The organism is Pseudomonas sp. PS02288 (genome assembly GCF_029959715.1).
In the GTDB taxonomy this organism is placed as follows: domain Bacteria; phylum Pseudomonadota; class Gammaproteobacteria; order Pseudomonadales; family Pseudomonadaceae; genus Pseudomonas_O; species Pseudomonas_O kuykendallii.
Genome location: NZ_JASCPA010000037.1, coordinates 1 through 47,331 on the forward strand (window position 1 = coordinate 1; position 47,331 = coordinate 47,331).

The following is a 47,331-nucleotide window of genomic DNA, read 5'->3' on the forward strand; positions in this document are numbered from 1 at the left end:
CAAACCAGGGCTTGGCTGGCGGTGTCAAGCGATGCGGTATAGGTAGTCAAAAGGGCTTCTCCCATGCACTGATTTGAGCGCTAATTATATGATATTTATGGATAATTTCCAAAGTTGATGACATTGGGCTTTAGCCCGTCCCAGTGAGCGAAGCGAACGGTTTGAACCAGTTGTTATGTACTCTTAATCCGTAGCCAATGCTTTTTTGAGTTTTCCTGGCGTTTGATTTTGCCAGTTTTTATAAGCTGACTGGAATAAGGAGAAAGATTTATTTTTAGATCAGTAATCCTGCATATAAATAAATCCGTCCCTTTTTTCGTTATATTTTCGTTATATTTATGGCTTGTAAATGGTAAAGCCTTCATCATGCTCATCTTTTAACATGAGCTGCACATGTTCAGGCGCTTCCCACTCAACTTCACGGAATGCATTTAAAAAGGCAGAGATGTCCAAGTGATTAATTGCAGCAATGAACAAATCACACTGCATCGCCTTGCCACCGCCAGCTTTATCATCAACCTTAACTAGCTTCCAGCCACCATAATTCTTACTAAGGTATTCGTTCAGTACATCAACGTTAGGTGTGGATGCTTCACCTACCGAGCCATCTTCGATCATTGTAGAAAGTATAATATCGGTTACATGGCTCATTCAATTTCTCTCAAAATATAACTATAAATAGACACCAAATGGTGTGATAACGCTTTGGCGGCCTGTGGTGGATAACATTCCTTGTCCTCTTTGCGGTCGCTGTCTAGGCTGGGAAGTGCAGCGGTCTGGATGACCGTATAAGGGAGTTATGCGCCATGGACGGAAAGCCTCGGTTGCTCGATCAAGTACGCGAGCAAATTCGCTTGAAACATTACTCGATTCGCACTGAGCGAGTCTATTGCGAGTGGGTTCGTCGGTTTATTCGATTTCATGCTTATCGTCACCCGGCGGAGATGGGGGCGGCGGAGGTGGAGGCGTTCCTGTCCGATCTGGCGGTGCGTCGGGATGTGTCGGCCTCCACGCAGAATCAGGCACTGGCTGAGTTGCTGTTTCTTTATAAACAAGTGCTCAAGCTGGAGCTGCCCTGGCTGGGTGAAGTAGTGCGGGCCAAGAAGCCAGTGCGGTTGCCGGTGGTATTGAGTGTCGAGGAAGTGAAGGCGGTGCTGGCGCAGCTTGAGGGTGAACTGTGGCTGATCGCCAGTCTGCTGTATGGCTCTGGTATGCGTTTGATGGAGGTGATGCGTTTACGGGTAAAGGATGTGGATTTCACCGGGCAGCAGATCGTGGTGCGTGACGGCAAGGGCATGAAGGACCGCGTCACGGTATTGCCGCAACGCCTGCGTGAGCCGTTGCGTAAACACTTGCTCGCAGTGAAGGCCGTGCACAATGCGGAGTTGCTGGCCGGGCGTGGTGATGTGTACCTGCCGCAGGCGTTGGAGCGCAAGTATCCCAAGGCACCGTGGGAGTGGGCGTGGCAGTACATGTTTCCGGCGCAGGGGTTGTCGACCGACCCTCGCAGTGGCAAGCGGCGGCGCCATCATGTCGATGAGAAGCGCTTGCAGCGTGCTTTCAAGGTGGCGGTGCGCGCGACAGGCATCGCGAAGCTGGCGACTCCGCATACGCTCCGCCATTCATTCGCCACGCATTTGCTGGAAAGCGGCCAGGACATCCGCACGGTTCAGGAGCTACTGGGTCACGCGGATGTGAAAACCACGATGATCTATACGCATGTGCTCAATCGTGGCGGCCTTGCAGTGCTTAGTCCGCTGGATCGGCCATGAGCCAAAGCGCTCGCCTCGTGCGCGCGGTGCGCATGGCGCACCCTACGGCTGGTCATTTCGTGGCGTTTTCGGCCCTCTTCCCCAGCCCCTCTCCCATGAATGGGAGGGGGGAGCAGTAGGGAGCTCTCGATCAGGAGATCAAACCAGCTCGGCCCACATGTCGTACTCGTCGGCATCGACGATGCGCACGCGGACTTTGTCGCCGGGTTGGACGGCGGTGGTTTCGATGAACACGCTGCCGTCGATTTCCGGGGCATCGGCCCAGGAGCGGCCGACGGCGCCTTCGTGGTCGACTTCATCGATCAGCACGTCCATTTCCAGGCCGATCTTGCGTTGCAGGCGCTCCGTGCTGATGGCTTGCTGGTGCGCCATGAAGCGGTCCCAGCGCTCCTGCTTGACGTCGTCGGGGACGATTTCCAGGTTCATGTCGTTGGCCGGCGCGCCGTCCACCGGGGAGTACTGGAAGCAGCCGACGCGGTCGAGCTGGGCTTCGGTGAGCCAGTTCAGCAGGTACTGGAAGTCTTCTTCGGTCTCGCCGGGGAAACCGACGATGAAGGTGGAGCGGATGGTCAGCTGCGGGCAGATCTCGCGCCACTGCTTGATGCGCGCCAGGGTGCGGTCCTCGAAAGCCGGGCGTTTCATCGCCTTGAGCACTTTCGGGCTGGCGTGCTGGAAGGGGATGTCGAGGTAGGGCAGCAGCTTGCCGGCGGCCATCAGCGGGATGACGTCATCTACGTTGGGGTACGGGTAGACGTAGTGCAGGCGCACCCACACGCCCATGCTCGACAGCGCCTCGCAGAGTTCGAGCATGCGTGTCTTGACCGGGCGGCCGTCCCAGAAGTCGGTCTTGTATTTGAGGTCGACGCCGTAGGCGCTGGTGTCCTGGGAGATCACCAGCAGCTCCTTCACGCCGGCCTTGACCAGGCGCTGGGCCTCGCTGAGCACGTCGCCCACCGGGCGGCTGACCAGTTTGCCGCGCATGCTGGGGATGATGCAGAAGCTGCAGCTGTGGTTGCAGCCCTCGGAAATCTTCAGGTAGGCGTAGTGGCGCGGGGTGAGCTTGATGCCCTGCGGCGGCACCAGGTCGATCAGCGGGTTGTGCTCGATGTTCGGCGGCACCACCTCGTGCACGGCGTTGACCACCTGCTCGTACTGCTGCGGGCCGGTGACGGCGAGCACGCTGGGGTGCACGTCGCGGATCGCACTTTCCGACACGCCCATGCAGCCGGTGACGATCACCCGGCCGTTCTCGGCCAGCGCTTCGCCGATGGCGTCCAGCGACTCGGCCTTGGCGCTGTCGATGAAGCCGCAGGTGTTGACCACCACCACGTCGGCATCCTGATAGGTGGGCACGACTTCGTAGCCCTCCATGCGCAGCTGCGTGAGGATGCGCTCGGAATCGACCGTGGCTTTCGGGCATCCGAGACTGACGAAACCCACTTTGGGGGCGGTGGCGGTGGACATGGCGGCTAACCTCGAGGAGCGCTCCGGGAGGCGCCCTTGATCAAAAAGTGCGCAATTCTAGCGGCACGTCCGGGTCTTGGATAGCCTCGGCGTCGGTTCCCGCCGATTGGTCGCTAATGGCTGGCTGCGCGGATCTGCCCGAGGTGCCGGTCCGCCTCGTCCTGAACCTGCCGGCGCGCCATGCGCAGGCGCCGGCGTTCGCTCTCGTCCACGAGTTCGCGCAGGTCCACGTCGAGGTTGATCAGCAGCGCGCTGAGCCCCGCATGCAGGAGCAGGGCGCCGGCCTCGATATCGCTGACCAGGGCATCGGCGGTTTGCGGCCGCGCCTCGCTCGCCAGTGCCAGGGCCTGGGCGCAGCAACGTGCGGCGTCGAGCGAAACCGCCGAGGTCTTGCGCGCGGCACGCTGCCGGTTGGGCGCCTGGGTGTCGTCGTGGCGCAGCGCTTCCATATAGTCGGCGAAGGCCAGCACGTCGGCATCGGCGTAGTCGGCGAGGGCGTGAAGCAGGGTTTCCACCTGGGCGATCAGCGCGCCGCGCACGGCTTGCGGCTGTTTCGCCTGGGAGGTGCGCAAGGCCATCAGCACCAGCGCCAGGCCGAGGTTGGCGCTGACCACCGCGGCGGCGCCGCAACTGGGTGTGGGCGATGGCGCGGCGACCGCGTCGCGGAACCGGGTGAGGCTCTGGGACCAGAGGGTTTCGTTGCGCGGCATGGGCGATCTTCCTGGCAGACCCGCTTTTGAGCGCGCCCGCCGCCGAGCGTTCATTCAGCGGCCTGTCGTCCGGCAACCGGCCGCGTGCGGGAGCGTTGCCGATCGTGGCCTGTCTACCGTTCAGGCAACCACGAGCGTGGAAAGTCATGCGGATCGAAGCCATCGTCGAGTATTTCAAGGAGCACCACCTGCTGCTGGCGACAGCCGAGTCCTGTACCGCGGGCAACATCATCACCCTGTTGGCGTCCTGCCCTGGCAGCGGGCGCTATCTGGACGCCGGCTACGTGGTCTATTCGCCGGATGCGAAGAAGCGCCTGCTCGCGGTGCAGCAGGCCACCATCGACCGCTTCGGACTGACCAGCGAGCAGGTCGCCCGCGAGATGGCCGCCGGTGCGCTGCGTGACAGCCCGGCCAATGTCGTGGTCGCCACCACCGGCGTCGCCGGGCCGGATGGCCTCGATGGGATCGCGCCGGGCACCGTGTGCTTCGCCTGGGCATTCAGTGGGCAGGAGGAACTGCGCCTGTTTTCCCGCACCGAGCATTTCCCGGGCGACCGGATGGCCGTGCTGGACGCGGCATCCAGTTTCGCGCTGGCTGAGATCCCGCGCCTGCATGCCAGCCTCGCCCGCCGTTGAATCACTTCTCCTTTCAGCATGGAATACAGCCTATGAGCAACGACCTTTCCAGCCGTCAGCAACGCATCATCCGTGACCTGCAGGTGAGCCCGGAATTCGACGCGGCGAGCGAAGCGCGGCGGCGCATCGACTTCCTCGTCGCGCAGATGCGCAACAGCCGCCGGCATGTGCTGGTGCTGGGTATCAGCGGCGGTGTCGACTCCAGCGTGGCCGGGCGCCTGGCCCAGCTCGCCGTGCAGCAACTGCGCGAGGAGGGCGAGCCCGCCACCTTCATCGCCGTACGCCTGCCCTACGTCGAGCAGCACGACGAGGCGGACGCGCGTGCGGCACTGGACTTCATCCAGCCCGACGAGCTGTTGCGGGTCGACATCGGCCCGGCCAGCGACGCGCTGCTGCGGGCGACCAGGGACGCCGGACTGACCTTTCGCGATGCGGCGCAGGAGGATTTCGTCCTCGGCAACATCAAGGCGCGCCAGCGGATGATCGCCCAGTACGCCATCGCCGGCGCGCGCGACGGCCTGGTGATCGGCACCGACCACGCGGCGGAGGCGCTGATGGGGTTCTTCACCAAGCACGGCGACGGCGCCTGCGATGTGGCGCCGCTGTACGGGCTGAACAAGCGCCGCGTGCGCGCCGTCGGCCGTTGGCTCGGGGCTCCCGAGGCGCTGACCGAGAAGGTTCCGACTGCCGACCTGGAAAGCCTGCGCCCCGGCCACGCCGACGAAACCGCGCTCGGCGTGCGCTACGAGGAGATCGACGATTTCCTCGAGGGCAAGCCGGTGAGCGAGGAGGCCAGCCGGATCATCCTGCGCACCTACGACAACAGCGCGCACAAACGGGCGCTGGCGGTCACGCCCTGAGGCCCCGCGCCGCTCAGCGCTGCAACTGCGCGCGCAGGTAAGGCGCTGTCCGGCTCTCCTTGCTGCGCGCCACCTCGTCCGGCGCCCCGCAGGCGACCACGCGGCCGCCGGCGTCGGCAGCGCCGGGGCCGATATCGATCACCCAGTCGGCCTGCGCCACCACCGGCATGTTGTGCTCGACCAGCACCACCGTGTTGCCGTCATCCACCAGTTCGCCGAGCTTGGCCATCAGCCGGTCGATATCCAGCGGGTGCAGGCCGGTGGTGGGCTCGTCCAGCACGTAGAGCGTGGCGCCGCGCTGGCTGCGTTGCAGTTCCGAGGCCAGCTTGATGCGCTGCGCTTCGCCGCCCGACAGCTCGGTGGCGGGCTGACCGAGGCGCAGGTATCCCAGGCCGATGTCGCGCAGCAGGCGCAACGGACGCAGCACGGCGGCTTCCTCGGCGAAGAACCCGCAGGCGTCGTCCACGGTGAGTTGCAGCACCTCGGCGATGTTCTTTTCCCGCCAGGTGACTTCCAGCGTCTGCGGGTTGTAGCGCGCACCCTGGCAGGCCGGGCAGGGCGCGTAGACGCTCGGCATGAACAGCAACTCGACGCTGACGAAGCCCTCGCCCTCGCAGGTGGCGCAGCGGCCCTTGGCGACGTTGAAGGAGAACTGTCCGGCATCGTAGTGACGCCGCCTGGCCTGCGGCGTGGCGGCGAACAGCTTGCGCACCCCATCGAACAGCCCGGTGTAGGTGGCGAGGTTGGAGCGCGGCGTGCGGCCGATCGGCTTCTGGTCCACCTGAACCAGCCGGCGGATGCGTTGCATGCCGTCGACCACGCGCCCCTCGGTCGCCGGCAGCACGGCATCCTCAAGGCTCGGTTCCTCGCCGTCGGCGGCGGAGACGGCATGGCCCAACTGGGCGCCGACCAGTTCCAGCAGCGCCTGGCTGACCAGGCTGGATTTGCCCGAGCCGGATACCCCGGTGACCGCGCACAGGCAGCCGAGCGGGAAGCTCACGTCCAGCCCGCGCAGGTTGTTGCGGGTGACGCCTTCCAGGCGCAGCCAGTCCGATGCCTGGCGCGGCGTCCGTTCGACCGCCTTCCGGGTACCGAACAGGTATGCCCGGGTCTGCGAGGCCTCGACGTCGGCGAGCCCGGCCGGTGGGCCGCTGTGGAGGATGCGTCCGCCGTGTTCGCCAGCCGCCGGGCCGACGTCCACCAGCCAGTCGGCCCGGCGCATGGTTTCCAGGTCGTGCTCGACCACGAACAGCGAGTTGCCGGCATCCTTCAGCTGCTGCAGGGCATCGAAGAGCGCTTCGCCATCGGCCGGATGCAGGCCGGCGGAAGGCTCGTCGAGCACGTAGATCACGCCGAACAGCTGCGAGGTCAGCTGGGTGGCCAGGCGCAGGCGCTGCAGTTCGCCGGACGACAGGGTCGGCGTGCTGCGTTCCAGCGCAAGGTAACCAAGGCCGAGGTCGGTGAGGGTTTTCACCCGGACCAGCAGGTCCGCGGCGATGCGTCGGGCGGCCAGGCGTTTCTCCGGCGAGCGGTTGGCGGTGCGGCGCACGTCCGGCGCGCCGGCATGCGTGGAGCCGCCGGCGGCGCTGCGCTGCTCGCGTGCGGCCTTTGCCGTGGGTCGGTCCGCTGGCGCCGGAGCGGGGGCGTCCGCGGACGCGTCATCGGCGACCCTGCGCAACACCTCAGCCAGTTCGAGCAGCGGCATCTGCGAGAGGCTGCCGATGTCCTGCCCGGCGAAGGTCACCGACAGCGCCTCGCGTTTCAGCCGCTTGCCGTCGCACAGCGGGCACGGGCTGCCGACCATGAACTGCGAAACACGCTTCTTCATCAGCGCGCTTTGCGAGTGGGTGAAGGTGTGCAGCACGTAGCGCCGCGCCCCGGTGAAGGTGCCCTGATAGCTCGGCTCCAGCTTGCGTTTCAGCGCCTGGCGCGTCTCCTCGGGGCTGAGCCCGGCGTACACCGGCACCGTCGGCTGCTCGTCGGTGAAGAGAATCCAGTCGCGCTGCTCGCGCGGCAGGTCGCGCCAGGGAATGTCCACGTCGTAGCCCAGCGTGACCAGGATGTCGCGCAGGTTCTGCCCCTGCCAGGCTGTGGGCCAGGACGCCACCGCGCGCTGGCGGATGCTCAGCGAGTCGTCCGGCACCATCGAGCGCTCGGTGACTTCATAGACGCGCCCCAGGCCGTGACATTGCGGGCAGGCGCCCTGCGGGGTATTGGGCGAAAAGTCCTCGGCATAGAGCATCGGCTGCTCCGGCGGGTAGTCGCCGGCCCGCGAGTAGAGCATGCGTACCAGGCTCGACAGGCTGGTGACGCTGCCGACCGAGGAGCGCGTGCTCGGGGTGCCGCGCTGTTGCTGCAGTGCCACGGCCGGCGGCAGGCCCTCGATGGCATCGACATCGGGCACGCCGACTTGGTCGATCAGCCGCCGGGCATAGGGCGCCACCGACTCGAAGTAGCGCCGCTGCGCCTCCGCGTACAGCGTGCCGAACGCCAGCGAGGACTTGCCGGAGCCGGAGACCCCGGTGAACACCACCAGCGAATCGCGGGGAATATCGACATCGACGTTCTTCAGGTTGTGCTCGCGTGCACCGCGCACGCGGACGAAGCCGGAGTTGGTGGACGCACGGACAGGGGCGGGCTTGCGGCGGGACGGAGGCATGCTGCGGACTCGTGAAGACGGGGCGAAAGACTTACAAAGAAAAACCGCCCCGAGAGGCGGTTCTTTTCTTCCAGCGACGGCTCAGACGTGGCTGTAGGCCGGCAGGCCCGAGCGACGCAGACGGCTGAGGGTTTCCACCTGCGGCAGTTCGCCGAAGTGCAGCGCCACGTCGCGTTTCATCGTGTTGACGAAGCGCTCGCGCTGGAATTCGTCGGATACCTGGGCGGCGCAGGCGGCACGCTTGACCAGGCTGCCATCGTAGTTCTTGAGGGTCACGAGACAGCCGCGGTCAGGGCGGGCGACGGCGGTGACTTCGTAGTCGGGGAAAGCGGCAGTTACGGCATTGAGCAGATCGTTCATTTTTTAGTTATCCAAAGCAGTTCAATTCCGCTTTGTTATCGCAGCATGCGTGCCAACTTCGTGTCTGTTATAAATCAATGACTTACATTAAATGATGGCGATAAGCTGCTAGCAGAATGCACGAATGGTCGGAAACGACCTTGCAAATCGCGCAATGGTTCCCGGTGAGGTCTCTTACTTCCGGCGTCTGAATGGCTGGCCGGCCAGGTTCCGCCACGGTAGGCGCATGCCCCGGAACGTGAGGAAACTGACCGAGCGACCGGTTAATCGAACTACTTGCCAGGCGGGGCGCTCGAAACCTCACATGCAGTGAGAAGGACATGAAGATGAGCCAGACCGATCGCCCCAGCCAATCCTCCATCGACCGCACGCCGCCCAACCTGCCCAAGCAGGATCTGGCCGGCAACCCGGTGGATGTGGTGAGGAAGGACATCACCCGCGATGACGAAGCGACCGAAACCGTCGACAAGGTGATCACGCCGACCACCATCAAGACCAAGGAGCAGGAGGCCGATGAAATCAATGCGGGCGCGGATCGCGTGGAGGGCCTGCTGAAGCGCTGAATCCGACCGCGTCACCGGGGCGCCGCCGATGGGGCGCCGAGTAGCCAAATGCCTACACACGCTGTCGCGGCTTGGCTCTACCGGGGTGTGCGTGCGCGCCGTAATCTCTGCCCTACGGATGGCGCGACGGATCGCACGAACCGCAGGATGAACCACCGAGCCAGGACGGCGCCTCGACAGGGATTTCGAGTCGGTACCACACAAACCCGCTTCGGCGGGTTTTGTGTTTTCCGGGGTTCGGGAAAAGCCGCGCGTGGCGCCGGAGCCACGCTTACGGCGTGGTCCGGGCCTTTATCGCATCGAGCAGGCGCGCGGCCAGCGCCGGGTAATCCTGGTCGTAATGGTGGCCGCCCGGCAGTTCCAGCGGTTGGCCGCTCAGCTCACCCAGCGTGCAGCCGGTTTCCGCCTTTTCTTCGACGCCATAGACGCACAGTACCTTCGCCGCCGGCAGCTTGCTCAGCTCGGGGCCAATCGGCGCTTCTTGATTGACCTTGCCCAGCCAGCCCTGCACCTCGATCTCGAAACCGACGCTGCGTTCGGGCGCCAGCAGGATCAGCGAACTCACCGTGTCCTGGGTCGCCGCCGGCAGCCGGTTGTAGATCGGCGGTAGCACGTTGGCGCCGAACGAGTAGCCGATCAGCGCGAAGTGCTTCACGCCGCGGGTTTCCTGGTAGTGCTTCATCAGCGCGGCGAGGTCGCTGGCGGAGCGCTCCGGACTCTTGCGTTGCCAGTAGTAGCGCAGCGTGTCGACGCCGATCACCGGGTAGTTGTGCAGCGCCATCTGCTCGGCGACATCGCGGTCGAGGTCGCGCCAGCCGCCGTCGCCGGAATAGAACAGGCTCAGCGTGTCGACCGGGTCCTTGGCCGGCACGTCGACCACCGGCATGGCTTCGCCCTGGCCGGCGAGCAGGCTCTGCAACTGCTGATCGAGCAACTGCGGCAGCGGCGTGTCGTAGTCGGCGATCTGCGTATGGGCGTTGTCCAGCGCACGGGCGAAGCGCGCGCTGGGATCGTCCGGATTGTCGTTCCAGGCGATGGTCCACTGGCCGTGTTCTGCCCGTTGCGGCAGCACGTCGGGGCAATCCGGCGTCGACAGCGAGAAACCGACCGACAGCGCGCGCGCCTGGTCGCTGCCCTGGGCCGCCAGCCAACGCCAGGCGAGCACGCCGCCTGGGCCGATACCGGCGACCAGCGTCGGCGCCTGTTTCAGCTGCGCCGCGGCATCGTTCATGTGCTGGCGTTGCTGTTCGCAACTGCCGGGCTGGAGAACGTACTGCACCAGCAGCGCGCCGCGCTCGGCCAGATTCAGCAGTTGCGCATCGCTCAGCCCCTGGCCCTCGGGTACGGCTACGACCACGCGCGCGCCGATCTTGCCCGGTGGCACGGCCAGGGTCACCGCGCTGCCATCGGACAGCGTCGGGTGTTCGAGTTGCGCCCTCGGCGGCGGCTTGAGGAACCACCAGGCCACGCCCAGCGGCAGGCACGACAGTACGAGGAGGGTTGTCAGCGTCTTGCGACGGGAGAGCGATAAGGCCATCAGCGTTTCACCAATCCAGTCAGGCCGCCGGCGATCAGCGCGGCGGTGTCGGCCAGGGCCAGTAGTGGGTTGAGTCCCGCGGGAACGGCCATGTAGCGCGGTTCCCATTCGGGGTCGAACTTGTCCTTGAAGCGGCGCAGGCCCTGGAAGTTGTAGAACTGCTCGCCGCGCTGGAACACCAGCGAGCCCAGGCGCTGGGCCAGTGGCGCGCCACGGCGCACCTGCAACCCGGCCAGCGGCACCATGCCGAGGCTGAAGTGCGCATACCCGGCCTCCTTGAAGCGCAGGATCAGGCCGAGCATGAGGAACTCCATGGTCAGCTTCGGCGCCTTCGGATGCACGCGCATCAGGTCGAGGCTGGCGACTTCCTTCTGGTCGGTCTCCAGCAGGCTGGCGAAGGCCACCGGCTGGTCCTTGTCGAGCACCACGGCGATGCGGAAGTGGCGCAGGTAGTCGGTGTCGAAGCGGCCGAGGGAGAAGCCCTTCTCGCGCGCCTGCTTGCCCTGCATCCAGGCTTCGGAAATCGCCGCCAACTGCTCCATCGGCGCCTCGCCGGGCGCATGGATCACCAGGCTGAGACCGTCGCGCTGGCCGCGGTTCCAGGTGTAGCGCAGGTCTTTCTTGCCCTTGCTGTCGAGGTCGAAGGTGGCCAGGTCAACGCTGGCTTCCTCGCCGAGCTTGATCGCACTCAGGCCGATGTCCATGTAGTACGGCAGGTTCTCGGCGCGCACCTGGTAGAACACCGGGCGGGCGCGGTAGTGGTCGCAGAGGTCGCGGAACTGCCAGATCAGCTCGCCGCGTTCGGCGGCCGGGCCGATCGGGTCGAACAGCGCCACCAGGCTGCGGCCGCGTCGTGCGTACATCAGGAAGGCATCGCCGTTGGGGTGGAAGAGGATCGCCTTGTCGCCGGTGAGCACCAGGCCGCCGTCCGGTTGATCGGAAGCCTTGATGATGGCGAGCGCGCGTTGTAGCTCGGCCTCGTCGGGTTCGAGGATTTCCGGCGGCTGCGGGCGCAGCAGCCAGACCAGGCCGAGGATCGCCAGCAGCAGGAAGCTGCCCAGCGTCGCCCGCAGCGAGCGCGGGGTGTTGGCGTCGACCGCGAATTGCCACCACAGCTCATGGTCGTAGGGCACGTTCTGGTAGACGAAGAACATCAGCCAGGTCGAGGCCGCGAGCACGCACGCCGCGGCCACCAGGTTGACCGACGAGAGCGGCATCTCCAGCAGCCGGCTGGGGCGGTAGAAGGCCTTGCGGAACACCGCCAGCAGCGCGGCGGTGATCGACAGCAGCATCGCCTCTTCCCAGTCCACGCCCTTGAGCAGCGACAGCCCGGCACCGACCACCAGCAGGGCGAGGGTCAGCGCCCAGGCGGCCGACAGGCGCTGGCGCAGGCCCTGGGCGAGCAGCAGGCAGAGCACGCCCACCAGGCTGGCGGCGAGGTGGGAGATGTCGATCAGCCGGTGCGGAATGAGGAAGCGCAGGGTGTCCAGGCGCTCGTCGATGGCCGGGGTCGCGCCGGAAAACAGCAGCACCACGCCGGCGAAGAACACCAGCAGCGAGAGCACCGGTGCCGCCAGCGTCGAGGCCAGGCGCAGGGCTTCGCGGCCGGCGCCGAGGAAACGCCGGGCTTCGTCGGCGAGCAACAGCAGGCAGCCGAGCACCAGCGGCAGGCCGACGTAGATCAGCCGGTAGATCACCAGCGCGGCGGCCAGCGGCGCGGCGCCCAGTTGGCCGGCGAAGGCGGCCAGCAGCACCGCCTCGAACACGCCGATGCCGCCGGGAACATGGCTGAGCACGCCGGCTGCCAGCGCCAGCAGGTAGACCAGCAGGAAGCTGCCGAACGGCGGCGCCTCGGGCAGCAGCAGGTAGAGCACGGTGGCGGCGGCGCTGACATCGACCAGGGTGATGAACAGTTGCAGCAGCGACAGCTTCGCGCCGGGCAGGCGCAGCTGCCAGCGCGACACCTGCACCTCGACGCTGCCGGGCACGCCGCCTTGCGGCAGGCGGCGGCGCGAGAGGAACAGCACCAGCGCGGCGCAGCCCAGCAGGATGGCCACGGCCAGCGCGCCCACCAGCGGCGCCGGGAGTTTCAGCGCCTGGGCGGCGGCCGGCAGGTCGCTCAATGCGGCGAGTGCGGACAGCGGCGGCAGTGCGCAGCCCAGCGAGAGGCTGGCGAACAGGCTGATCCGGGCGATGTCGCCGGCGCTCAGCTCTTCGCGGGCATACAGCCGATAGCGCACCGAGCCGCCGGAGAGCAGCGAGAAGCCCACCGCGTTGCCGATCGAGAAGGCGCAGAAGCTGCCCAGCGTGAGTCGCGAGGCCGGCAGTTTCACCCCGGCGTAGTGCATCGCCGACCATTCATAGCCGAGCAGTGCGACGAAGCTCAGTGCCGTGGCGGCGAGGGCGCCATAGATGCTGGCCTGGGGTACGTCGAAGAGCGCGGCGCGCAGGCCGTCCGGATCGAGTTCGTGCAGCAGGTGCCAGCACGCCAGCAGGCCGAGCGCGAACAGGATCAGGGTGAGGGCGAGGCCGATGGGCTGGCGGTAGAGACTCAGGCGGTCGAGCCAACCAAGACGGGGGATGGGGCTGACGGCGACTTCGACGGGTTCCTGCATTGCGGCTCTCAGTGGCTGAACATGTTGCAGAGTGTGACCGTTCGGACTGCGGACCGCACCTCCGTCGGGAGGATTTTTTGTCCGGGCCGTCCACGGCTGTGAGGCAAAGGGTAGGTGGGTTTCGGGTCAAGGAAAGAAAAAGGCCACCCGATCGGGTGGCCTTTTCGTTACGCCAGCGAAGCGCGTGGCGGATGGTGCGTTGCGCCGCTCAGCGCTCGTTCAGGCTGTCCCGCAGATCGGTCACCTCGGCGCTGGAAACCGGGGAGGCGGAGTTGCCCCAGCTGTTGCGCACGTAGGTCAGCACGTCGGCGATGTTCTCGTCGCTGAGGTTCCAGGCGAACGACGGCATCGCCGGTGCGGTGGGCGCCGCCTCGGTGCCGCCAGCGCGGCTGCCGGCCAGTACCACGCGGATCAGCGAGGTGCTGTCGGCGGCGTTCACCAGCGGCGCCTTGGCGAGTTTCGGGAAGAGATGCGCGATCCCTTCGCCGGAATCGACGTGGCAGGCCGAGCAGCGGTCGGCGTAGATCGCCTTGCCGGCCACCATCGCCGGGCTGTCCGCGGCCAGCGGTTCGACGGGCTTCGGCCAGTCGGTCCGCGGGTCGTCCTTCAGGTAGACCGCGACCGCCATCAGGTCCTCATCCCTCCAGTGCTGGGTGGAGTGCTCCACGGCTTCGGCCATCGGCCCGGAGGCGATGTCGAAACGGTTGGCGCCGGTCTTAAGGTACTGGACGATTTCCTCGACGCTCCAGGCGCCGATGCCGTTGTGCGGATCGGCGGTGATATTCGGCGCGACCCAGCCCTGCAGGTTGGCGCCGGCGAGGAAGGCGTCGTTCTTGTCGCCGCCGGTGATGCTTTTCGGCGTGTGGCAGGTGCCGCAGTGACCGAGGCCCTGAACGAGGTAGGCGCCGCGGTTCCATTGCTCGGATTTCTTCGCGTCGGGCTTGAATTCGCCCTCCTCGAAGTTGAGCAGGTTCCAGGCGATCAGGCTGCTGCGCACGTTGAACGGGAACGGCAGCAGATTGGTTTCCACCGGGTTGTGTACCGGTTGCACCGTCTGCAGGTAGGCCCAGATGGCCCGGTTGTCCTCACGGCTGACCTTGGTGTAGGCGGTGTACGGCATCGCTCCGTACAGGCGCTTGTCGCCCGGCGCGTGGCCTTTGGACATGACGTTCTGGAAGTCCTCGAAGCTCCAGCCACCGATGCCGCTGTTGGGGTCGGGGGTGATATTGGCGCCGACCAGCTTGCCGAACGGGGTGTCGATGGTCACGCCGCCGGCGAACAGCGGCTTACCTGGCTGCGTATGGCAGGCCGTGCAGTCGCCGAGGGTCGTCAGGTAGCGGCCTTTTTCCACCAGACTGTAGGAGTCGCTGCCGGTGACGGCGTGGGCCGCGCCAACGCTCAGGGCCAGCGCGCCGAGGCAATGGGAGATTATCGTTTTCATACGTTGATCATCTCCCCCGGACGCTTGAGATAGAGCTTGCGGATCGCGTCCGCCGCCTTGTAGGCGAGGGCGCCGACGGTGCCGGTGGGGTTGTAGCCCGGGTTCTGCGGGAAGGCCGAGGCGCCTACCACGAACAGATTGGGCACGCCCCACACCTGCAGGTGCTTGTTCACCGAACTGGTCGAAGGGTCGGCGCCCATGACGAAGCCGCCGACCACGTGGGAGGACTGGTAGGAGGTGTTGTTCCACGGGCCCTTGCGCGGGTTGGCGAACATCAGCTTCGGGTTCAGCGCGCGGGCGATCTCGGCGGTACGCTCGGTCACATACTGCGCCATGCGCAGGTCGTTTTCGTTGAAGTCGAAGGTGATGCGCAGCAGCGGCCGGCCGTGGGGGTCGGTGTAGTTCGGGTCCAGCGAGAGGTAGTTGTTGGGCGAGCTGTAGTTGCTCGCCTCGCAACCGATGGACATGCTGTTGGCGTAGTACTTCACTGTGGTCTTCTTCCACTCCGAGCCCCACCGGGGAGTATCCGGCGGTACCGGTCGCGCGTTGATCGGCGCGGCGCCGATGGGCGTCACGCGGGTGCTGCCGCCGCCGACGAAGCCCAGGCCGGAATGGTCGAAGTTGTCGTTGTTGAACTCGTCGATGCCCATGCCGATGGCGCCGCCGCCGATGAAGGGGTTGAAGTTCTTGTCGTCGAAGAACAGCTTCACGTCGTTCGCGGTCTGGTAGGCGTAGTTACGCCCGGTGGTGCCGTGGTTGGTGAGCGGGTCGTAGGGCTCGCCAATGCCCGAGAGCAGCATCAGACGCACGTTCTCGAAGGTGAAGGCGGCGACCACCACGATGTCCGCCGGTTGCTCCCACTTCTCGCCGTTCTCGTCGACGTAGATGATCCCGGTGGCACGTTTGCCGGTGCTGTCCTTGGTCACCTCGAGCACTTCGCAATGGGTGCGCGCGGTGAAGTTGGGCATGCGCACCAGCGCCGGCAGCACGTTGACGATGGCGCTGGCCTTGGAATAGTTGGCGCAACCGTAGTTGGTGCAGAAGCCGCAGAAGGTGCAGGGCCCCATGGTCACCCCGTATTGGTTGGTGTAGCCCTGGGAGGCCAGTGCCGACGGTACCGGGAACGGCTTGTAGCCCATGTTGCGCGCGGCCTCGGCAAACAGCGTCGGGGCGAAGGTCTGCTGGGTCGGCGGATTCGGATAATCGCGCGTCCGCGCGCCCTCGAACGGGTTGCCTCCCTCGACGATCTTGCCGGCGATGTTGCCCGCTTTGCCGGAAACGCCCGCGACGCGCTCGAAGGCGTCGTAGTGCGGCTCCATTTCCTCCCAGGTGGTGCCCCAGTCCTGCAGGCTCAGGCCCTCGATGGCCTGTTCGCCGTAGCGCTCGACCAGGTGGCTGCGCAGGCGAAATTCCTCGGGCTGGAAGCGGAAGGTGATACCGGCCCAGTGGTTGCCGGCGCCGCCGGTGCCGTTGCCGGGGTGGAAGGAACCCCACGTGCGCATCGGCAGCGCCGTCTGGCTCGGGTTGTTGCGCATCGTGCAGGTGTTCTGCCGGGTCTGCAGCATCAGTTCCTGGCGCTGCGGGTAGCGCAGTTCGTCGGCGGCCGAGGCAACGTTGAAGTCCGACGCGGTATCGCGCCAGGCGCCACGCTCGAAGCCGACCACGCGCAGGCCTTCGTCGGCGAGCTCCTTGGCGATGATCGAGCCGGCCCAGCCGAGCCCGACCACGGCCACGTCGGTAGCGGGGAGTTTCTTGGCCATGCCACTCATCCTTTGCGATTCCATGCCGAGCTGCCGACGATCGACAGCGGGATCAGGTCCAGCTTCTCGTTGTGCCGGGCGATGTAGGGGCGGTAGTCGTAACGCGCGCCGGGGAAGCCGAGCATCTTCCAGCTGACCATGTCGCGGTTGCCGCCGTAGATCGGGTCGGCGAAGAAGCCTTCCATGGTGTTCTTCAACACCTGCTCGAAGAACGCCTTGGATTCGATGCCCTCGAACGCGATCTCACCGCTCTCCAGGCCCTTGAGCACCTGGTCACGCTGGGCGTCGTCCAGCTCGCTGAAGCGCTTCTTGAAGGTTGCCTGGCAGTACTTGCCCAGTTCGGCGAGGCCGGTGCGGTAGCGGTCGCGGGGCACCAGCGGCGATTTCGGCTCGACGCCGGGGACGAACGGCCCCTGCTGGTAGAGGCGCTCGAAGGTGCCGTAATGGGTCATCAACTGGCGGTCGATGAAGACCGCGCAGCCGGCGTCCTTGCCACTCGGCGAAAGTTCGTCGGCAGGGACCAGTCGCTCGACGATAGCCTCGACCTCGCGCGCCTCCTCTTCGGTGAAGAACTGCCAGCCGTCTGCCTCGTAGTGCATCGGGCCGTTGTGGTCGAAGGGTATCCATCCGGGCGTACCGACCACGGTGGCCGCCTTGGCGCTGGCAGCGGCACCGACGGCGAGCGAAGCCGCCGACGAGACAAGGATCTGCCGCCGGGTAAAGCCTTTGGATTTATCGGTCATGGGAGGCTCCTGCGATACGCGTCTGACGAGCCAGGGGGCTGCTCGCCGAAAGCTGCGTAGTCGCTATCAGTTCACGGTGGTGCCTTTGCCGTGCAGGCGCAGGCGCAGGCGGAAACATCCACGTGGGGGCACGCGACCTTCGAGGGGCAGGAGGCCAGGTCGGTGCGCTGCACCGGAACCGATAGGGCCGTCGTCCATTGGTCGTCTCTTCCCGACGTTCTTACAGGGTAAGGTGTTGCAAATTGTCGCAGTGAAAAAGTTGTGCAATTCACTGTTACAAATTTGATATCAATCCATCCGGTTTTGTTCCCGCCTCGTCTGAGGCCCCGTCAGCCGTGGCCTGTAGCGGGTCGAGGGTAGCCAAGCGGCACGCCGGCCAACGGGCCGGACATTTGAAGTCTCCGGTTCCTGGGAGGCCAGGGGCTCTTTTCGGGTAGGGGAACGCGGCGGTCGGGAGACGGCGCGCGGACACGGAACTGCCTCAGCCCGCGCGCCGTCGTGGCGCTGCGATTCCCGCGCCGGGACGGGAAAACGCGAACAGCAGGAAGGTCTCGGTGAAGTCCAGCAGCTCCTGGGCTTCCTCCTCGGCGACGTCGTCGTCTAGCAGTGTCGCGGCGCTGCCCTCGATGCGGACGAAATGGCCCCAGGCGGCCAGCGTGGAGGGGATGACCCCTTCGTTGCGCAGGCGATGAAAGCGTTCGCGCAGGCCGGGGATTCCGGGCAGCAGATCATGGCTGGCGAGGTCCAGCGCGCTCACGCAGAGCGTCGCGCAGGCTTCGAAGTCGCCAAGCGCCAAGCGTGCGCGGGCTGCGGAAAGGCGATCCGCCGGCTGCAACGGCGTGGCGAAGGGGGCGGGGATCGCCCGTGGTTTCGGATACACCGCCTGGACGATGAACGGCAGCGCCGGTGCGATCTGCCCGCCGTGACGCGGGAGGGTGATGGAGCCGGGACCGTCGAGCGGGCCGTCGAGCCCGGCCGAGGCCAGCAGCACGTCGATACGCCGCGCACAGGCGTTGCAGCTCATCTGCAGGCGCCAGCGCGAGCCCGACTCGCTCTTGCGCAACAGCACCTGCCGGCACGAGGTGAAGGTGCGCTTCGCCGCCAGGCAATGCGGGCAGGTTCCGACGTAGTAAACAGTACCCATCTGCGCTCTCCACTGCGGCGACCGATGTGTCCGGGCGTTGTAGAAAGCTCCGACCATGCGTGCCGACAGGCGTTCCGGCGGCGGCAGCGGTTTCTTCCGGGCCACGCGGCGGGACGAATCGGCCGCGGAACTGTCCCTAGCGGAGACGGGCATCGCCGTCCGTCGCGATAGGATGCAGGCCCGCCTCGAGGCGGGGCTCTCTCAATTTCCGGCCCTGATAGGGATGACGTTCATGTGGCGTGTACTTCTGCTTACCCTGACTTCGCTGCTGGTGCTGGCCTCGGCGGCCTGGGCCGCGTTGGCGCTGAGCTACCGGCTGCCCGGCCCGACGGCCCTGCGCTACGCCGGCGCCTCGGCGTGGGTGCTGCTGGGTATGCTCGCGCTGGTTCTGCTCTGGCGCCACCGGGTGCTGCTCGGCCTGGCTGGCTACGCGCTCGGTTTCGCCGCGCTGCTGGTCTGGTGGAACGCCATCGCGCCGTCAGCGTCCCGCGACTGGAGCCCGGACGTGGCCAAGCTCGCCACCGGCCGGGTCGAGGGCGAGGCCCTGCTCATGGACCAGGTGCGCGACTTCACCTGGCGCAGCGACGAGGACTTCGACGTGCGTTGGCAGGCACAACGCTATGACCTTTCCCGACTGGAGTCCGTCGACTTCGTCACGTCCTACTGGGGGATGCCGGCGATCGCCCATGTGCTGGTGTCCTTCGGTTTCGGCGACGGCCGTTTCCTGACCTTCTCGGTGGAAATCCGCAAGGAGAAGGGCGAACGCTATTCGTCGCTGGCCGGCTTCTTCAAACAGTACGAACTGAGCATCATCGCCGCCGAAGAGCGGGATATCGTCGCGGTACGCACCAACGTGCGTGGCGAGGACGATTACCTGTACCGCGTGGACCTGCCGCGCGAGGACATCCGCCAACTGCTGCTGGCGTACGTCGAACAGGCCAATGAGTTGCAGCGGGAACCGCGTTGGTACAACAGCGCCACCGCCAACTGCACGACGCTGGTGTTCCAGATGATGCAGAAGATCGTCGGAGGCCTGCCGCTGGATTACCGGTTGCTGCTCAGCGGCTACCTGCCCGGCTACGTGATGGAACAGGGCGGCCTGCAACCGGGGCTGTCGCTGGAGCAGCTGCGCGAGCGCGGGCGGATCACCGAGCGGGCCAGGCAGGCGGCCGGGCGGGCGGACTTTTCCCAGGCGATCCGCCAGGGTGTGCCGGGCTGGTAGAGGGCGGGGCGCAGGGTGGGGGCACCCTGCGCGCGGAAGCGCCAGCGCTGCTCAGCGCAGCTCGAAGCCCTGCTGCTTCACGTCCTTCGAATCCAGGCCGATCTGCAGGTTGAAGCGGCCGGCCTCGGCCACGTGCTGGAGTTGCGCGTTGTAGAACTTCAGGTCGTCCTCGTCGATGACGAAGCGCACCAGCTTCTCCTCGCCGGCCTTGAGCATGACCTTGCAGAAATCCTTCAGCTCCTTGACCGGGCGGATCATCGAGGCGGCGATGTCCTGGATATACAGCTGCACCACGGTTTCGCCGTCGCGCGTGCCGGTGTTCTTCAGCGTCACGCTGGCCTCGAGCCGGCCATCGCGCCGCAGCGTGGCACTCGACAGGCTGATGTCGGACAGGCTGAACTGGGTGTAGCTCAGGCCGTAGCCGAACGGGTACAGCGCGCCGTTGGGCTCCTCGAAGTACTGCGAGGTGTAGTTGCCCGGCTTGCCCTCGACGAAGGGCCGGCCGATGCGCAGGTGGTTGTAGTAGGTGGGGATCTGTCCGACCGAGCGCGGGAAGGAGATCGGCAGCTTGCCGGACGGGTTGTAGTCGCCGAACAGCACGTCGGCGATGGCGTTGCCGCCTTCGGTGCCGCTGAACCAGGTCTCCAGGATCGCGTCGGCGTTGGCCTGGGCCCAGTTCAGCTGCAGCGGACGGCCGTTCATCAGCACCATCACCAGCGGTTTGCCGGTGGCCTTGAGCGCCTTGAGCAGCGCGCGCTGACTTGCCGGAATGCTCAGGCTGGTGCGGCTGGAGGACTCGTGGGACATGCCGCGCGACTCGCCCACCGCGGCGACGATGACGTCCGCCTGGCTGGCGACCTTCACCGCATTGGCGATCATTTCTTCCGGGCTGCGCGGGTCCTGCACCACTTCCGGCGCGTCCCAGTTGAGGAAGTTCAGGTAGTCGACGACATGTGCATCGTCGGTGATGTTGGCGCCGCGCTCATAGACCACCTGCGCCTGGTCGCCGACCGCGTTGCGCAGGCCCTGGTAGAGGGTGACCGCCTGCATCGGCACGCCGGCGGCGGACCAGCTGCCGAGCATGTCGACCTTGGCGTCGCCCAGCGGGCCGATCAGCGCGATCCTGCCCTGCTTCTTCAGCGGCAGCGTCCAGGCCTCGTTCTTCAGCAGCACCATCGACTTGCGCGCCACGTCGCGCGCGGCCTCGCGGTGCAGGCGGCTTTCGGCGTTGGTGTCCTGCGGGTCGTCGGCGGCCTTGCCGATGCGCAGGTAGGGATCGGCGAACAGGCCCATGTCGTACTTGGCGCCGAGTACCTCGCGCACCGCATTGTCGATTTCCTGTACGCTGACCTCGCCGGATTTCACCAGGCCGGGCAGTTCGTCGCGGTACAGCGAGTCGTGCATGGAGAGGTCGATGCCGGCCTTGATCGCCAGCTTGGCGGCCTCGCGCTCGTTGTCGGCGACGCCGTGGTTGATCAGCTCGGTGACTGCGCCGTGGTCGCTCACGGTGACGCCCTTGAAGCCCCATTCCTTTCGCAGCAGGTCGTGCATCAGCCAGGTGTTGGCGGTGGCCGGCACGCCGTTGATCGAGTTCAGCGCGACCATCACGCCGCCGCTGCCCGCGTCGAGCGCGGCCTTGTAGGGCGGCAGGTACTCCTGGTACATGCGCACCGGGCTCATGTCCACGGTGTTGTAGTCGCGACCGCCTTCCACCGCGCCGTAGAGGGCGAAGTGCTTGACGATGGCCATCACGCTGTCGGCGGTGTTCGGCGCGGCGCCCTGGAACGCCTTGACCATGGTGGCGCCGCTCATCGAGACCAGATACGGGTCTTCGCCGAAGCCTTCCGAGGTGCGGCCCCAGCGCGGGTCGTGGGTGATGTCCACCATCGGTGCGAAGGTCATGTCGATGCCGTCGGCGGCGGCCTCAATGGCCGAGGTGCGGCCGGCGAGGGCGACTGCCTGCATGTCCCAGCTCGACGCCAGCGCCAGGCTGATCGGGAAGATCGTGCGGTGGCCGTGGACCACGTCGTAGGCGAAGAAGATCGGGATCTTCAGCCGGCTGCTGAGTGCGGCATCCTGAAGCGGCCGGTTGTCGGCGCGGGTGACCGTGTTGAAGGTGCCGCCGATGTGCCCGGCGGCGATTTCCTTGAGGATCTGCGGCTGCGGCATGTCCGCGCCGATGCTGATCAGGCGCAGCTGGCCGATCTTTTCCTCGAGGGTCATGCGGCCGATCAGGTCGCTGACGAAGGCCTGTTTGTCGTGGGCGGCGGGTTTGAGGTCGGCGAATGCCGGTTGAGCGAGACAGGCAAGAAGCCCGAGCAGATACAGCCTTTTCATTGTTCGTTTCTCGGGCCGACGGCAGCGTCGAACGGCGGGCCTGGTAGGGAAATACGGGTGGGTTGGCTGGGCTGCTTTTTATCCGATTGGCGGGCGGCCGAACAGTCCTTTTTCATCCGCCGCCGACCGCCCAACGGCTGCGGCTTGCCCGGGCAGTGCGGATGCGGTTATTCATGGCCGATGAATCCTCCGCGCACCGACTTCGCCGCCCTGGCGTACCGCTCACCGACAACCGCTGCCGTCCGTCACGGCCCGTGTCTGCCCTTCATCGCCTGCCTCGCGCTGCTGCTCGCCGGTTGCGGCACGCAGCGGCCGCAGGAGCCGCCGGAGCGCGCCGCCGAGGTGGTGCGCGCGGAGATCGTCCGGCTGATGCCGGCCAGCGTCGCCGACCGCAACGGCTGGGCGGCGGACCTCTACACCGCGTTCTCCGCACAGGAGATTTCCACCACCACCGAAAACCTCTGCGCGGTGCTGGCGGTGACCGAGCAGGAATCCACCTTCCAGGCGGACCCGCCGGTGGCCGGGCTTGCGAGGATCGCCCGCGCCGAGATCGACCGCCGCGCCAGTTCGCTGCACGTACCGGGTTTCCTCGTCAGTGCCGCGCTGCGCATCGACTCGCCGAACGGAAAGACCTACAGCCAGCGCCTCGCGGCGGTGCGCACGGAAAAGGAACTGAGCGCGATCTTCGACGACTTCATCAGCATGGTGCCCATGGGGCGGCAGCTGTTCGGCGGTCTCAACCCGGTGCACACCGGCGGGCCGATGCAGGTCAGCATCGACTTCGCCCAGGCGCACGCGCGGGGCTATCCGTACCCGGTCGACGGCTCGATCCGCCAGGAAGTGTTCAGCCGCCGCGGCGGGCTGTACTTCGGCACGGCCCATCTGCTCGGCTATCCGGTGAACTACCCGCAGCCGCTTTACCGCTTCGCCGACTTCAACGCCGGCTGGTATGCCAGCCGCAACGCCGCGTTCCAGAGCGCAGTCAGCCGGCTGACCGGGATCAAGCTGGCGCTGGACGGCGACCTGCTGCTGCCCAACTCGCCGCTGGCCGGGCAGACCGAGCGCGCGGTGCGCACCCTGGGCAAGCGCCTGGAGATGAGCGACGGCGACATTCGGCGCGCGCTGAACCATGGCGACAGCCTCGATTTCGAGGACACCGAGCTTTACCAGCGCGTCTTCGCCCTGGCCGACGCCAAGGCCGGCAAGGCGCTGCCGCGCGCGGTGCTGCCGGGCATTACCCTGGAAAGCCCGAAGATCACCCGCACCCTGACCACCGCCTGGTTCGCCCAGCGGGTCGACGAGCGCTGGAAGCGCTGCATGGCCCGAGCGGGGAAAAACTGACGGTTCGGGCAGGGTGACGAATTTTTGTCGGTTTTTCTGCTATTGGTCCGTTAGTCCTTGTAACTGATTGGTTACGGGCTACTTTCTCGATCTAGGTACGGCCCGCGAAGGACTGGTCACATGGAAGTCGGGAGAGAAAGGTCGACGGCGCTACCGGTCACGGTTCGCCTGATCACCACCAACCCGCTGCTCGGCGAGTTGTTCAAGCATTTCCTCGAGCAGCGCTCGGCCATCGAGCTGCAGGTGGCCGACCTGTCTCGCCTCGCCGAGCCCTCGGCGCTGCGCCTGCTGGACATCGGCAGTTTGTGCCCGGAGCGCCTCGCCGAAGGCGTCGAGCGGCTGCCCGCGCAGGCCCCCATCGCGCTGATCAACGCCCCGCCGGAACTGGCGCTGACCTGGGTCGCGCGCTATCCCGGCATCCGCGGCGTGTTCTCCCCGCAGACCAGCCGCGAACAGCTGCTGCGCGGCATCGACGTGCTGCTCGCCGGCCAGGACTGGCTGTCGCGGCCGCTGATGGCCTACCTGGTGCAACGCCTGCGGGCACTGCAACGCCCGTCCAGCGACATGCTCACCCTGCGCGAACGCGAAATCCTCTGCCTGGTCGGCCGTGGCCTGTCCAACGCCGCCATCGGCCGCGCCCTGTGCCTGAGCCCGCACACGGTGAAGAGCCACATGCACAACCTGCTGCGCAAGACCGGGTCGGCCAATCGCGCCGAGGCCGCCCTGCGTTTCCATGCCGGCTCGCCGGAGTCGCCGTGAGGCGCTGGACGCTGCTGGCCTGGCTGGCGCTGGCGCCCGTCGCCGGGGCCGCTGCCAGTGAGGATCTGATCCAGGGGCTGGTCATCGACAGCACCATTTCGCGCTTCGGCCATGACTTCTACCGCGCCTTCAGCGACCGCCTGGCTGACGCCAGCGAGATGGACTTCAACCTGGTGGTGCGCGAGCGGCCGTCGGCGCGCTGGGGCAGCCTGATCTGGGTCGAGCAGGACCAGCGCGTGCTCTACCGCCAGTTTCTGCAACCGAACGCTTCGCAGGTGACGGATTCGGCCTACGGGGCGGCCGATCAGGTCGTCGAGGCCATCGCGCGCCGGCGACTCGAGGATTTGCTGCAAGACAACACCGACATGGAGAGGGACGAGCTATGACGCGCCATCGCTGCACCTGGCATCTTCGCCTTGGCCTGCTGGCGGCGCTGGCCGGCGGCGCCCAGGCCACGGAACTGGTCTATACGCCGGTCAACCCGTCCTTCGGCGGCAGCCCGCTGAACGGCACCTACCTGCTGAACAACGCGACCGCCCAGGACCGCTACAAGGACCCGGACATCTCCGGCGGAACCCGTCTTTCGGCGCTGGAGCGTTTCACCAGCCAGCTGGAGTCGCGGTTGCTCTCGCAGGTGCTGGCGAACGTCAACGACGGCAGTTCCGGCACCCTGTCCACCGACCAGTTCATCGTCAACATCGTCGACGACTCCGGCACCCTGACCGTGCAGATCACCGATCGCGCCACCGGCGAGATTTCGGAAATTTCCATCAGCGGCTTCAACGCCCCGTGATCAGCCCGCGCGAGACCTCATCCATGAAACCCCATGCGCTCGTCCTCCTGCTGTGCGCCGGCCTGTTCCAGGGCTGCTCGGTTCACGACCCGATGCCCGCCGAGCAGCATGCGGCGCCGACCCTGACCCCGCGCGCCTCGACCTACTACGACCTGCTCGCGCTGCCGCCGCCGAAGGGCCCGCTGGTGGCGGCGGTATATGGCTTCCGCGACCAGTCCGGGCAGTACAAGCCGAATCCCTCCAGCTCCTTCTCCACGGCGGTGACCCAGGGCGCCGGCAGCATGCTGGTGGACGCGCTGCAAACCAGCGGCTGGTTCATCGTGCTGGAGCGCGAGGGCCTGCAGAACCTGCTCACCGAGCGCAAGATCATCCGCGCCACGCAGAACAAGCCGGACCTGCCGGAAAACCTCGAGCAGACGCTGCCGTCGCTGCAGGCCGCCAACCTGCTGCTCGAAGGCGGCATCGTCGCCTACGACACCAACGTGCGCAGCGGCGGGGAGGGTGCGCGTTACCTGGGGATCGGGATTTCCGAGGAATACCGGGTCGATCAGGTGACGGTGAACCTGCGCGCCATCGATACCCGCAGCGGGCGCGTGCTGGCCAACGTGATGACGTCCAAGACCATCTATTCGGTCGGACGCCAGGCCGGGGTGTTCAAGTTCATCGAGTTCAAGAAGCTGCTCGAGGCCGAATCCGGCTACACCACCAACGAGCCGGCGCAGCTCTGCGTGCTCTCGGCGATCGAATCGGCGGTGGTCAACCTGATCGCGCAAGGCATCGAACGGCGGCTATGGCGGGCGGCGGACGCCAGCGCGATCGCCGGCAGTTCGCTGGCGAAATACCTGGATGCCACGCCGGGCCGGCCGAGCGTGGCGAAGGCCACGGAGGATTAATCCCTGCGGGGGCTTTCGTGGGGCGTTTTTTCAGCCGATGGGGCGATACCCGCCAGGTGCCGAAAGAGCGAAGAATTGCGCCGTTCGGGCTCCTGGTTCAGGTGCGGTATGAGTCGATGGCGGGGCATGTGTGGAGCGCTGGCGCTGGCACTGGGCGGCATCGACGCCGGCGCCGCCGACCTGCTGGACAACGCCGACCTGGCGTCCGGCAGCGAACTGTCCCGCGTCGCCGCCAGTACCGCGCGCATCCAGCAGATCGGCCTGACCAACCGCGCCGCCATCGGGCAGACCGGCGAGCGCCTCGTCGCCCTCATCCGCCAGACCGGCGCCGCCCAGGAAGCCGCCATCGCCCAGGATGGCGGCGAGCTTTCCGCGCAGATCATCCAGACCGGCTACGCCAATCGCGCGCGCATCGACCAGCAGGGCTACGACAACCAGGCCGTGATCCGCCAGCTCGGCGCGTACAACGACGCGCGCATCGAGCAGGTCGGCGATGGCTTCAGAAGCAGCATCACCCAGTTCGGCAATCACCAGAACATGCAGGTCCGCCAGTACCGCTGACCGGCACGGACGTCACAACGACAAAACGGAGAATCGACATGCGCGCGCTCATACCCTTCACTGCCCTGGCCCTGGTTTTCTCGGCACCCTGCGTGTTCGCCGCCGGCAGCGCGGTACTCGACCAGTACGGCACCGACAACCAGGCCACGCTGGATCAGACCGGCCCCGATCACCAGGCCACCCAGACCCAGAGCGGCGTACGCCTGAGTAGCGACATCACCCAAAGCGGCTCCGGGCATACCGCCATCAGCGAGCAGAACGCCTACGACAGCCAGGCGACCATCGACCAGAGCGGCGCCGGCAACTACGGCGCGGTCTATCAGCTCGGCGGCGAGAGCAACGCCGTGGGCCTGAGCCAGGACGGCTACGCCAACAGCGCCACGCTGCGCCAGGAGTCGGTGAACTTCGACGTGCTGATCGGCAACACCGTGACCGTCAGCCAGAGCGGCGCCACCAACACCGCCGACGTGCAGCAGGACGGCGCCGGCAACTGGCTCCAGGCGAGCGCCAGCGGAACCGGTAACAGCCTGCAATCGGTGCAGAGCGGTATCGGCACCTCGGCGACGGTCTATCAGGTAGGCGACAACAACGCGGTGTCGGTGAACCAGGATTTCTCCGGTTCGGCCAGCCTCAGCCAGAACGGTAACGACAACGTGCTGGCCCTGACCCAGGGCGGCCTGGAGAATCCCCGGGCGATGCTGAGCCAGACCGGCGACGGCAACCAGATGGAGGCGAACGTCCAGTTCAAGTTCAACGCCCTGGAGTTCGCTCAGGAGGGTGACGGCAACAGCCTGTTCGTCGACCAGAGCGGCCGCAACGGCAGCGCCAGCGGCTCTTCGGTGGGCAACGACAACAGCGCCAGCTTGGTCGTCGACGGCGACGACTACGTGGTCAGCATCGACCAGACCGGCGACGCCAACATCGCCAGCCTGGACAGCGCGGGGATCGGCAACCTCGCCAGCATCGTCCAGACCGGATCGACCAACCAGGCCAGCATCAGCCAGTCCGGCGGCTTCGACACCTTCACGCCGCAGACCGCGCGGATCACCCAGACCGGCGACGGCAACGTCGCCAGCATCGTCCAGCACTGACGGTGCGCGGCTACTGCGCGGCGGTGCTGCTGGGCTGCGCCGCGCTGGCGGCGGCGACGGACGCGCCGCAGCTGCGTCTGCAGCCGCTGCCGCCGGGCCACGCCGAACTCGAACTGTGCTTCCCCGACCTCGGCGGGCCGTTGCGCTTCGAACTGGAAGTCGATGCAACGGGTGCCGCCGGCACCACCCGCAGCCATCAGCGCGGCGAACTCCCCGCCGGCCAGCCCGGCTGCCCGCTGCGCAATCGCCTGAGCGCCGCCCCCGGCACGCGCATCGACGCCCTCCTGCGCTGGTGGGTGGGCGACGCCGCGCCCCAGGCGCTGAGCACTTCGCTCGATCTCTAAGCAAAGAAAAGCCCACCTGAAGGTGGGCTTTTCGTAAGCGGCCACTGCCGGCGTCACTCGTGGGAAACCCGTCGGAGGAAATCCTGCATCCGCTCGTTGGTCGGATTGCTGAGAATTTCACGAGAGGTGCCCTGGGCGACGATCATGCCTTTCTCGAGGAACAGGGTGCGATCGGAGACGGCGCGGGCGAAACCCATCTCGTGGGTCACTACGATCATCGTCAGGCCTTCCTGCGCCAGCGACTTCATCACCCCGAGCACTTCGCCGACCAGCTCCGGATCGAGCGCCGAGGTCGGTTCGTCGAAGAGGATCGCCTTGGGCTCCATCGCCAGCGCGCGGGCGATGGCCACGCGCTGCTGCTGGCCGCCGGACAGCTCCGTGGGATAGGCATCGTGCTTGGCCGCCAGGCCGACCCTGTCGAGCAGCTCGCGGCCGCGTCCGAGCGCGACGTCGCGCTTGACGTGGTTGACGTAGATCGGCCCTTCGATGACGTTCTCCAGCACCGTGCGGTGGGGGAACAGGTTGAAGCGCTGGAACACCATGCTGACGCTGCGGCGGATTTCACGAATGCTCCTGGCACTGTTGTCGACCTTCACGCCGTCGATGCTGATGGTGCCGCCGTCGTAGCTTTCCAGGCCGTTGATGCAGCGCAGCACGGTGGATTTGCCCGAGCCGGAGGGGCCGATCAGACAGACCACTTCGCCGCGCTCGATGGTGGCGCTGACGCCGTGCAGCACCTTCTGGCTGCCGAAGGATTTGGTGACGCTGTCGATGACGATCATCGCGTACCTCGCTTGTACTTGCGCTCGAGCAGACTGGCCAGGCCCATCAACGGCAGGCTCAGGCAGAGATACATCAGGGCCACCAGGGTGAACACCGTAGCGCTCTGGAAGGAGGAAGCGGCGATCAGCTTGCCCTGCATGGACAGCTCCACCACGGTGATGATCGAGGTCTGCGAGGAATCCTTGAGCAGCAGGATCATGTTGTTGCTGTAGGGCGGCAGGGCAATCTTGAACGCCTGCGGCAGCACCACCCGGCGCATCATCAGCGTGCGCGACATGCCCAGCGAATTGGCCGCCTCGAGTTGCCCGGCGTCCACCGCCTCGATACCCGAGCGGAAGACTTCCGCCATGTAGGCCGAATAGGCCAGGCCGAGGCCGATGAAACCGGCCTGGAAGGCGCTCAGTTGCACGCCCATTTCCGGCATCACGAAGTACAGGTAGAACAGGATGACGATGATCGGAACGCCGCGGATCAGGTTGGTGATGGTCTTCGAGCCGCCCGCCAGGATCGGCACGCCGGAAACCCGCAGGAACGCCCAGACCAGCCCCAGCAGCGAGGCGAACGCCAGCGCGCACAGGGTGATGGCGATGGTCATCCACACGCCTTGCAGCAGAATCGGCAGGAAGCGCAGGGCATCGCTAAAAAAGCCATCGAACATGGCGTAACTCCTTTGCTGCGGCGCCCGTTGCGGGCGCCGGACTAGCGGATCACGGGGTGATTTCCCACTTCTTCAGGATGCCGTCGAGGGTGCCGTCGGCCTTGAGCTCGGCGATGCCCTTGTTCACCCGGGCGAGGAGGTCGGCGTTGCCCTTGCGCACGGCGATGCCGATGGCGATGCGGATCTGCTTCTGATAATCCTCGGCGACGTGCAGGTCTTTGGCGCCGGACTGCTTGACCGTGTAGCGCATCACCGGGCCGTCTCCGATAGCCGCGTCGAGGCGGCCGAGGGCCACTTCGCGGATCATGTCGGACATGCTTTCGTACATGCGCAGTTCCTTGAGGCCCTTGGCCGCCTGCATCGGCTCCACCATCACCGTGCCGGTCTGCACGCCGACCACCTTGCCCGCGAAGTCCGCCGCGCTCTTGTAGGTGCCGTCGCCGCGGTACACCACCTCCTCGCTGTAGGCGAAGAGTTCGTCGGAGAAGTCGACGACCTTGGTGCGCGCCGGGTTGATCGCGAAGGCGGAGCTGATCAGGTCGATCTTCTGCGTCTGCAGCGATGGCACCAGGCCGGCGAAGGGGATCGCCTGCAGCTCGGGGGTGAAACCCAGTTTCTGGCCGAGCGCCTGGGCGATGTCGATCATCACGCCCTGCAGGCTGTTGCTCTGCGTGTCGAGGTAGTTGAAGGGCACCGCGGTGGGTGTCGCGCCCACCTTGAGCGTGTCCGCCTGGACGGTACCGATCAGCGCGGGAACGGCGAGGGCGGCGCAGGCCGCATATTTCAGCAAGGCATTCATTCGGGCGTAGCTCCTGATTGAGAACGGCAGCATCGATAGGGGTGGCGTCCGCCTTGTGGCCGGCGGATCACGGGTCACAGGGCGGCGGTGACAATGATCTCCACCAGCAGGTCGGGGCTTGCCAGGCGCGCCTGGCAGGTGGCACGGGCCGGTGCGGCGTCAGCTGCGACCCAGGCATCCCAGACTTCGTTCATCCCGGCGAAGTCCCTGTCGATGTCCTTCAGCCAGATCTGTGCGCTGAGCAGGCGGCTCTTGTCGGTCCCGGCGTCGGTCAGGAAACCGTCCAGGCGCGCCAGCACGTCGGCGGTCTGCGCGCGGATGTCGCCGCTACGGTCGGTGGCGATCACCCCGGCCAGGTAGACGGTGCCGTTGTGGACGACCGCGCGGCTCATGCGAGCGCCGCTATCGTGACGGGTAATGCTCATGTGTGTTCCTCATCGTGCGTGAGTGGAAGGTCTGGATGCCGCGCCGTGGAAGCGCGACAGCGAAAACGGCGCCAGGCGTCGGGCCTGGGCAGGGTCGCCGATCGCCGCGGCGATCAACCGGCCGGTGGGGGCGGACCCGGTCAGGCCGAGGTGCCCGTGACCGAAGGCGCACCACAGGCCGCCGTGGCCGGGCACCGGGCCGATCACCGGCAGCGAATCGGGCAGGCAGGGCCTGTGGCCCATCCAGGATTCCCGCTCGCGGGTGTCCAGGCCGGGCAGGCCGGCTTCGGCATGCTCGGCCAGCAGCGCGGCGCGGCGCTCGCTGGGCAGTCGTTGCAGGCCGCCGAATTCCACCGTGCCGGCGACCCGCAGGCCGTCCTCCATCGGCGTGATGAACACCTTGCGGTCGGCGAGCACGACGATCCGGGAGAGCGAAACCCCCGGCCGGAGGAGCTTCAGGTGATAGCCGCGCTGCGATTCCAGCGGCACCTTCAGGTTCAGCGTGGCGAGCAGTTCGGCGGACCAGGCACCGGCGGCGAGTACCACCTGGCGCGCCGCGTAGGAGGCTCCGTCGCCGTGGAGCCGCCAGCCAGTCTCCTGCGCCTGCAGGCGCCTGATCGAGGTGCGGACGAATTCCACGCCGCGAGCTTTCAGGAGATCGGCGAGGGCCGTGGCGTAGCGCTGCGGATTGGCGACCCAGGGCTGCTCGGGCAGGTAGTAGCCGACGCGGTACTCCGCGCCCACGGCGGGCTCCATCGCGTGGATACGCGCCGCATCGATGCGTTCGAGGCGCAGGCCGTGCTCGCGTTTGAGTGCCCAGCCGGCGGCGTCCTTGTCCATCGCCTCGGCGTTTGGGTAAAGGTGGATCTGCCCGCTGTCGACGATCAGCTCGGGATGGCCGATCTCCGCTGCCAGCGCGCGGTGGCAGGCCACCGCATCTCCGATCAACTGGTGCAGCGCCTCGGCGATGCGTGCCACCCGATCGGGCCGCGCGGCGAGCACGAAGCGCGTCATCCAGGGCGCGACCCGCAGCAGGTAGTCTGCCGGCACGTACAGCGGACCGCGGCGATCCATCAGCATGCCCGGCGCGCTGCGCAGGATGCCGGGCATCGCCAGCGGAGCCACTGCGCCGGAAGCCAGCGAGCCGGCATTGCCCGACGAGCAGCCGGCGCCGGCGTCCTGCGGATCGATCACCACCACGGCGTGGCCGGCCTTGCGCAGGTAATGCGCGGTGCACAGACCCACGATCCCGGCGCCGATCACGGCGATCCTGTTCAACCCATCTGCGTGCATTCGATACGTCCATCCGGTACTGAACCCATGACCGGAGTATCGGTGTGCGCCAGGCGGACATTCAATAGTTTGGGATCGTTTAACAATCGATGAATATCGCATAGCGATATTCTTAAGTATGCTTGCCACACGCCTCGATGCAGGCGTCGACCTTTTTCATTTCGCGGGAATGACCATGAGCCGAGAGGATTCGTCGCTATTCGTGCAGTCGCTGGCCTCCGGGCTGGCCGTTCTGGACGCGTTCGATGCTGAACATGCTTCGATGAACCTGCCGGAGATCGCGCAGACGGTGGGCATCTCGCGCAGTGCCGCGCAACGTTTCGCCTACACCCTCGAAGCCCTCGGGCTGCTGAAGAAGGACGCCCAGAGCAAGCGCTTCTCGCTGTCGCCCAAGGCGCTCAACGTCGGCTACCGCTACCTGCAGTCCAACCTGTTGCTGGAGCGCGCCAATCCCTACCTGCTGGACCTCAACCGGGTCACCGGCGAAACCGTCAACCTGGCCGAGCCTGACGGCCTGAACATGGTCTACATCGGCCGCTTTCCCAGTCCGCAGCGCAGCATCGTGCACATGCCGGTGGGGCGCCAGCTGCCGATCTACTGCACCTCTGCCGGCCGCGCCTACCTGTCCGGGCTGGAGGACGAACGGGTGCTGGAGATTCTCGAGGCCTCCGAGCGGCCGCGGCTGACGCCCAACACCGTGACCGACATCGACGCGCTGCTGGCGATGATCGCCGCGGCGCGCGAGAGCGGGTTTGCCTACAGCATCGAGGAGTTCTACCTCGGCGATCTGGCCCTGGCGGTGCCGCTGTTCGATGTGCGCGGGCGGCCGGTGGCGGCGCTCAACATCTCGGTATCCACCGCGTTCTGGAGCCTGGAAAAGGCCCTGGCCGAGCTGGTGCCGCAACTGCTGCACACGGCCAACCTGATCTCCACCAAGCGGCCCAACCAGAAGCTGATGGAGCCTTTCCACATCGGCTACGGCATGGCCCGCTGAACGGCGCGGAAACCCGAGAGCTTCGCCGCGCCAACCAGCATGCGCGGGCCATGTGGTCGCCTCGTGTGAACAGCGGGAGCGATCGAGCGGTCAGTTGTAGCGACTCCCCATAAGCGAGAACCCCATGAACCGACTCTTCGACAAGACCGCTGAACAGAACGTCCACGGCTGGGAACGCGGCGCCTCGCTGGCGGCCGGGCTGGTGTTGCTTGGCAAAGGCGCGCGGCGCGGTGGGCTGGGCGGTTTGCTGGCGATGGCGCTGGGCGGTGCGGCGCTCGTCCGTGGCCTGACCGGACGCTGCGAAGCCAAGCGCCTGCTCGAGCAGCAGCCGCCGGCCGCGACGCCGGACGTGGCGCGTTACGCCCACATGCCGATGGATTCCGAGGTGCATAGCCCGGACTTCGAGGAGGCCGACGTCGAGAGCACGCCGATGGGCCACGAGGCGCGTCCCGGCCAGCCCTGATCCCACCCCGCGCCGAATCGCGCGCAGCCGAAAGCGCGCCAGGAGGCGCGCTTCGGGTATTTGGATGAAACCGGTCATGGCATCTGCGGCAGTTCCTGGGCACGCAGATCGAAGACCAGAACCTCGGCGCCTTCGCCGTGGCTCAGGGTCAGCTCGCGGGTGTCGCGCAGCCGTACACCGTCACCCTGCTGCAGTTGCACGCCGTTGAGCTCGACGCTGCCGCGCGCTACGTGAACGTAGGCGTAGCGGTCTTCGTCCAGGGTCAGGCGTGCCTGCTCATCGCCGTCGAACAGCCCGGCGTAGACCCGCGCGTTCTGGCGCACCTGCAGCGAACCGGCGTCGCCGTCCGGCGAGATGATCAGCCGCAGTTGGCCGCGTTTGCTGGCCTCGTCGAAATGCTGCTGCTGGTAGCGCGGTTGCGCGCCACGCCGGTCCGGCACGATCCAGATTTGCAGGAAGTGCACCGGGTCGGCCGCCGAATGGTTGTATTCGCTGTGGCTCACGCCGGTGCCGGCCCTCATCAGTTGCACGTCCCCCGGGCGGATCACCGAACCGGTGCCGAGGCTGTCCTGATGCTCCAGCTCACCTTCCAGCACGTAGGAGAAGATCTCCATGTCGCGGTGCGGGTGCTGGCCGAAGCCGCGGGCGGGCGCCACGGTGTCGTCGTTGATCACCAGCAAGTCGGAGAAACCCTGCTCGCGCGGGTCGCGGTAGTTGGCGAACGAAAAGGTGTGGAAGGACTGCAGCCAGCCATGGTTGGCGCGGCCACGGTCGGTGGATTTGCGGATTGCCAGCATGATGATTCTCCTCGGTTGAGGCGGCGCCGAAGCTCACTTCCGCGCTGCGATGGAGGAGATACTACTGTCCTTTAGCGATCTAATTAACGATCTGAAAATGGAATCATTGTCCCTCATCGGTTGACAATGGTCCGCCCTGTTTCCCCGCGCCGCGCCGTTTCACCCTTCCTGATGCGCTCAATACAGCACATCCGTCCAATCGCGGGTCCGTCGCCCTGCGCATAGTGGAAACCCTCGTCCGGGCTCATCCGCCCGTGGCGGGCAACAGTGGCCGTATGCCGGCCACGCCCTTCATTACTTGCAGGAGAGGCGCTCGTGAACCGCATGCCTTGGCCACCCCGGCCCGACCTCGGTCTGCTTTGCCTGCGCCTCTGCGGTGCTTTCCTGTTGCTGGCGGTGCACGGCCTGCCCAAGGCGCTGAATTTCCGCGCCTCGCTGCTCACCATCGAGGACCCGCTGCACCTCGGCGTCTACCCCACGCTGCTGGCCGCGATCGCCGCCGAGGTGCTTTGCCCGCTGCTCATCGCGGTGGGCTGGTTCACCCGTCTGGCCTGCCTGCCGGTGATCTTCCTGCTGCTGGTCGCGCTGCTCTTCGTGCATCCCGAGTGGACGCTGGAGCAGGGCCAGTTCGGCTGGCTGCTAGTCGCGATCTTCTTCAGCCTCGCGGTGGCCGGGCCGGGGCGTCATTCGCTGGACGCACACTTCGCTCGCCGGCAGCGCCGCGCGGATTCCCTGGCAGGAGGCCACTCCCCATGAGCGGCGTCGATCTCAACGATGTCGTCACCCTGGTCATCCAGCACAAGGTGCGTCCGGGGCAACGGCCCGGTTACGAGGCCTGGCTCAAGCGCGCGGTGGCGGCGGCCAAGGAGCAGAGCGGCCATCTGGGGGTGAACGTCATTCGCCCGCAAAGCGAGGAGGGGTCCTTCACCACGGTGATCCGTTTCGCCGAGGCCTGGCAGCTCAACGACTGGATCGCCTCGGACCGGCGGCGCCTGCTGATCGAGGAAGTGCTGCCGCTGCTGGAGGATGGCGATCACCCGGAAGTGCACGCCGATGCCGAATTCTGGTTCACCCCGCCGCACCCGGACGTGCGCCAGCCGCCGAAGTGGAAGCAGGCGGTGCTCACCTACCTGGTGATCTGCCCGCTGACGATGCTGATTCCGCCGCTCTGGCAACCGCTGTGGCAGCGCTACCCGGCGCTCGCCGGCGTGGTGCCGAGCAACATGCTGGTGACCCTGTGCATCGTCGTGCCCGTGGTCTACCTGATCATGCCCTACGTCAGCCGCTGTTGCGCCGGCTGGCTCAACGCACGCTGATCCGGCCGCGCTGACGGCCACCCTCGTGTCATCAAACACAACAGAGAGGAACCCACCATGAGCACATTCACTACCCGCGACGGCACCGAGATCTATTACAAGGACTGGGGCAGCGGCAAGCCCGTGCTGTTCAGCCACGGCTGGCCGCTGGACGCCGACATGTGGGAATACCAGATGGAGTACCTGAGCAGCCGCGGCTACCGCACCATCGCCTTTGACCGCCGCGGCTTCGGTCGTTCCAGCCAGCCGTGGGAAGGTTACGACTACGACACCTTCGCCGACGACATCGCCGCGTTGATCGAGCACCTCGACCTGCGCGACGTGACCCTGGTGGGCTTCTCCATGGGCGGCGGCGACGTCAGCCGCTACATCGGTCGCCACGGTACCTCGCGGGTGGCCAAGCTGGCGCTGCTCGGCGCGGTGACGCCGATCTTCGGCAGGACGGCGGATTATCCGCAGGGCGTCGACCCGTCGGTGTTCGCCGGGATCCGCGACGGGCTGCTCAAGGACCGCGCGCAGTTCATCGCCGATTTCGCCACGCCGTTCTACGGCATCGACAAGGGCCAGAAGGTCTCCGACGGCGTGCTCACCCAGACTCTGAACATCGCGCTGCTGGCCTCGCTGAAGGGCACCGTGGATTGCGTCACCGCGTTCTCGGAAACCGATTTCCGCGCCGACCTGGCCAAGGTCGACGTGCCTACCCTGGTGATCCATGGCGACGGCGACGCCATCGTGCCGTTCGAGACCACCGGCAAGGTCGCCGCGCAGCTGATCAAGGGCGCGGAGCTGAAGGTGTATCCGGGCGCGCCGCACGGTTTCGCCGTGACCCATACGCAGCGCCTCAACGAGGACCTGCTGGCGTTCCTCGCCGGCTGATTTGGGGGAAGGCCGCATGACGTCCGATCCGAAGGACCCCAAACGCCGCCAGATCGTCGCCGCCGGCAGCCTGCTGGGCGCGGCCGGCGCCCTCTGGTCCGCCCTACCTTTCGCCGGACGAGCCGGCTACGCATTCGGAGCGAGCATGAACAACGCCGATCTGATCCTGTTCAACGGCAAATTCCACACCGTCGATCGTGAACGGCCGCAGGCCACGGCCGTGGCGATCAAGGACGGCCGCTTCATCGCGGTCGGCAGCGACGCCGAAGCCATGGCCACCAAGGGCGCGGGCACGAAGGTCATCGACCTGCGCAAGCGCACCGCCATTCCCGGCCTCAACGACTCGCACCTGCACCTCATCCGTGGCGGCCTGAACTACAACCTGGAGCTGCGCTGGGAAGGCGTGCCCTCGCTGGCCGATGCGCTGCGCATGCTCAAGGACCAGGCCGACCGCACGCCCGCGCCACAGTGGGTGAGGGTGGTGGGCGGCTGGAACGAATTCCAGTTCGCCGAGAAGCGCATGCCGACCCTGGCCGAACTGAACCAGGCGGCGCCGGATACCCCGGTGTTCATCCTCCACCTGTACGACCGCGCCTTGCTCAACCGCGCGGCGCTGAAGGTCGTCGGCTACACCAGGGACACGCCGAACCCGCCCGGTGGCGAGATCCAGCGCGACGCCAACGGCGAGCCCACCGGCATGCTGATCGCCCGGCCGAACGCGATGATCCTCTACTCGACCCTGGCCAAGGGGCCCAAGTTGCCGCTGGAATACCAGGTCAACTCGACCCGGCAGTTCATGCGCGAGCTCAATCGCCTCGGCCTGACCAGCGCCATCGACGCCGGCGGCGGTTTCCAGAACTACCCGGACGACTACGCGGTGATCGAGCAACTGGCCCGCGAGGACCAGTTGACCGTGCGCATCGCCTACAACCTGTTCACCCAGAAGCCCAAGGAAGAGCTGACCGACTTCAAGAACTGGACCGGCAGCGTCACGCTGCACCAGGGCGACGACATGCTGCGGCACAACGGCGCCGGCGAAATGCTGGTGTTCTCCGCCGCCGACTTCGAGGACTTCCTCGAGCCGCGGCCGGACCTGCCGCCGGGCATGGAGGCCGATCTGGAGCCGGTGGTGCGCCACCTGGTCGAGCAGCGCTGGCCGTTCCGCCTGCACGCCACCTACAACGAATCCATCTCGCGCATGCTCGACGTGTTCGAGAAGGTCAACCGCGATATCCCGTTCAACGGCCTGCCGTGGTTCTTCGACCACGCCGAGACCATCACCCCGCAGAACATCGAGCGGGTGAAGGCGCTCGGCGGTGGTATCGCCATCCAGGACCGCATGGCGTTCCAGGGCGAGTACTTCGTCGACCGCTACGGCACGCAGGCGGCGCAGAGCACGCCGCCGATCAAGCGCATGCTCGCCGAGGGGCTGCCGGTGGGCGCCGGCACCGACGCCACCCGCGTCTCCAGCTACAACCCCTGGACCTCGCTCTACTGGCTGGTCAGCGGCCGCACCGTCGGCGGCCTGGCGCTGTACGAGGAAGGCCTGCCGCGCGAGACCGCGTTGCAGCTGTTCACCCAGGGCAGCGCCTGGTTCTCGTCGGAGCAGGGCAAGAAGGGGCAGATCAAGGTCGGCCAGCTGGCGGACGTCGCCGTGCTGTCGCAGGACTTCTTCTCGGTCGAGGAGGAGGCCATCAAGCACATCGAGTCGCTGCTCACCGTGGTCGGCGGCAAGGTCGTATACGGCGCCGGTGAGTTCGACGGGCACGGCATTGCGCCGCTGCCGGTGATGCCGGACTGGTCGCCGGTGGTCAAGGTGCCCGGCCATTGGCGTCCGGCGTCGCCATTGCAGGCCCAGGTGCACCAGTGCGCCGGCCCTTGCGCGGTGCACGCCCACGGCCACGACAAGGTGCGCACGGCGAACGTGCCGGTGAGCGACTTCGCCGGCTTCTGGGGCGCGTTCGGCTGCTCGTGCTTCTCGTTCTAGCGGACTGCGGAGCTGTGCAAGGCAGTCGTAGGGTGGATGACGCTCTTTTCATCCACCAATTCACTGCTGCAAAGGTGGACAAAAAAGGCGTTGTCCACCCTACGAAAGGCGCCTTGGGGTGGGCCGGGCGGCATTTCCCACACTCGGCCTATTTTTTATCGAATTGATCGTTTTTCTTACGAGAGCCTCCATGGATAGCGCCATCAAATCGACCTCCGCCAGCCCCTGGAGCCCGCTGCGCACCGGCGTGTTCCGCTGGTTGTGGCTGGCCAGCATCGCGTCGAACATCGGCACCTGGATGCACGAGGTCGGCGCCGGCTGGCTGATGACCTCGCTCTCGGCCAGCCCGCTGGCGGTAGCGTTGGTGCAGGTCGCCGGCGCCTTGCCGATGTTCTTCCTCGCGCTGCCGGCCGGCGCGCTGGCGGACATCGTCGACAAGCGCCGCTACCTGCTCGGCGTGCAGCTGTGGATGGCCGGCGTGGCGGTTCTGCTCGCCAGCCTGACCCTGCTCGGCCTGATGAACGTGCCGTTGCTGCTGGTGCTGACCCTGGCGATGGGCATCGGCACCGCGCTGATGATGCCGGCCTGGTCGGCGCTCACGCCGGAACTGGTGGGCAAGGACGAACTGCCGGCGGCGGTGGCGCTGTCGAGCCTGGGAATGAACGTGGCGCGGGCCATCGGTCCGGCCGTCGCCGGGGTGCTGGTCAGCCTCAGCGGCCCCTGGCTGACCTTCGCCCTCAATGCGCTTTCGTTCTTCGCCGTGATCGGCGCGCTGTATGCCTGGAAGCGCACGCCGACGCCGAGCATCCTGCCTGCCGAGCGGCTGTTCGGCGCGGTACGCCTGGGCATCCGCTACGCGCGCAGCGCCCGGCCGTTGCAGGCGGTGCTGGTGCGCACCATGGCGTTCTTCGTCGGCGCCAGCGCGGGCATGGCGCTGTTGCCGCTGCTGGTGCGCAGCGAGCTGAAAGGCACCGCAGCCGATTTCGGCATCCTGCTGGGCTGCGTCGGCATCGGCGCGGTCGGCGGCGCGGTGCTGCTGCCTAGGCTGCGCCAGCGCCTGCGCGGCGACCTGATCGTCGTCGGGGCCAGCGCGCTGTATGCCGGTGTGCTGTTCTGCCTGGCGTTCATCCGCGAGTTCGCCCTGCTGATCCCGGTGATGCTGATCAGCGGCGCGGCCTGGATCGCCGTGCTGTCGAGCCTGCAGGTGGCCGCGCAGACCTCCGTGCCGAGCTGGGTGCGGGCGCGTGCGCTGGCGGTGTACATCCTGGTGTTCTTCGGCTGCAGCGCGGCGGGCAGCCTGCTGTGGGGCTCGCTGGCCAGCAGGGCATCGCTGGCGGTGGCACTGGCGGGCGGCGGCAGCCTGTTGCTGCTGGGCATCCTGGCGTCCTGGCGTTTCCGCCTGCCGGTCACCGCCTCGGACGACCTCGCGCCGTCGCTGCACTGGCCGGCGCCGGTTCTCGACGACACGCTGGACCGCGAGCGCGGCCCGGTGATGGTCACCCTGGAGTACGACATCCCGCTGGAGCATGCCGCCGCCTTCGGCGAGGCGATGCTGGCGGTACGCGCGATGCGCCGGCGCAACGGCGCGCTGTCCTGGGGGCTGCTGCAGGACAGCGAGCGTCCGCAGGTGTGGCAGGAATTCTTCTTCGACGCCTCCTGGCTGGAACACCTGCGCCACCATGGCCGGGTGACCGTGGCCGAGCAGCGCATCGAGCAGAACGCGCGGCAGTACCAGCGCGACGGCGTGGCGGTGAAAATTCGCCACCTGCTCGGGGCTGCGCCATGATCGGCGCCTGTCGCCATGCGGGCAAAGGGAGGCCGCGATGAACCGTAACGATCTGCGCAAGGTGGACTTGCAGCTGCTGGTGGTGTTCGAAAGCCTGATGCACGAACGCAACCTCACGCGCACCGCGGAAAAGCTGTTCCTCGGCCAGCCGGCGATCAGCGCGTCGCTGCTGCGTCTGCGGGATTTCTTCAACGATCCGCTGTTCGTTCGCAATGGCCGCGAGATGGAGCCGACGCCGCGCGCGCTGGAAATCTTCCGCCGCCTGCCGAGCGCGCTGGACGGCGTGTCCCAGGCGATCAGCGAGGTCCGCGACTTCGCCCCGGAAAGCAGCGACGCGGTATTCCGCATCGGCATGTCCGACGACGTCGAATGCGGGCTGCTGCCGCAATTGCTCGCCCACCTGCGCCAGGCGGCGCCGGGTTGCGTGATGGTGGTGCGCGCCGCCAACTTCCTGTTGCTGCCCGGCCTGCTGTCCACCGGCGAGATTTCCATCGGCATCAGCTACACCACGCAACTGCCGGCCAACGCCAAGTGCCGCACCTTGCGCAACATTCGCGCACGGGTGCTGCGCGCCGACGACGGCACGCCGCCGCTCACGCTGGACGACTACTGCGCGCGGCCGCACGCGCTGGTGTCGATGTCCGGCGACCTGTGCGGCAACATCGACCAGGACCTCGCGCGCCTGGGGCGCTGCCGCAAAGTATCGCTGGCGGTGCCGCACTTCGTCGGTCTCGGCGCCCTGCTCAGGGGCTCGGACCTGATCGCCACGGTGCCGGATTACGCGGCCGAGGCACTGGTCCTCGGTGGCGGCCTGCGCGAGGAGGAGCCCCCGTTCGAGATCGTGCCGTCCAAGCTGACCATGGTCTGGCGCGCCGCCCAGGACCAGGACCCCGCCGAACGCTGGCTGCGCCAGCAGATCGTGCAGTTCATGAGCGCCGCCGGCGACTGATCGCGGGCGCCGGCGCCCATGGGGCAAACCTCGTACCCCTCTTTAGTGGGGCTGCTCGGCAACACCGCCTCGCCTGTCAATCCTGCCGCCGGGCTCGGATAATGGCGGCCATGATTGTTGCCAGGTTGGCGGGTTTATGACGAAGACGGTCGGGATCGTGCTGTTCCCCGATATGCTGATGCTCGATGTGGCGGGGCCCATCGAGGTGTTCTCCATCGCCAACCGTTTTCTGAAACCGGGCGACTGCTACCGGATCTCCACCATCGCCTTCGGTGATCGCGCGGTGCGCTGCTCCAACGGCATCGTCGTGCAGGCGGAAGTGCCCGGCGAACAGGCGAGCGGCGGCTACGACGTGTTGCTGGTGCCCGGCGGGCCGGGTGCCTACGGCGGCGTGCACGGCGAACTCTGTGCCTGGCTGGCCGGCGCCGCACGCGCCTCGAGGCGCTACGGGGCAATCTGCACCGGCGCCTTCATCCTCGGCGAGGCGGGTTTGCTCGACGATCAGCGGGTGACCACCCACTGGCATTATCTGGAGCGACTGGCGCGGCGCTTCCCGCGGGCGCGGGTCGAGACCGACAAGATCTTCATCGCCGACGGCGGGCTGCTTAGCTCCGGCGGCGTGACCGCGGGCATCGACCTGGCGCTGTCGATCCTCACCGACGACCATGGCAGGAAGCTCGCCCTGGATGTCGCCAAGGTGCTGCTGGTGGTGATGAAGCGCCAGGGCGGTCAGGCGCAGTTCAGCCCGCAGCTGCCGGAAGCGCTGCCGAATTCCTCGCCCGTCGCGCTGGTTCAGCAGTACGTCGTCGAGCACATCCAGGAGCCGTTCAGCGTCGAGCGCATGGCCGGCCTGGCGAACATGGGCGCGCGCAATTTCGCCCGGGTTTTCGCCCGCGAGGTGAACATGACGCCCATGGAATTCGTCCTCAGCGCGCGTATCGACTGCGCGAGAAACCTGCTGGAGACCAGTGACCTGCCGCTGAAGACGGTCGCCTTCAGGAGCGGTTTCGGCAGCACCCGGCACATGCGCTGCCTGTTCAACGAACGCCTCGGGCTGACGCCGGTGCAGTACCGCTACCAGTTCGGCTAATGGCGCTTTGCTGGCCATCGCCGGCGTCGCATCCGGTTTGGCAGTTTCGCGCACTCAGTTGGCAGTTCCGCTTCCCTCGCCGCCGTTTGCTTGTCGGCCAGAGTTGGGAAAATACGGCCATCGCAGAGAAAGGAGGAGCGCGCCGCGTCGGCAGGGCACGCTTTACAGCAGTGAAACAAGGCGAGCCTGGCCGGGCCACAGCGCCCACTGGCCATGCACGATTTCAATATGTCCCCCGAGGAGAAGGGCCTGCGCTTCGGCCGCTTCGTACTCTATCCGCAGCGGCGTCTGCTGCTCGATGGCGATCGCCCGCTGCGCATCGGTGGGCGGGCGCTGGACATTCTCCTGGTGCTGGTGGAAAGCGCCGGCAAGATCGTCAGCAAGGAGGCGATCATCTCCCGCGTCTGGCCGCGCACCTTCGTCGAGGAAATCAACCTTCGCGTGCACATCTCCGCGCTGCGTCGCGCGCTGGGAACCTGCCCGGAAGCGCGCCACTACATCGCCAACGTGCGCCAGCGCGGCTACAGCTTCGTCGCTTACGTCGAGCAGGTGAACAACGGCGGCGTGCAGCTGTTGCCCTTTCGCAGCGAACTGCCGGTGCGCCTGACCCGCATCGAAGGCCGCGACCCGCTGATCGAGGAGATGCAGCGCAAGGTCGCTTCGCGCCGGCTGATCTCCATCGTCGGTCCCGGCGGGGTCGGCAAGACCACGGTGGCGCTGCGCGTCGCCCAGCAATCGCTCGGACGCTTCCGCGACGGCGTGCGCTTCATCGACCTGTCGACGCTGGAGGCGGCGGAGCAACTGCCATCGAAGGTCGCCACCGAGCTGGGCCTCGAGACCGGCGAGGGTGAGCCGCTGGCGCGGATCGCCGAATTCCTCCGCGAGCGGCAGATGTTGCTGGTATTGGACAACTGCGAGCACCTGATCGACGGCTGCGCCCGTCTTGCCGAGGACCTGCTTCGCGCGGGGCCGGCGGTTTCGATCATCACCACCAGCCGCGAGTCGCTGCGCACCGAGGGCGAGTACGTCCAGCCACTGGCCGCGCTGGAGGTGCCACCGGCACGCAGCCGCCTCGGTGTGCGCGAGGCGCTGCGCTATCCGGCGTTCCGCCTGTTCGTTCGCCGGGCCAAGGCGCGTCAGGCGGATTTCGTCCTGCAGGCCGCGGACGTCCGGCGCATCTGCGAAATATGCCGGCGCCTGGGCGGCATGCCGCTGGCGCTCGAGCTGGCGGCGGCGCAGGTCGATGCGCAGGGCTGCGTCGGTGTTCTCGCCTGGCTGGACGGCCCCGCCTACCTCGACGCCCTCGGCCGACGTACCGCGCCGGCCCGGCAGCAGACCCTGCGCGCCTCGCTGGACTGGAGCTTCGCCCTGCTGGACGACGAGGAGCGCGGCTGCCTGTTGGCGCTGGCGGCGCTGGATGATGGCGTGACGCTCGCCGAACTGGCGTGCGCGGCCTCGATGGACGAGCCGCGGGCGTCGGCAAGCCTTTCCCGGCTGCTGGCGAAGTCGCTGATCTCGGTGGAGGCCTATGGCGCGGCGGCGCGCTACCTGATGTCGCTGTGCCTGCGGATCTATCTGCGCGAGAAGCTCGCCGGCGCGCCGTCCTGAGCCATGCGGCGGCACGCTCAGGCGCGCAGGCGATGGGTGATCTGGGCGATCTGCTGCAAGGCCAGGGCGCCATGGCGTTTCCAGGCCAGCGGCGTAGAGCCGACCATGCGCACGAACACCCGGCAGAAATGCGCCTGATCGAAGAAGCCGCATTCCATGCTGATCGCGGTGAGCGTCAGGTCCGACTTCAGCAGCAGCGTCTTCGCCTTCTCCACCCGTTGATGACGCAGCCAGTCGTGGGGCGACTGGCGGGTGCTTTCCTTGAATTTGCGGGTGAAGTGGCTGCGCGACAGCGCGCAGGCCTCGGCCAGCCGAGTGACGGTGATCCCGGCATCGAGGTGAGCGAGGATCAGCTCCTTGGCGATCCGTTCCTGCCAGGGTGCCAGGCCGCCGATGCCGGGCAGCGGGTGGTCGGTGAGCGTTTCGCCATGGGCGAGAGTCGTGTGCAGGGTTCTGTTCATCGCGATACCCGTTCGAGCGGTTGTACGCCAGAGGCTGGCACGGCTGCCGCTACACCGTTTGGGCGGAGCAGGTGATAGCGATTCTCAAGCGAGGGGCTGGCGAGAACGAGTTGCGTATTGTTAATTAAGGTTAAGGGCGGAACCGCCGGCGAGGCGGCCGCACGGCCGGTCACGCAGCGGCACGGGCGTACAATTCAGGCCGCGGGAAGTCTGCAAGAGTGGCCAGCCCGATCCCGCAGATGACCGCGCCATGCTCTCCATTCGACTGGTTTTTCCACCCCTCTTCTGGCTGTGCTGCATGAGCCCGGCGCATGCCGGTGGCGATACGGACGGAACCCGTCTGCAGGTGCTCGGCCGCAACTTCTACCTCGATACCGACAACCACGGTGCGCTCGGCGCCGACAACCGCGAGTGGGCGCAGGGATTCATCGCGCTCTTCGAGTCCGCCTTCACCCCCGGCGTGGTCGGCGTCGGCGTGGATGCCCACGGGTTCGCCGGGTTTCGCCTGGACAGCGGGCGCGGGCGCTCCGGCACCGGGCTGCTGCCGGTGGACGACGAGGGGCGGGCGGCGACGGATTACTCGGATGCCGGCCTGGCGCTCAAGCTGCGTGCCGCCGACATACGCCTGAGCGTGGGCGAGATGGAGGTGGAAACGCCGGTTTTCGATACGGCCGACAAGCGCCTGCAGCCGGAGTACGCCAGCGGTGCGCTGTTGCAGGGGGCGGTGCAGGGCTACGACTGGTCGGCGGGGCGTTTCCATGCCTTCAGGAACCAGAACGAAACGAGCTCGGACAGCGATTTCGACGGCTACGGCGCCAGCACCCGCGGCTCGTCGATCAGCTTCGCCGGAATCCAGTCGCCAGGCAGCGAGCCCTGGGGCGGCGCGCTCTATGCCGGCTCGCTCAGCGACACCTGGAATCAGCTCTATGCCAACCTGCACCAGCGCACCAACTTCGCCGCCGGGCGATCCTTCAGCTGGTCGCTGGATGCCTATCGCACCCGCGACACCGGCAGCGCCAAGGCCGGCGCCATCGACACCCTGGCCTGGAGCCTGTTCGGTAAACTGACCCTGGGCGCCCAGGCCTTCGCGCTCGGCTACCAGAAGATCCACGGCGATACGCCGTTCGATTTCGTCGGCGGCGACTCCATCTACCTCGCCAACGCGATCAAGTACACCGACTTCAACGGGCCCAACGAACGCTCGCTGCAGGCGCGCTACGACCTCGACCTGGCCACGCTGTTGCCCGGCCTGACCTTCATGGCGCGCTACGTTCGGGGCAGCGATATCGACGGCACGCACGCCCCGCTGGACGGCGCCTACACCCGCTTCGACGCGCAACTCCAACAACAGGTGCCGACGCAGGGCAGGGGCGGCAAGCACTGGGAACGCGACCTCGACCTGGCCTACCGCGTCGCCTCGGGCCAGGCAGCGGGCACGCTGCTGCACTTCACCTACGTCAGCCACCGGGCGAATGCGGCCCAGGCGGGACGGGACATCGACCGCATCTACCTGGTGATCGAATACCCGTTCGAGCTGATTCGCTGACGCCCGATGCGGCGTCGGCCGCGCATGTCGCTATCGAGGCATGCGTGCAGCCTTGGGCGACGCCGTTACTGGTCTTTCGCCCGGGACAGTTCCTTCGCCCGCGCCGTCGATTCTGCCAGGCGTTCGCGCACCTCGGCCACGATCTGGTCGAAGCCTTCTTCGCTGTCGATCCGGCTCTGCGGGAAAACCACGATGCACGGGTCGATGTTGGCGGGGTCGTAGACCTGCAGTTCGATATCGGTTCCGTTGGAGACGATTTCCGTCCTGAAGGGCTCGAAGGCGTGGCGCAGACCTTCGACGGATTTTTCTTCGGGCGCTGTCATGATGGCTTCTTCTCTCTGGAATGCGGGCGAAGTGCCGGGCATGTCCTTTCGAGTTTTTCAGCCTGCGACGGTTCGGCCGACGGTGTTCCGGTCATCCGGATCATCGGGCGGCATCGCGGTGTAGTCGGCGAGGAGGGCGCCGGAAGCGTCGGCGAGCGCCGGGATTTTTCCAGGGGAAAACAAAAAGGCCTGCATCGCTGCAGGCCTTTTTGTTTTGTCGATTCGCTCGTTTCGAGCGTGCCGACAAGAGTGGTTGCGGGAGCCGGATTTGAACCGACGACCTTCGGGTTATGAGCCCGACGAGCTACCAGACTGCTCCATCCCGCGTCTGTGGGTGCGCATTCTACAGTCCAAAGAAAAGCTGTCAACCGCGTGGCTGAGAAAAAATTGTTTTTTCTTCAATTATTTAGCGCGAAGGCCCTGCCATCGCGATTTCTCGCACGCGATCCATGGGCGGCAGGCGCGCGGGAGACGCTGTACGGCGATTTCACAGCGCGGAGAGGGTGCGGTATTCGTCGTGGGCCGACTGGTCGGTCAGGCCGCTGACGAAGTCCTGCAGCAGCCGGCAGCGGTGGTAGAACTCCCAGAGCGTCGGGTCGTCACCCTCGGGCAGTTGCCGTAACGCTTCGAGGTAGGCCTTGATGTCGGTATCGGCCAGGCGTTTGATCAGCAGCCGCAGGTGCAGCGGTTTGCTTGAGCTGCCCTCGGCAAGGGCGCGGAACGACGCTCCGGATTCCGCCATCAGCGGCGCATAGAAATCCAGCAGTCCCTGAAGGATGCGAAAGCCCTGCAGTTCCAGGGTTTCCACCTCGCGGTGGCTGAACACCTTCTCGCGGGCGACCTCCTTGAAGGTGTCCACCATCGCCTGGTGAATGCCGCCATCCTCCATGAGCGCCCGGTCGAGTCGCCCGTGGTAGACGTCCTCGATATGCTCGATGAACTGCGCGGCGGCGTGCTTGACCAGCGGGTGGGTCATTCCCACGCGCAGCCAGATGAAGAACTCCCCGGTCTTGTTCACCGTCTCCCGGTGGGCGCGTTGCAGGGCGTAGTCCACCACCGCGCGGAACGGTTTGCGTGCACCGGGAATGCTCGCCTCGGCGTCGCTCAGGCTGGCGAACTTCTCGGTCAGCATCTGGGCCAGCCGATCGATATCGAGGATGCCTTTCTCCACCGAGTCCTCGATGTCCGCCAGGCAGTAGGAGATGTCGTCCGCCGCTTCCATGATGTAGGTGAGCGGATGACGCGTGCCGGGCGGCATCGCCAGCGCGGCGCACTGGGCGTCGATGTAGTCGCTTTCCGAGAGGTAATAGCCGGGCTTCTTGTTCAGATAGGCCCCGGGGCTGCCGCGCTCGGGTTTCGGCTGGCTGGCCGGGCGCACGTACTTGAGCAACCCGGCGGTCTGCGTGTAGGTCAGGTTGAGGCGCAGCAGGCGCACCGCGAGGCGGATGGCCTGGGCGTTACCCTCGAAGTTCTTCAGGTCGCGGAGCATGGCGCCGCGCAGCGGAGCATCGCGCGGTGCCGGCACCGCGCGCTCGAAAAGGCCGTCGAGGTGGCGCTCGAACCAGGCGTTGAT

At 66.7% G+C, this 47,331-nt stretch carries 46 protein-coding genes and 1 tRNA gene; 24 read left to right on the top strand and 23 right to left on the bottom strand.

The window, feature by feature from the left end; genetic code table 11:
- Positions 1 to 336: 336 nt before the first annotated feature.
- Positions 337 to 651 (bottom strand): hypothetical protein, encoded by a 315-nt coding sequence (locus tag QMX85_RS14965; RefSeq protein WP_282342118.1) that lies wholly within the window; start codon positions 649 to 651, stop codon positions 337 to 339.
- Positions 652 to 806: 155 nt separating this feature from the next.
- Here QMX85_RS14965 and QMX85_RS14970 point away from each other — a divergent pair, with 155 nt between their 5' ends.
- Positions 807 to 1,772, top strand: coding sequence for an integron integrase (locus QMX85_RS14970; RefSeq protein WP_282342120.1), 966 nt, complete (start codon positions 807 to 809; stop codon positions 1,770 to 1,772).
- A gap of 138 nt (positions 1,773 to 1,910) precedes the next feature.
- Here QMX85_RS14970 and rimO read toward each other — a convergent pair whose 3' ends face one another.
- Together rimO and QMX85_RS14980 are read right to left on the bottom strand one after the other, a co-directional pair.
- Positions 1,911 to 3,236: a 30S ribosomal protein S12 methylthiotransferase RimO gene (gene rimO, locus QMX85_RS14975; protein ID WP_282342122.1), complete on the bottom strand. Its 1,326-nt coding sequence runs from the start codon at positions 3,234 to 3,236 to the stop codon at positions 1,911 to 1,913.
- Positions 3,237 to 3,349: 113 nt separating this feature from the next.
- Positions 3,350 to 3,946, bottom strand: a complete 597-nt coding sequence (locus QMX85_RS14980; protein WP_282342124.1) for a cyclodeaminase/cyclohydrolase family protein — start codon at positions 3,944 to 3,946, stop codon at positions 3,350 to 3,352.
- 146 nt (positions 3,947 to 4,092) lie between these two features.
- Between QMX85_RS14980 and QMX85_RS14985 the strand changes: the two genes are divergently transcribed.
- Both QMX85_RS14985 and nadE read left to right on the top strand, forming a co-directional pair.
- On the top strand, positions 4,093 to 4,581 hold the full coding sequence (locus QMX85_RS14985) for a CinA family protein (protein ID WP_090228264.1): 489 nt from the start codon (positions 4,093 to 4,095) through the stop codon (positions 4,579 to 4,581).
- Between the two features lie 32 nt (positions 4,582 to 4,613).
- On the top strand, positions 4,614 to 5,441 hold the full coding sequence (nadE, locus tag QMX85_RS14990) for an ammonia-dependent NAD(+) synthetase (protein ID WP_282342127.1): 828 nt from the start codon (positions 4,614 to 4,616) through the stop codon (positions 5,439 to 5,441).
- Positions 5,442 to 5,454: 13 nt separating this feature from the next.
- Here nadE and QMX85_RS14995 read toward each other — a convergent pair whose 3' ends face one another.
- Both QMX85_RS14995 and QMX85_RS15000 read right to left on the bottom strand, forming a co-directional pair.
- Entirely contained in the window at positions 5,455 to 8,100 is a 2,646-nt protein-coding gene (locus tag QMX85_RS14995) for an excinuclease ABC subunit UvrA (RefSeq protein ID WP_282342129.1), read from the bottom strand.
- A gap of 81 nt (positions 8,101 to 8,181) precedes the next feature.
- Complete coding sequence (locus QMX85_RS15000; protein ID WP_090228256.1) at positions 8,182 to 8,460, bottom strand: DUF3509 domain-containing protein; 279 nt, start codon at positions 8,458 to 8,460, stop codon at positions 8,182 to 8,184.
- Between the two features lie 326 nt (positions 8,461 to 8,786).
- On the opposite strand from QMX85_RS15000, the gene QMX85_RS15005 reads away from it, so the two are divergent.
- Positions 8,787 to 9,023: a hypothetical protein gene (locus tag QMX85_RS15005; protein ID WP_282342131.1), complete on the top strand. Its 237-nt coding sequence runs from the start codon at positions 8,787 to 8,789 to the stop codon at positions 9,021 to 9,023.
- A 271-nt stretch (positions 9,024 to 9,294) separates the two neighbouring features.
- Here QMX85_RS15005 and QMX85_RS15010 read toward each other — a convergent pair whose 3' ends face one another.
- The 6 genes from QMX85_RS15010 to QMX85_RS15035 all read right to left on the bottom strand — a co-directional run bounded on the left by QMX85_RS15010 (position 9,295) and on the right by QMX85_RS15035 (position 18,263).
- Positions 9,295 to 10,560 carry an AcvB/VirJ family lysyl-phosphatidylglycerol hydrolase gene (locus QMX85_RS15010; RefSeq protein ID WP_282342133.1) on the bottom strand — a complete coding sequence of 422 codons (1,266 nt, stop codon included), beginning with the start codon at positions 10,558 to 10,560 and terminating at the stop codon, positions 9,295 to 9,297.
- Positions 10,560 to 13,175, bottom strand: coding sequence for a bifunctional lysylphosphatidylglycerol flippase/synthetase MprF (mprF, locus tag QMX85_RS15015; protein WP_282342135.1), 2,616 nt, complete (start codon positions 13,173 to 13,175; stop codon positions 10,560 to 10,562). Before mprF ends, QMX85_RS15010 begins: the two co-directional genes overlap by 1 nt.
- A 208-nt stretch (positions 13,176 to 13,383) precedes the next feature.
- Positions 13,384 to 14,616, bottom strand: coding sequence for a cytochrome c (locus tag QMX85_RS15020; protein WP_282342137.1), 1,233 nt, complete (start codon positions 14,614 to 14,616; stop codon positions 13,384 to 13,386).
- On the bottom strand, positions 14,613 to 16,376 hold the full coding sequence (locus QMX85_RS15025) for a GMC family oxidoreductase (RefSeq protein WP_282342139.1): 1,764 nt from the start codon (positions 16,374 to 16,376) through the stop codon (positions 14,613 to 14,615). Before QMX85_RS15025 ends, QMX85_RS15020 begins: the two co-directional genes overlap by 4 nt.
- A gap of 5 nt (positions 16,377 to 16,381) precedes the next feature.
- Positions 16,382 to 17,119, bottom strand: coding sequence for a gluconate 2-dehydrogenase subunit 3 family protein (locus tag QMX85_RS15030; protein WP_282342141.1), 738 nt, complete (start codon positions 17,117 to 17,119; stop codon positions 16,382 to 16,384).
- A 481-nt stretch (positions 17,120 to 17,600) separates the two neighbouring features.
- Complete coding sequence (locus QMX85_RS15035) at positions 17,601 to 18,263, bottom strand: DUF4145 domain-containing protein (protein ID WP_282342143.1); 663 nt, start codon at positions 18,261 to 18,263, stop codon at positions 17,601 to 17,603.
- Positions 18,264 to 18,495: 232 nt separating this feature from the next.
- On the opposite strand from QMX85_RS15035, the gene QMX85_RS15040 reads away from it, so the two are divergent.
- Positions 18,496 to 19,485, top strand: a complete 990-nt coding sequence (locus tag QMX85_RS15040; RefSeq protein ID WP_282342145.1) for a DUF4105 domain-containing protein — start codon at positions 18,496 to 18,498, stop codon at positions 19,483 to 19,485.
- A 51-nt stretch (positions 19,486 to 19,536) separates the two neighbouring features.
- On the opposite strand, the gene bglX is transcribed toward QMX85_RS15040, so the two are convergent.
- Complete coding sequence (bglX, locus tag QMX85_RS15045; RefSeq protein WP_282342147.1) at positions 19,537 to 21,822, bottom strand: beta-glucosidase BglX; 2,286 nt, start codon at positions 21,820 to 21,822, stop codon at positions 19,537 to 19,539.
- 180 nt (positions 21,823 to 22,002) lie between these two features.
- Between bglX and QMX85_RS15050 the strand changes: the two genes are divergently transcribed.
- The 8 genes from QMX85_RS15050 (at position 22,003) to QMX85_RS15085 (ending at position 27,604) form a co-directional block, all read left to right on the top strand.
- Positions 22,003 to 23,163: a DUF1615 domain-containing protein gene (locus tag QMX85_RS15050; protein WP_282342149.1), complete on the top strand. Its 1,161-nt coding sequence runs from the start codon at positions 22,003 to 22,005 to the stop codon at positions 23,161 to 23,163.
- Between the two features lie 120 nt (positions 23,164 to 23,283).
- The gene (locus tag QMX85_RS15055) at positions 23,284 to 23,922 is read left to right on the top strand and encodes a response regulator transcription factor (protein ID WP_282342152.1); all 639 of its coding nucleotides are present in this window, start codon (positions 23,284 to 23,286) and stop codon (positions 23,920 to 23,922) included.
- Between the two features lie 11 nt (positions 23,923 to 23,933).
- Positions 23,934 to 24,308 (top strand): curli production assembly/transport protein CsgE, encoded by a 375-nt coding sequence (gene csgE / locus QMX85_RS15060; RefSeq protein ID WP_282342192.1) that lies wholly within the window; start codon positions 23,934 to 23,936, stop codon positions 24,306 to 24,308.
- Positions 24,305 to 24,715 carry a curli assembly protein CsgF gene (locus QMX85_RS15065; RefSeq protein WP_090228228.1) on the top strand — a complete coding sequence of 137 codons (411 nt, stop codon included), beginning with the start codon at positions 24,305 to 24,307 and terminating at the stop codon, positions 24,713 to 24,715. Before csgE ends, QMX85_RS15065 begins: the two co-directional genes overlap by 4 nt.
- Positions 24,716 to 24,738: 23 nt before the next feature.
- A complete protein-coding gene (locus QMX85_RS15070; protein WP_282342156.1) occupies positions 24,739 to 25,608 on the top strand; it encodes a CsgG/HfaB family protein in 870 nt (289 codons plus the stop codon).
- Between the two features lie 126 nt (positions 25,609 to 25,734).
- Positions 25,735 to 26,169, top strand: coding sequence for a curli fiber surface-exposed nucleator CsgB (locus QMX85_RS15075; RefSeq protein WP_282342195.1), 435 nt, complete (start codon positions 25,735 to 25,737; stop codon positions 26,167 to 26,169).
- A 38-nt stretch (positions 26,170 to 26,207) separates the two neighbouring features.
- Positions 26,208 to 27,260 (top strand): hypothetical protein, encoded by a 1,053-nt coding sequence (locus QMX85_RS15080; RefSeq protein ID WP_282342158.1) that lies wholly within the window; start codon positions 26,208 to 26,210, stop codon positions 27,258 to 27,260.
- Positions 27,261 to 27,262: 2 nt separating this feature from the next.
- Positions 27,263 to 27,604, top strand: coding sequence for a hypothetical protein (locus QMX85_RS15085; protein WP_282342160.1), 342 nt, complete (start codon positions 27,263 to 27,265; stop codon positions 27,602 to 27,604).
- Positions 27,605 to 27,657: 53 nt separating this feature from the next.
- Here the strand turns inward: QMX85_RS15085 and QMX85_RS15090 are convergent, their stop codons facing one another.
- The 5 genes from QMX85_RS15090 to QMX85_RS15110 all read right to left on the bottom strand — a co-directional run bounded on the left by QMX85_RS15090 (position 27,658) and on the right by QMX85_RS15110 (position 31,562).
- Positions 27,658 to 28,386, bottom strand: a complete 729-nt coding sequence (locus QMX85_RS15090; RefSeq protein WP_282342162.1) for an amino acid ABC transporter ATP-binding protein — start codon at positions 28,384 to 28,386, stop codon at positions 27,658 to 27,660.
- Positions 28,383 to 29,045, bottom strand: coding sequence for an amino acid ABC transporter permease (locus QMX85_RS15095; RefSeq protein ID WP_090228213.1), 663 nt, complete (start codon positions 29,043 to 29,045; stop codon positions 28,383 to 28,385). The genes QMX85_RS15090 and QMX85_RS15095 overlap by 4 nt, the downstream gene beginning before the upstream one ends.
- A 49-nt stretch (positions 29,046 to 29,094) precedes the next feature.
- A complete protein-coding gene (locus QMX85_RS15100; protein WP_282342165.1) occupies positions 29,095 to 29,844 on the bottom strand; it encodes an ABC transporter substrate-binding protein in 750 nt (249 codons plus the stop codon).
- Positions 29,845 to 29,918: 74 nt separating this feature from the next.
- Positions 29,919 to 30,269, bottom strand: coding sequence for a RidA family protein (locus QMX85_RS15105; protein ID WP_282342166.1), 351 nt, complete (start codon positions 30,267 to 30,269; stop codon positions 29,919 to 29,921).
- A gap of 9 nt (positions 30,270 to 30,278) precedes the next feature.
- Positions 30,279 to 31,562 carry an FAD-dependent oxidoreductase gene (locus tag QMX85_RS15110; RefSeq protein ID WP_282342168.1) on the bottom strand — a complete coding sequence of 428 codons (1,284 nt, stop codon included), beginning with the start codon at positions 31,560 to 31,562 and terminating at the stop codon, positions 30,279 to 30,281.
- 175 nt (positions 31,563 to 31,737) lie between these two features.
- On the opposite strand from QMX85_RS15110, the gene QMX85_RS15115 reads away from it, so the two are divergent.
- Both QMX85_RS15115 and QMX85_RS15120 read left to right on the top strand, forming a co-directional pair.
- Entirely contained in the window at positions 31,738 to 32,556 is an 819-nt protein-coding gene (locus tag QMX85_RS15115) for an IclR family transcriptional regulator (RefSeq protein ID WP_282342170.1), read from the top strand.
- A gap of 124 nt (positions 32,557 to 32,680) precedes the next feature.
- Positions 32,681 to 33,019, top strand: a complete 339-nt coding sequence (locus QMX85_RS15120) for a YgaP-like transmembrane domain (protein ID WP_282342171.1) — start codon at positions 32,681 to 32,683, stop codon at positions 33,017 to 33,019.
- A 74-nt stretch (positions 33,020 to 33,093) separates the two neighbouring features.
- Here the strand turns inward: QMX85_RS15120 and QMX85_RS15125 are convergent, their stop codons facing one another.
- Complete coding sequence (locus QMX85_RS15125) at positions 33,094 to 33,816, bottom strand: pirin family protein (protein ID WP_282342173.1); 723 nt, start codon at positions 33,814 to 33,816, stop codon at positions 33,094 to 33,096.
- Positions 33,817 to 34,140: 324 nt separating this feature from the next.
- Between QMX85_RS15125 and QMX85_RS15130 the strand changes: the two genes are divergently transcribed.
- The 8 genes from QMX85_RS15130 (at position 34,141) to QMX85_RS15165 (ending at position 43,428) form a co-directional block, all read left to right on the top strand.
- A complete protein-coding gene (locus QMX85_RS15130) occupies positions 34,141 to 34,572 on the top strand; it encodes a DoxX family protein (protein ID WP_282342197.1) in 432 nt (143 codons plus the stop codon).
- Positions 34,569 to 35,132, top strand: coding sequence for an antibiotic biosynthesis monooxygenase (locus QMX85_RS15135; protein WP_282342174.1), 564 nt, complete (start codon positions 34,569 to 34,571; stop codon positions 35,130 to 35,132). Before QMX85_RS15130 ends, QMX85_RS15135 begins: the two co-directional genes overlap by 4 nt.
- Before the next feature lie 57 nt (positions 35,133 to 35,189).
- The gene (locus QMX85_RS15140) at positions 35,190 to 36,008 is read left to right on the top strand and encodes an alpha/beta hydrolase (protein ID WP_282342176.1); all 819 of its coding nucleotides are present in this window, start codon (positions 35,190 to 35,192) and stop codon (positions 36,006 to 36,008) included.
- A gap of 145 nt (positions 36,009 to 36,153) precedes the next feature.
- Positions 36,154 to 37,995: an amidohydrolase gene (locus tag QMX85_RS15145; protein ID WP_282342199.1), complete on the top strand. Its 1,842-nt coding sequence runs from the start codon at positions 36,154 to 36,156 to the stop codon at positions 37,993 to 37,995.
- Positions 37,996 to 38,197: 202 nt separating this feature from the next.
- Complete coding sequence (locus QMX85_RS15150) at positions 38,198 to 39,781, top strand: MFS transporter (RefSeq protein ID WP_282342201.1); 1,584 nt, start codon at positions 38,198 to 38,200, stop codon at positions 39,779 to 39,781.
- Positions 39,782 to 39,818: 37 nt separating this feature from the next.
- Positions 39,819 to 40,730, top strand: a complete 912-nt coding sequence (locus tag QMX85_RS15155) for a LysR family transcriptional regulator (protein ID WP_282342178.1) — start codon at positions 39,819 to 39,821, stop codon at positions 40,728 to 40,730.
- Between the two features lie 136 nt (positions 40,731 to 40,866).
- Positions 40,867 to 41,820, top strand: a complete 954-nt coding sequence (locus tag QMX85_RS15160) for a GlxA family transcriptional regulator (protein ID WP_282342180.1) — start codon at positions 40,867 to 40,869, stop codon at positions 41,818 to 41,820.
- Positions 41,821 to 42,048: 228 nt separating this feature from the next.
- The gene (locus QMX85_RS15165) at positions 42,049 to 43,428 is read left to right on the top strand and encodes a winged helix-turn-helix domain-containing protein (protein ID WP_282342182.1); all 1,380 of its coding nucleotides are present in this window, start codon (positions 42,049 to 42,051) and stop codon (positions 43,426 to 43,428) included.
- Positions 43,429 to 43,445: 17 nt separating this feature from the next.
- Here the strand turns inward: QMX85_RS15165 and QMX85_RS15170 are convergent, their stop codons facing one another.
- A complete protein-coding gene (locus tag QMX85_RS15170) occupies positions 43,446 to 43,889 on the bottom strand; it encodes an AraC family transcriptional regulator (protein ID WP_090228174.1) in 444 nt (147 codons plus the stop codon).
- Positions 43,890 to 44,187: 298 nt separating this feature from the next.
- Between QMX85_RS15170 and QMX85_RS15175 the strand changes: the two genes are divergently transcribed.
- Complete coding sequence (locus QMX85_RS15175) at positions 44,188 to 45,435, top strand: OprD family outer membrane porin (protein ID WP_282342184.1); 1,248 nt, start codon at positions 44,188 to 44,190, stop codon at positions 45,433 to 45,435.
- 65 nt (positions 45,436 to 45,500) lie between these two features.
- Here QMX85_RS15175 and QMX85_RS15180 read toward each other — a convergent pair whose 3' ends face one another.
- The 4 genes from QMX85_RS15180 to dgt all read right to left on the bottom strand — a co-directional run.
- On the bottom strand, positions 45,501 to 45,800 hold the full coding sequence (locus tag QMX85_RS15180; RefSeq protein ID WP_282342186.1) for a hypothetical protein: 300 nt from the start codon (positions 45,798 to 45,800) through the stop codon (positions 45,501 to 45,503).
- Positions 45,801 to 45,815: 15 nt separating this feature from the next.
- Positions 45,816 to 45,953 carry a hypothetical protein gene (locus QMX85_RS15185; RefSeq protein WP_282342188.1) on the bottom strand — a complete coding sequence of 46 codons (138 nt, stop codon included), beginning with the start codon at positions 45,951 to 45,953 and terminating at the stop codon, positions 45,816 to 45,818.
- A gap of 55 nt (positions 45,954 to 46,008) precedes the next feature.
- Positions 46,009 to 46,085: transfer RNA gene (locus QMX85_RS15190), tRNA-Met, on the bottom strand.
- Positions 46,086 to 46,245: 160 nt separating this feature from the next.
- On the bottom strand, positions 46,246 to 47,331 hold a 1,086-nt coding region (gene dgt, locus QMX85_RS15195), incomplete at its 5' end, for a dGTP triphosphohydrolase (protein ID WP_282342190.1).

Coding starts and splice junctions, on each gene's coding strand:
- QMX85_RS14965 (WP_282342118.1), bottom strand. CDS start 651: ATGAGCCATGTAACCGATATTATACTTTCTACAATGATCGAAGATGGC.
- QMX85_RS14970 (WP_282342120.1), top strand. CDS start 807: ATGGACGGAAAGCCTCGGTTGCTCGATCAAGTACGCGAGCAAATTCGC.
- rimO (WP_282342122.1), bottom strand. CDS start 3,236: ATGTCCACCGCCACCGCCCCCAAAGTGGGTTTCGTCAGTCTCGGATGC.
- QMX85_RS14980 (WP_282342124.1), bottom strand. CDS start 3,946: ATGCCGCGCAACGAAACCCTCTGGTCCCAGAGCCTCACCCGGTTCCGC.
- QMX85_RS14985 (WP_090228264.1), top strand. CDS start 4,093: ATGCGGATCGAAGCCATCGTCGAGTATTTCAAGGAGCACCACCTGCTG.
- nadE (WP_282342127.1), top strand. CDS start 4,614: ATGAGCAACGACCTTTCCAGCCGTCAGCAACGCATCATCCGTGACCTG.
- QMX85_RS14995 (WP_282342129.1), bottom strand. CDS start 8,100: ATGCCTCCGTCCCGCCGCAAGCCCGCCCCTGTCCGTGCGTCCACCAAC.
- QMX85_RS15000 (WP_090228256.1), bottom strand. CDS start 8,460: ATGAACGATCTGCTCAATGCCGTAACTGCCGCTTTCCCCGACTACGAA.
- QMX85_RS15005 (WP_282342131.1), top strand. CDS start 8,787: ATGAGCCAGACCGATCGCCCCAGCCAATCCTCCATCGACCGCACGCCG.
- QMX85_RS15010 (WP_282342133.1), bottom strand. CDS start 10,560: ATGGCCTTATCGCTCTCCCGTCGCAAGACGCTGACAACCCTCCTCGTA.
- mprF (WP_282342135.1), bottom strand. CDS start 13,175: ATGCAGGAACCCGTCGAAGTCGCCGTCAGCCCCATCCCCCGTCTTGGT.
- QMX85_RS15020 (WP_282342137.1), bottom strand. CDS start 14,616: ATGAAAACGATAATCTCCCATTGCCTCGGCGCGCTGGCCCTGAGCGTT.
- QMX85_RS15025 (WP_282342139.1), bottom strand. CDS start 16,376: ATGGCCAAGAAACTCCCCGCTACCGACGTGGCCGTGGTCGGGCTCGGC.
- QMX85_RS15030 (WP_282342141.1), bottom strand. CDS start 17,119: ATGACCGATAAATCCAAAGGCTTTACCCGGCGGCAGATCCTTGTCTCG.
- QMX85_RS15035 (WP_282342143.1), bottom strand. CDS start 18,263: ATGGGTACTGTTTACTACGTCGGAACCTGCCCGCATTGCCTGGCGGCG.
- QMX85_RS15040 (WP_282342145.1), top strand. CDS start 18,496: ATGTGGCGTGTACTTCTGCTTACCCTGACTTCGCTGCTGGTGCTGGCC.
- bglX (WP_282342147.1), bottom strand. CDS start 21,822: ATGAAAAGGCTGTATCTGCTCGGGCTTCTTGCCTGTCTCGCTCAACCG.
- QMX85_RS15050 (WP_282342149.1), top strand. CDS start 22,003: ATGAATCCTCCGCGCACCGACTTCGCCGCCCTGGCGTACCGCTCACCG.
- QMX85_RS15055 (WP_282342152.1), top strand. CDS start 23,284: ATGGAAGTCGGGAGAGAAAGGTCGACGGCGCTACCGGTCACGGTTCGC.
- QMX85_RS15065 (WP_090228228.1), top strand. CDS start 24,305: ATGACGCGCCATCGCTGCACCTGGCATCTTCGCCTTGGCCTGCTGGCG.
- QMX85_RS15070 (WP_282342156.1), top strand. CDS start 24,739: ATGAAACCCCATGCGCTCGTCCTCCTGCTGTGCGCCGGCCTGTTCCAG.
- QMX85_RS15075 (WP_282342195.1), top strand. CDS start 25,735: ATGTGTGGAGCGCTGGCGCTGGCACTGGGCGGCATCGACGCCGGCGCC.
- QMX85_RS15080 (WP_282342158.1), top strand. CDS start 26,208: ATGCGCGCGCTCATACCCTTCACTGCCCTGGCCCTGGTTTTCTCGGCA.
- QMX85_RS15090 (WP_282342162.1), bottom strand. CDS start 28,386: ATGATCGTCATCGACAGCGTCACCAAATCCTTCGGCAGCCAGAAGGTG.
- QMX85_RS15095 (WP_090228213.1), bottom strand. CDS start 29,045: ATGTTCGATGGCTTTTTTAGCGATGCCCTGCGCTTCCTGCCGATTCTG.
- QMX85_RS15100 (WP_282342165.1), bottom strand. CDS start 29,844: ATGAATGCCTTGCTGAAATATGCGGCCTGCGCCGCCCTCGCCGTTCCC.
- QMX85_RS15105 (WP_282342166.1), bottom strand. CDS start 30,269: ATGAGCATTACCCGTCACGATAGCGGCGCTCGCATGAGCCGCGCGGTC.
- QMX85_RS15110 (WP_282342168.1), bottom strand. CDS start 31,562: ATGCACGCAGATGGGTTGAACAGGATCGCCGTGATCGGCGCCGGGATC.
- QMX85_RS15115 (WP_282342170.1), top strand. CDS start 31,738: ATGAGCCGAGAGGATTCGTCGCTATTCGTGCAGTCGCTGGCCTCCGGG.
- QMX85_RS15120 (WP_282342171.1), top strand. CDS start 32,681: ATGAACCGACTCTTCGACAAGACCGCTGAACAGAACGTCCACGGCTGG.
- QMX85_RS15125 (WP_282342173.1), bottom strand. CDS start 33,816: ATGCTGGCAATCCGCAAATCCACCGACCGTGGCCGCGCCAACCATGGC.
- QMX85_RS15130 (WP_282342197.1), top strand. CDS start 34,141: ATGCCTTGGCCACCCCGGCCCGACCTCGGTCTGCTTTGCCTGCGCCTC.
- QMX85_RS15135 (WP_282342174.1), top strand. CDS start 34,569: ATGAGCGGCGTCGATCTCAACGATGTCGTCACCCTGGTCATCCAGCAC.
- QMX85_RS15140 (WP_282342176.1), top strand. CDS start 35,190: ATGAGCACATTCACTACCCGCGACGGCACCGAGATCTATTACAAGGAC.
- QMX85_RS15145 (WP_282342199.1), top strand. CDS start 36,154: ATGAACAACGCCGATCTGATCCTGTTCAACGGCAAATTCCACACCGTC.
- QMX85_RS15155 (WP_282342178.1), top strand. CDS start 39,819: ATGAACCGTAACGATCTGCGCAAGGTGGACTTGCAGCTGCTGGTGGTG.
- QMX85_RS15160 (WP_282342180.1), top strand. CDS start 40,867: ATGACGAAGACGGTCGGGATCGTGCTGTTCCCCGATATGCTGATGCTC.
- QMX85_RS15165 (WP_282342182.1), top strand. CDS start 42,049: ATGTCCCCCGAGGAGAAGGGCCTGCGCTTCGGCCGCTTCGTACTCTAT.
- QMX85_RS15170 (WP_090228174.1), bottom strand. CDS start 43,889: ATGAACAGAACCCTGCACACGACTCTCGCCCATGGCGAAACGCTCACC.
- QMX85_RS15175 (WP_282342184.1), top strand. CDS start 44,188: ATGAGCCCGGCGCATGCCGGTGGCGATACGGACGGAACCCGTCTGCAG.
- QMX85_RS15180 (WP_282342186.1), bottom strand. CDS start 45,800: ATGCCCGGCACTTCGCCCGCATTCCAGAGAGAAGAAGCCATCATGACA.
- QMX85_RS15185 (WP_282342188.1), bottom strand. CDS start 45,953: ATGCAGGCCTTTTTGTTTTCCCCTGGAAAAATCCCGGCGCTCGCCGAC.